Genomic DNA, 56,807 nt, shown 5'->3' with positions numbered 1-56,807 from the left:
AACGAGGGCTCGGGCGTGGCGGCGGTGCACTGCGTGATCGTGGGCTTTGGGCTGGACAAGCCCAAAAAGTGCGACCTGTGGGATTACGGCCAGGGCATCAGCGGCGACGGGCAATTGCAAAAGACGCGACGGATCAATGCTTATTTGGTGGATGCGCCTGCCATCTTTTTGTCCAATCGGCGCGCTCCCCTGTGTAAGGTGTCGCCCATGAACAAAGGTAGCCAACCCACCGACGGCGGGCACCTGCTGCTGAGCGCCGACGACGCGCAGGCCATCCGCGACAGCGATCCGATTGCGACCCGCTACATCCGGGCCTTTTTGGGCGCAGACGAATTCCTGAACAACACGCCGCGCTTTTGCCTGTGGCTGGCCGACATGACCGACGCCGACCTGGCCGCTTCGCCCGAATTGCAACGGCGCACCCAGGCCGTCAAGGCCATGCGCCTGGCCAGCCCCAAAGTCCCCACCCAAAAACTCGCCGCCGTACCGCATTTATTTGGCGAAATTCGCCAACCCGCTGGCAACTACCTGCTGGTGCCCAGCGTCTCGTCGGAACGGCGCTCATTTGTGCCGATTGGCTACATCGACAGCCAAGTCATCGTGAGCAATCTGGCCTTTGCTGTGCCCAACGCCACGCTCTACCACTTCGGCACGCTCACCTCGACGATGCACAACGCGTGGATGCGGGCCGTCTGCGGCCGACTCGAAAGCCGTTACCGTTACTCCAACACCATCGTCTACAACAACTACCCTTGGCCCACACCCAGCCCGGCACAGCAAGCCGCCATCGAAACCGCTGCCCAGACCGTGCTCGACGCCCGTGCCCAGCATGCCGACAAAAGCCTGGCCTGGCTGTACGACCCCGACAACCTGCGCAAAAACAAAAGCCTGCAAGCCGCGCACGACGCCGTCGATGAAGCCGTGGACGATGCCTATGGCTACGACAAAAGCAACGACGACACCAGCCGCGTGGCCTACCTGTTCGACCTTTACGAAAAGCTAGCCCTAGCCCCCATGCTGGAACCCGCTCAGGGTTCCACACCCGATAAAAAGCCACGCCAAACAAGCACCCGAAAACCCATTAAGTCTCCAAAAGAAATCTCGCTAGTTTGATATCAAATCAATTGATTGCTATCATTCAGATTCATTTGAAGGAGAAGCGGCCATGTCATCCGTCACCGTCAGAAACTTGCCAGAAGCCACACACCGGGCCCTCAAACTGCGCGCCGCCCAGCATGGACGCAGCACCGAGGCTGAGATTCGCCTGATTCTGGAAAATGCCGTGGCCCCCAAAATCGGGATTGGCTCAGCCTTGGTGGCCATTGGCCAACAACTGGGGGGCATCGAATTGGAGTTCCCACGCGACAAGCGCCCCGTTGAACCGGCTAGCTTCGAATGATCATTTTGGACACCAACTTGGTGTCAGAACCCCTCAAACCCTTGCCGCATCCCGGGGTCGTGCATTGGCTCAATGCCCAAGAGCCGGGCACCTTGTTCATCACCAGCATCAACTTGGCCGAGTTGCTGGCGGGTGTGGAAATCATGCCCCAAGGCAAACGGCGTGATGCTTTATCCCAAGCATTGGCCAGCCAAGTGAGCGTTCTCTTTGAGGGCCGTATCTTGCACTTTGACAACCGTGCGGCGAACTGTTTTGCCGCATGCCTGGCTGGCGCACAGGCCCAGGGCAACCCCGTGGGCTTTGCAGACTGTGCAATCGCGGCTATCGCTAAAACCCACGGCTTCATCGTGGCCACACGCAACGTGCGTGACTTTCAGGGCACAGGCGTGGACCTCATCAACCCCTGGACCTTTAACTGAAGCTTGGGTGAAAGGGGGCCATCCAGCGCCACGCGGGTGAGAACTGCCTGACAATCACCCATTTGGCACTTTCAGTCAGCAACGGCTTCTTTTATGGCGATTCAATGGTTCCCCGGACACATGCACCTCACGCGCAAGGCGATTGGGGAGCGCATCAAAGACATCGATGTGGTCATTGAGATGCTGGACGCCCGCCTGCCGGGCTCGAGCGCCAACCCCATGCTGGCCGAGCTGATCGGGGGCAAACCAGGCCTCAAAATCCTGAGCAAGCAAGACTTGGCCGACCCGGCGCAAACCACCGCCTGGCTGGCCCACTACAACGCCCTGCCCGGCGTGAGCGCGCTGGGGCTAGACACCAGCATGACTCAGCCCGCCAAGGCTTTAATCGATGCTTGCCGCCAACTCGCACCCAACCGGGGCGGCATGGTCAAGCCCATGCGGGTGCTCATTTGTGGCATACCCAACGTGGGCAAATCGACGCTGATCAACACCCTCAAAGGCAAACGCGCCGCCAAAACCGGCGACGAAGCGGGCGTGACCAAGCTGGAGCAGCGCATCACGCTGGCCGATGACTTTTATTTGTACGACACCCCCGGCGTGCTGTGGCCGCGCATCATCGTGGAGCAAAGCGGTTTCAATTTGGCCGCCAGCGGCGCGATTGGCGTGAACGCTTTTGACGAAGAGGTGGTGGCGCTGGAACTGCTGAACTACCTGATCCCGCATTACCCCCAAGCCATCACCGAGCGCTACAAAGTGCAAGACGTGGCACGCCACACCGACGAAACCTTGCTCGAAGCCATCGCCCGCCAGCGCGGCGCGATCCAGAGCGGCGGCCGGGTCAACACCACCAAGGCCGCCGAAATCGTGATCCACGACTTCCGCTCGGCCGCTTTGGGCCGCCTGACGCTGGAAACCCCCGCAGAATTTGCCGCCTGGCTGGCCGAGGGCAAAAAAGCCGATGCCGAGCGGGCCGTGCGCAAAGAAGGCAGCAAGAAGGCCCAAAAAGCCGTGAAAGATTGAACGCCATGAACGCGCAACGCCCCACCCCCGACAAAGACGCCATCGCCCTGCTGCCCGAATTTGAGCGCCTGGGGCTGGACCGCATCAGCCTGGTGAACACCGCGGCGCAGGCGCATCAGGCGCACGACCAGTTGATCACCGCCCGCGCCTGGGGCTTTGACACCGAATCCAAGCCCACCTTCAAGGTGGGCGAACAGTCAGACGGGCCGCACATCTTGCAGCTGGCCACGGCCGAGCGGGCTTGGGTGTTTCAGCTCCACGATCCAGAGTGCCGCGCCGTTGCCGCCGATTTGCTGGCACGCGGCGGCATTGCCAAAGCCGGGTTTGGCCTGGGCGACGACCGCAAGCGCATCGTGCACAAGCTGGGCATCGACCCACAGGGCATTCTGGAGCTCAACACCATCTTTCGCGAGCGGGGTTACCGCAAAGACATGGGCGTCAAAGGCGCGGTGGCCGTGCTGTTCAACCAGCGCTTCATCAAGTCCAAAAAAGCTGCCACCAGCAACTGGGCCAACGCCCGCCTGAGCGAGGCGCAACTGGTCTACGCCGCCAACGACGCGTATGCGGCCATTCGGGTCTGGCAGGCCCTGAAACTTTAACTTGAGCTTTGACTGGCACTTTGACCAGTTCTTTGAAGCGCCAGCTGCAAGGCCCTCACCCCATCACCACAAACTGACCAAGCTGCCGCCCTGCAAACGCCAGGCGGCGCTGGCCATGGCGCGGGCTTCGGCTTCGTCGTGGGTGACGAGCAAGGCGCGCATGCCGTGCTCGGCAATGTGGCGGGCAAATTCTTCGCGCAAGCTGACCCGCAACTCGGCATCCAGCGCAGAAAAGGGCTCGTCCAGCAGCAACGCCCTAGGTTGGGTGATCAGCGCCCGGGCCAGGGCCACGCGCTGCTGCTCACCGCCCGACAGCGTGTCCACCCGCTCGCCGCCCCTGCCCTGCAGGCCAAAGCGCTGCAGCAGCGCCTGCGCCAAGCCCCGCGCAGCGGCGCGGCCCAGGCCTTGCTCCACCAGACCAAAGGCCACGTTGTCTTTCAAGCTCAGGTGCGGGAACAGCGCAAAGTCCTGGAACATCAGGGCCAGGCGGCGTTTTTCTGGCGGCCAATCGGTGATGTCCTGACCGTCGAGCCAGACGCTCCCCGACTCGGGTGTCTCCAGGCCCGCCACGATCTTGAGCAGCGTGCTCTTGCCGCTGCCCGAAGGCCCCAGCAAGGCCACGGTTTGGCCTGCCTCGATGCGCAGGTTCACGTCCTGCAGCAGGGTTTGGCGCTGGCCTTGGGGCCCGAGCCAGTGGTGGGTGATGTGGCGCAGTTCAAGCATGACGCGAATCCTGTGGGTGGGCACGGCGAGGGGCGCTGCGCTGGGGGCCTCGCCCTTCGATGAGCCAAAAAGCGAGCAAGGCCAAGGCCATGAGCAAAGCGGACAGCACCAGCGCGGCGTCCAGGTTGGCACTGCCGGGGCGGCCTAGGCGTTGGTAGATCAAGGTGCTCAGGGTCAGCCATTCGGGGCGCGAGAGCAGCAAAGACACGGCGAATTCGCCCAGCATGGTGGCCGCCGCAAAAGCCATGCCCCGGCGCAAGGCAGGGGCCACCAGCGGCAAAGTCACACGCCACAGCACGCGCACAGGACTTGCGCCCAAGCTGGCGGCGGCTTGGGCGTAGGAATCGGGCAGCGCATCGAGCGCGGCGGTGAGCGCTTTGGCCACAAAGGGGTAAGCCAGCAAGGCATAAGCGGCCACCAGCAGGGGCCAACTGGCCAGCCACTGCGGGTACAGCAGCAGCAAACCAAAGGCCAGCGCCACGGGCGACACCACCAAAGGTGCATACGCGCTGGCCCGCCAAGCCAGCGCGGCAGGCGCCCAGCGGCGCATGGCCTGCCCGGCCAGCGCGTGCAGCAAACCCAGCGCCGTGGCCAGCGCCAGCGCCAAGCCGCTAAAACGCAAGGTGTTGCCCACCGCCAACCAGGTGTCGGCCTCGCCCAGCACCGCCCAACCCTGCCCGAACCACGCCGCTTGCGCCGCCTGCAGGAGCAGGGCCAGCAAGGGCGCGCCGCACAGCAGCAGCCAGCCGCCCAAGGCCAGTGCCCAGCCGCCCCAGACGGCCGCGCCCTGCAAGGGGCGACGCGCCACCGGGGTGATGCGGGCCGGACTGGCCAAGCGCCGCTCCACCCAGGCGTACGCCCAGGCCATGCCCGCTGTCAGCGCCAGCATGGCCACGGCCAGCGCTGCGGCGCGGGCCAGGGCCAGCTCGTGCGCGATCAGGGTGTAGATCTCCACCTCCACGGTGGACCAGCGCTGCCCGCCCAGCACCAGGGCCAGGCCAAAGCCGGTGAAGCAATACAAAAACACCAGGCACAAAGCCGAAGCCAGCCAAGGCGCAACCACAGGCCACTCGACCCGCCAAAACGCCCGCCAAGGCGTGGCCCCCAAGGTGCGGGCCACCGCCACCCGCTGGGCACTGACTTGCGCGAGCCCGTCCATGCCCGCACGCACCACCAAAGACAGGTTGAAAAACAAATTGCCCAGCAGCAGCAACCAGGGGCTGCCCTCCAGCGACCAGCCCGCCTGCGCCAGCGGCCCGCCCAGCAGCCCGCGCGGACCCCACAGCGCCAAAATGCCCAGCGCCGCCACCAAGGTGGGCACCACAAAAGGCAGCATCAAGGCGCGCTGCCAAGCCATGCGCCCGGTGAATTCAAGCCGCGCCAGCACCCAGGCCATGGGCAAACCCAAGACCAAACACAGCACACAAGTGGCCAGTGCCTGCAGCAGCGTCCAGCCCACGCGCCACTGCAGGTGCGTGTCCAGCCACCAAGGGCCGGTGTCATCCAGGGGCAGGCCCGCCAGGGGCTCGCCCCACAGGCCTTGCCACAGCAGCCGCGCCACAGGCCAGACCAACAGCGCCAGCGCAAACAACGCAGGCCCGGCCGCCAGCCACAGCACGGTGCGGCGTTGGCGAAAACGAACGGAGGCCCGAACGGCGGGTGCCCTTGAAAAACGGGTGGGCGTCATGTCGGAAGCATCATGGCGTCGTGGTCATGGCGGCAGTGATGAACACAACACTTACTTGATTACGACTTGCGTCCAGCGCCGCTGCCAACTGCCCGCCTGGTCCGTCAGCACCCGCAAGGGCACAGCCTCAAAGTGCTTGGGCTCCTGGGCGTGTTGCAGCACCGCGTGGTGGGGCGTGCCCGGCTCGGCGGGGTACATCCACAGCCGGGTTTGCAGGGCCTGCTGCACCGGGGTGGAGCGCAAAAACTCGATGAACTTCACCCCCGCGGCCTGGGCTGCCGGGCTGGCCCCCTTGAGCAAGGCCGCGCCCTCGACTTGCCGGAACACCGCCCCCGGCAAAAACACATTGGCGGTGGGTGAGGCGCTGATTTTTTCCTTGCTGTAGAACACCTCGGCCGCCGGACTGGTGGCGTAGCTCACCACGATGGGGCGGCTGCCGCCATTGCGGCTGAACTCCGTGTAATAAGCCTCGCTCCAGCCTTTGACCACTTTGACGCCGTTGGCCCGCATGCGGGCCCACCAATCAAAAGCGGCTTGCTCGCCCATGCCAGCCACGGTGGCCAGCATGAAGGCCTGGCCCGGGCTCGATGTGGCGGGGTTGGGCACCACCAGCAAACCCTGGTAAGCGGGGCTGCTCAGCTCTTGCAGGCTCTTGGGCAGGGTCAGTCCTTTTTGCGCAAACCAGGCTTTGTCGATGTTCAGGTTCACGTAGCCGTAATTGATGGGCACCAAGCCACCCACCACCCCGTCCGGGCCAGCCGTGTCGGCCATGCGGGCCAAGGCCGGGCGTTGCGCTGCAGAGCCAACAACATGGGGAAACGGGGCCAAAATGCCGCTGGCCAGAGCGCGGGGCAGCAAGGTGTTGTCGATGCCGTAGACCACATCGGCCACGGGCGCGGCCTGGCTCAAGATGAGTTTGTTGAGCATCTCGCCCGCATCACCGCCCTGGATGAGCTGCAGTTTCACGCCCGCTTCTTGCTCGAAACGGGCCAACAAAGGTTTGGGCAGGTCAAAGGAGCTGTGCGTCATGACCCGCAGCGGCGTGGCGGCAGCCGAGCCCGCTTGTGCCCAAGCCCAGGAAGGCACAGCCGCAAGACAGGCACTCAGTAAAGCTGCTGCTGCAGAAACCCCGAACCGCTGAAACCTTTGCCACATGCGCTGACGCCTTTCTTGCCCACAAGCCCGCTCGGGGCATGAAGCGCAAGGCCGTGGTGCACGCCGGGTGCTGAGGGTGGCCATCGCTTCACGCTCCCTACGCTGGCACAACCCAGATCAGGTAAGAGGGGTATGTCTCAGCCCCTGCTGCACAGCGCAGCCAGGGCACCCCCGGTGAAGTGGAGCATTGTAGGCCGGGACTGGCCAGAGTTGGATCAAGCAGGCTCGCACTTGTTCCCCCGTCCAGCCCCGCCGTGACCGCGCTGTGCAGCGCCGATCAGCTGCCGATCAGCTGCCGCTGTAGGGCAAGGAAGAGTGGTGCACCACGATGCGCAGTTGGCCCGCATCGTCCTTGACGTAAGTCCAGGTCTTGTCGACGGTGGTCACTTTGCCGGCTTTGTCGGTGATCATGACGTTGCCCATGCTGCTGGCCGAGTCGCCTGCGATGAAGACGGCGGCGTTTTTGGCTTCACACTTGGTCCAGCCCTTGAGCGCAAAACCCGTGTCCTTGGGGAAGTTCGAATCACCGCCCACAAAATAGGCCAATGCGCCCGCCTTGGTGGTGCGGAAAGTCTGGGGCACCACGGTCAGTGTGGGCTTGAACAGGACCGCACCCATTTGGTAGCCGTAAGCGGCATCGATCACCTTCTCGGCCAAGGCTTTGGCTGCAGCCGGGCCTTGGGTGGCCCCTGTGGTGCTGATGTCAACCAAGGCTTTGCACCAGGCGGTTTGGGCGTTGCGCACTTCGGCTTCGGTGATGGCCTGGTTGACCACGGTGGTGGCTTGGGCAGCGCCGGACAGACCCCACACCGCCAAAGATGCGGCCATCAAGGAAAAGGATTTCATGGTTTGACTCCAGTCATTCAGAATTAAAAAGTTGAAAAAGACAATCTGTTTGTATTCAGATGCCTGATGGGATTGAACGCCCCAGCCATGAACCGGACTTGACGCCCACATGACGCACCGCTGAACACAGCATTAACCCCAGATGACACGACCACGAACTCGGGCCACGGCGGTGACAATACAAAAATGTTCCGAAGACAGCTCAGTGGAGTCTTGCTCGTTTTGGCCGCGTGCATCGTGTTGCAAGGGGTGGGGGCGGTGTTTGCCTTGCGCGAGGCCGAGCGCCAGGTGGTGCGCGGGCGCTTGGCCAGCGACATCCACCAGGGTTTTGTGCAACTGTCGGCCACCAAGCAGCGGCTGCGGTCGTGGGTGACCCAGCACAAAATTGGCGCGGGTGGCAACCCTGCCGAGCGTGACGACTTGCTCCAGCAGATGCAACAAAACCTGGGTGAATTGGCCCTGCTGGCCCAAAAAGCAGCGGCGTTGGGGCTGGACGGCCGGGACAGCCAAGAACACGCTGCCCGCACGGACGCGGTGCAGGTGCTGGGCCACAACGTCCACGCTCTGGGCCAAGCACTGGCACAGGTCAAAACCTTGCCCGCCGACATGCCGGCACGGCTGGGCTGGGACACCCTCAGCGAGGTCTTTGAAAAATCCGAGGGACGGGATTTGCGAGAGCTCATCGCTCAAAGTGTTGAAAGAGAAAGCGCGGCCATGCAGCGCGAACGCCAGGCCGCAGACGCCACGCTGGCGCGCATTCGCTGGCTCTGGATCGGCATGGCCTTGTCTTTGGCCTTGCTGGCTTTGGGGGCCACGGTCTACTTTGCTCGGGCGCTGCGCCGGCCCATCGATGAACTGGTGCAAGGGGCGCACATGCTGCGCCAAGGCCGGCTGCAGCACCGCGTGCCGCTGGACGATCAGGACGAGTTTTCTGACGTGGCCCGCAGCATGAACGCCATGGCTGCCGCGCTGGAAAAACACCAGCAACAAGAAACCGAACACCGCCAGCGCCTCGAGAGCGAGGTGCGCGAGCGCACCAGCGCCTTGCACGAAGCCAACCAATCGCTGCAGCAAACCGACACGCGCCGCCGTCAGCTGCTGGCCGACATCAGCCACGAACTGCGCACGCCCACCACCGCCATCCGGGGGGAGGCCGAAATCACCTTGCGCGGTGGCGAACGCCCGGCCACGCAATACCGCGAAGCGCTGCAACGCATCGTGATGACCTCCAGGCAACTGGGCTCGGTGATCGACGACTTGCTGGCCATGGCCCGCAGCGACATGGAAACCCTGAGCATGGTGCCGCAGCGGGTCGACCTGTCCGAACCTCTGGCCGATGCGCTGGCGCAAGCGCAGGCCTTAGCCGGTGAGCGGCACATCCTGATCGAAGCACAAACCATGCAAAAGGCCGCCGTGCACGTCATGGGCGACGCGCAGCGTTTGTGCCAGCTGCTGCTCTTGTTGCTGGACAACGCGGTGCGCTACTCGCACCCTGCTGGCTGCGTGAGTCTGCGCTGGAGGCGCAGTGACGAAGAAAGCCCTACGCTGGTGCTGCAGGTGGTTGACCACGGCATTGGCATTCCGGCCGAAGAGCTGCACCAGGTGTTTGACCGGCATTTCAGAGGCCGCACGGCCCGCCTGCACCGCGCGGCCGGCAGCGGCCTGGGCTTGCCCATCGCCAAGGCTTTGGCCCAGGCCCATGGCGGCAGCTTGACCCTGGAAAGCCCGGCCGACGAAACCACAGGTCAAGGCACCCGTGTGCAGCTGCGCCTGCCTTTGCTGCCCTCCCCGCCTGCCGCTGCGCCACAAGCCAGCTGACAGACATGCCCCCCAGTTGAACGCTCCCAGTCAGAAGCCCCATCATGAACATCATCCTGATCGAAGATGACCCGCGCATTGCCGACTTTTTGCAGCGCGGCCTGAAAGCCGAAGGCCTGCAGATCCAGCGCGCGGCCACCGGCCCCGAGGGCCTGGCCCTGGTGCAGGACGCGGCCCGGCAAAGCGCCCCAGGCCATGCCCCCACCGTGGTGGTGCTCGACCTGATGCTGCCCGGCATGAACGGCCTGGAGATTTGCCAAACCCTGCGGGCACAGGGCGTGCCCTTCCCCATCCTGATGCTCACGGCCCTGAGCGCCCTGGAAGATCGGGTCGCAGGCTTGCGCATGGGGGCCGACGACTACCTGTGCAAGCCTTTCGAGTTCGAAGAGCTGCTCGCCCGCCTGGAGGCCTTGGGCCGACGCGCCAAGGGCATGGCCAGCCGCCCCAGCCAGCTGCAGGTGGCCGACATCGTGCTCGACCGCGACAGCATGCGCGCCAGCCGAGCAGGCGAGGCCCTGAACCTGACGGCGCGGGAGCTGGCGCTGCTGGAACTTTTGATGAGCGCACCCGGCAGGTTGTTCAGCCGTGAGCGCATTTTGTCCAGCGTCTGGGGCCTGAACGAAGACCCGCTGACCAACGTGGTGGATGTCTACATTCGGCGTTTGCGCAGCAAGATCGACGAAGGCCGCGCCGCGCCCCTGATCCAGACCATGCGTGGCTTGGGCTACCGGCTCGAAGCGCCTGCAGACATGGGCTTGCCCCCCACAGCCTGATCGGCCACAAAGGCCAAGCCTTAAAGCTTCGATTTTTAGAGAGTATTCATCCATCATTGTCTTGTTTTTCGGGTGAAAAAAAGGCGTTATCTTCACGCCACATTGAACCACCCGAAGAAAGCAAGACCATGAAAATTCACAAACCCTGCGGGGCTGCGCCCTGCCTGCATACACCGCTCAAGCCACAAACGGGAGACCGCGCATGAAGGCCATTGTCTGGTTGGTATTTCTGGTCCTGACGGCTTTTTGGACCGGCTTGGTGGCGCTGACCGAGCAACTGAGCCAGTGGCTGCTGGCCAGCATGGCCTCGGGACAGGTGGGCGAACTCGCCACCGTGGCGGGCCAATGGCCTGTGCCCGCCTGGCTGGGCTTTTGGGTGGACACGGCGTGGCTCCAAAGCCTGCAAGACGCTGGCGTGGGCCTGGTGCAATGGCTCAGCCAGATACTGCCCTCGTCAGAAGGCCTGATGAGCTGGATCACTCCTCTGCTGTGGCTGGGGTGGGGTCTGGGCACCGTGCTCTTGTTGGTGGCCGCTGTCATGGGGCACATGCTGCTGGGCCAACGCTGGTCCGCGCCGCGCAAAGGCCTGAAGCTTTGAGCGTCTGCGCCCCTGCCCCACCAGCGCCATGAAAGACGCACCATGAAAGCGATCCTGTCCCAACGCCTGCGCCAAGCGGCCGAGCAACACCGCGCAGCGGACCCCGGTGCCGATTTGACACTGAGCCTGCAGGATTTGCTGCGCCTGCATGGCGAGTCTTCGCTGGCCGTGCTGCTGATGCTGCTGGCGGTGGTGAGTGTGCTGCCCGTGGCCGGTGCGGGCACCGTCATGAGCGTGGGCATTTGGGTGGTGGCCTGGTCATGGGTGCGCGCGCGCGAAACGCTGAGTTTGCCGCCACGCCTGGGCCAACTGGCACTCAATGAACGCTGGAGTGGCCGCTGCCTGCACGGGCTGGCCTGGATGTACGAGACCAGCCAACGCTGCCTGCGCCCGCGTTGGGCCTGGCTCTCGCATGAGGGCACGCGCGCCTGGTGGGGGGTCTGGATCGGTCTGATGGGTCTGGTGATTTTTGTGCCTTTGCCTCTGGGCAATGTGCTGCCCAGCCTGAGCCTGGTCTTGCTCAGCTTGGGGTGGATGTTCCGCGACGGCATGGCCCTGCTGTTGTCCACTGCCAGCGGGTTAGCAGGGGTCGCTTATGGGCTCTCGATGGCGCACCTGGCCTGGGTCTGGATCACCCCGTATCTTGACCTCAACACCGTTTCCAGGTGGTTGCAAAACGGCTTGTGATCAAGCCTTGTGGCGCAAACGGTTGGCCATGGACAGTTGCAGCAACAGGGCCCGGAACACGATGCGGCTGAGCTTGCTTTCCTTTTGCAGGATTTGCTGCAAGCCCGTTGCGGTCAGTTCCAGGCAAACCGTGGCCTCTTTGGCCCGGGCGGTGGCGCTGCGCACGCCACCCGCCAAAACAGCCTGTTCACCAAAAGGTTGACCTGCCGACAGACTGGCGAACACTTGAGCCGTGCGGCTGTCGAGCAATTCCACGCAGCCTTGCTTGACGATGTAGAGTTTGTCGGCGCGCTGGCCCGCCTCAAACAGGTGGGCCCCAGCGGCAAAAGAGACTTCGGTGAACGCACTCATTTCAGACTTTCCGGAACGCTGCTGAGGTTGAGGATGCGCATCACGGTGTTGCGGTTGATGCCGCGCAAACCCGGATGGCACGAATCGATGGCCTTGAACACTTTGTTCGGTATGACGCTGGCGGTCACCGTCGTCAAGGCGGTGGCGGTCATGTTGTGGGGATGGTTGGCCAAACCGGCGGCCAGCCCGAGCACCGTGCCAGGCCCCACGCGGTAAACCAGGCCTTCGGTTTTGAGCTCGATCTCGCCTTGACCAATCACATAAGCGTCGGTCACGGCTTGGCCGAACTCGCACAACAAGGTTCCGGGCTTGAAAACCACCGTTCCCAGTGCGAGGTCGCTCACGAGTTGGTAATAGAGCCGCTCTTCACTGCTCAAGCCGTGGCGGTTGAAGGCCTCCAGCGCGTCGATGGAATCGGGGTGCAGGGAGCCGATGGGCTCGATTTTTTTCAAATCGACCGAAAAGTCGAAGTGGGGGTTTTGCATGGTTTCAATCCTGTGGGGTCAATGATTGCAATTGGTGCTGGACTTGCGCTGCTATGCCCAGGGCCTGAGCGGGCGGGCTGGAAAAACGCACCGAACGCAAAAACTGGGCGCGACCGGCGGGCGTGGCCACGGTGGCATGTCCAGCAAATCCAGCGCGGTGCCATTCGCGTGCCAAGGCATCGCTCAAGCCCGGTCCAAACTCGGCCGTGGCGCTGATGTAGATGTCGGCTTCGTTGAGCAAAACCTGAGCCCAATCGGCCGTCAAGGCAAAGCTTTGCCCGGCCACGCGCTGGTGGTTGCCCGCCACCGTCGGGACGTCGGTGCCCAGAATCCAGGCCTCGATCTGTTCGCGCCAAGCCTGTGGCAGCTGCTGGGCCAAAGGCATCACGCCTTGCCAGGACGCCCGCTCGAACTCTTGGGCCGAATGGTTGACGCCGCCCGGGTGTTGGTGGTCGTGCGCAACGGCAGCAGCCAGCAAAGCACTGGCCCATGTTTTGCCTGCTGCATCGGCATCAGGCACCTTGAGGATGTGCAGCATGGTGGTCAGGACGCACAACACATCGGCCGTGTGCAGCCGGTTGTGGTAGGCCGGCTCCGAGGCCGGGCCAAGGCCAGCAGCGAGTTGCTCCATGTTGTGCGCCACCGACTGGGCGAACTGGTTGAGCGCCGCGGTGGTGGGGTCGCTCAGGGTGTTCAGCCCCAACGATTGTTGGCACAGCGCCAGTAGGTGCGGCAAGCCTGGCCATGGGGTGGGCCAGTGGGCGCGCAGCTGACGGCAAGCCAAGTGCAAACCTTCGGGCCATTGGGTGGGGGTCAGGGGAATGGGGTTCACACGCGGCTCTGATTTAGGGGGCGCGAGGGCCCTGAACAAAGAAAGTCTCCACCTCGCCGATGCCTTTGACCGTCACCGCGCCGCGCGCTTGCAGCGCAAAGTGCTTGTCCAGTTGCTGGGCGGTGGTGGGCGACACATGCACCCGGCCGGGCGTGCCCGTCGACTCCATGCGGCTGGCCACGTTGACGGTGTTGCCCCACAGGTCGTAGGTGAATTTGTGCATGCCGATCACACCCGCGACCACCGGGCCACTGTTGACGCCGATGCGGATTTGCAAGCTGGTGCCATGCTCTTGGTTGAAGGCATCGATGGCCTTGAGCATGGCAAACGCCACGTCAACCACCGCATTGGCGTGGTCCACCCGAGGCTCGGGCAAGCCACCGACCAACATGTAACAGTCGCCGATGGTTTTGATTTTTTCCACGCCCGCGTCGCCCGCGATGGCGTCGAAGGCCGAAAAAATCTGATCGAGCAGGTTGACCAGTTTCTCGGCCGACATGCCATTGGACATTTGCGTGAAGCCCACCAGGTCGGCAAAGAGCACGGACACATCGGGGTGCGCATCGGCGATGCGTTTTTCACCGCCTTTGAGCCTGTGCGAAACCGATCGGGGCAAGATGTTGAGCAGCAGGCGCTCGGTCTTGCCCTGCTCTTGCTCGAGCTGTTCGTGCTGCGCCTGCAGCTGCTGGCGGCGCATGGTTTCCAGGTCGCGCAAGCGCTTTTTTTCGATGGACGAGGTCAAGCGGGCTTTGAGCAAAACCTGGCTAAAGGGCTTGGGCAGGTAGTCCTCTGCGCCCATTTCGATGCAGCGCACCACGTCATCGATCTCTTGCCCGCCCGAGATCACAATGACCGGAAAGCCCCGCAGAACTGCGTTGTGCTGCATCTCGGCGAGCACCTCCAAGCCGGTCATCTCAGGCATCTCGACGTCGAGCAGCATCAGGTCAAAGGGTTCTTCTTGCAGTCGCTGCAGGGCTTGGCGGCCGTTGGAGGCCTCTTCGATGTGCTCGACGCCCAATTGGCGCAGCGAGCGGGAAATGCCCATGCGCATCATCTTGCTGTCGTCCACCACCAAGAGCCGTGCGGCGCGCAGCATGTCGGCCGCTTTCTCGGCTTGTGAAGCGGCGGTCAGCGGCAGGTTGTCGGCTTCGGCGTCCGGTAGGCTCATGCGGGCACCCCCGCCAAGGCATCCAAAATGGCCTGGGGCATGCGATCGAGCATGACCGTCTTGTCGACCACGCCCAATTGCACGGCAGCGCGAGGCATGCCGTAAATGATGCAACTGTCCTCGTGCTCGGTCAGGTTGATGCCGCCCGCTTGGCGAATGGCTTGCATGCCCAGCGCACCGTCGCTGCCCATGCCCGTGAGCAAGACCGCCAAGCTGTGCCGACCCGCTGCCGCAGCGGCCGATCGGAACAGCAAATCCACCGCAGGGCGGCAGTGATGCACGGGCGGGCTTTGGGTCAGCCGCGTGCGGTAACCATTGGGGCCAGACACCACCATCAGGTGGTAGTTACCGGGCGCAACCAGGCACTGCCCCGGCAAAATGGGCTCGTCGTCCACGGCTTCGCGCACCTCATAGGGGGTCAAGGTGTTCAGGCGATCGGCCACCGCTTTGGAGAAAAATGCCGGAATGTGCTGAACCACCAAGATGGGGGGCAAGCCTGCAGGCAGTGCCGGCAAGACAGCCCGCAAGGCCTCCACGCCACCGGTGGAGGCGCCGATCACCACCAGACGGCGGTCACCCCGCTGGGCCTGGACCGATTGGCTGCTGGCTTTGACCGGGCTCAAAGCGGCCAAGGCCTGCGCATTGGGTTGATGGCGAAAGCGTTGTTTGGCCGCATAAGCGGCTTTGACGTGGAAGGTCAGCTTGGCCGCCAAGGCGCCTACCGAGGTGCTGCCATCGGGCTTGGCCAGGACCTCGCAAGCGCCCGCGTCCATGGCCTCCAGCGCAATCCCTGAGCCTTGTTGGGTGAGCGAGCTGATGACCACCACCGCCACGGGCGAGCGTTCTTTTTGCATTTGCCGCAAGTACGTCAAGCCGTCCATGCGCGGCATTTCCATGTCCAGCGTCATCACGTCCGGCTGCAAGCGTGTGACTTTTTCCATGGCAATCAAGGGGTCGTTGGCCACACCCACCACCTCGATCTCCGGGTCGAGCGCCAAGGTGTCCGTGATGGTTTTGCGGACCAAGGCCGAGTCGTCGACCACCAGGACCTTGATGCGTTGTTTTTTATCCATCCACATGATTTATGTTTTCCGCTGGTAAATGCCGTTGCCAAGGCTTTTGAAGGCGTGCGGGATGCGAAGCAAACTGTCCGAGTGCCCCACCATCAGGAAGCCCCCGGGCTCCAGCACATTGTGCAAGCGCTCAATCAGCTGCGCTTGAGACGGGGGGTCGAAATAAATCAACACGTTGCGGCAAAACACCACATGTTGCGGCATGGGGATCCGGTACACCGGGTCAAACAGATTCATCTGCTCAAACTGCACCTTGCTTTGCAGCTCATGTTTGACTTTGCAAAAGCCCTCAAAGGGCCCACTGCCCTTTTGGAAATATTTGGGCAAGAAGGATGGCTCGGGCAAGCCCAGCCGCTCCATGGGGTACACCGCTTGCCTGGCCTTTTCGATGGCCCGGCTGGAGATGTCGGTGCCCAGAATCTGCCAACGCAGTCCACCGGTTTTTTGCGCGGCGTACTCACTCAAGACCATGGCCAGCGTGAACGCCTCTTCACCACTGGAGCTGGCGGCCGACCAGCATCGCAGGCCCTGACGGGCCGTGGGGCTGTGCAGCAAAAGCTCGTCCAGCAAATGCGACGACAGCGCGTCAAAATGCTCGGCCTCACGGAAAAAGTGGGTGTGGTTGGTGGACACCAGGTCGATCAAGGTCCCGATCTCTTGGCCACTGGGGTGTTGGAGCCAAGCCAGATAGTCCTCCCAGGACGCCAATTCCAGCTCACGCAGCCGCCTGCTCAGCCGACTTGTCAGCAAGCTCAGCTTGCTGGGCACCAAATGAATGCGGCTGTGGCGGTGAATCAGGCCACACAGGTCTTGAAAGGTCTTGGCCGACATCGGGGGGGGCCGATGCCAGCCCGAAACAGATGCTGGGTCCATGAACGCTGAATCAGAAGTCTTTGAAATGATGCTCAGCCTGCTGAGTCGGGCCATTGAGCTTGGGTTTGCCCTCGTGGGACAAGCCGCTGTAGGCGTGTGAGCGGCCCATGCCTTGAGAGCCGACCTCGGAGCGGCCAACACGTTCGCTCATGCCCCCTGCACGGCCCAAAGCGCCAGATGACTGCATGCCGGCCGAACGATCTCGGCGGCGCACCGCGAAGCCCACCACATGAATGCCTTGCTCGACCAAATCCTCCACCCGCTTGGCTTGATCGTGGGTTTGCTCGGCGGCATGGGCAATCTGGCTGGCACTTTCAGCGGCATCCTGTGCCACTTTGTTCATTTGCTCGATGGCAATGCTCACATGCTCTATGCCTTGGGCCTGTTCACGGGCAGCCAAGGTGATTTCTGCGACCAAAGCATCGGTTTTGCCAATTTTGGTCTCGATCAGCCCCAGGGATTCCTTGACCCTTTCGAGCGACACCGCACCCAGGCGGCTGTTTCGGATGGAGGCTTCGATTTTTTCGGCCGATTCGTGCGCGGCCATGGCACTGCGCTGGGCCAGTGAACGCACCTCGTCGGCCACCACGGCAAAGCCTGCGCCCGCCTCTCCGGCGCGCGCGGCTTCCACGGCGGCGTTCAGCGCCAGGATGTTGGTCTGGAAGGCAATTTCATCGATGCTTTTGACGATCTTGGCCACGTCACTGCTCGAACGCTCGATGGCCTCCATGGCGGTGGTCATCTCCAGCATGTTGCGCACGCCGTCTTGCGCGCTGCCACGGGTTTCCGAGGCCAGCTGTTTGGCCTGTTCAGCATTTTTGGCGGTGGAGTGGATCATGCTGGAGACCTCTTCCAGCGAAGCGCTGGTTTCCTCAATGGCAGCCGCCTGTTCGCTGGCCCCCTGGGCCAGCTTCTGGCTGGCATCGGTCAGCTGGCTCGATGCCATGCGGCTTTGCTCCGTGCCCTCGTGGATGTCCCGGGCCACGCGCATCAAGGGTTTGATAGACACTTTGTACGCCATGTACAAAATGATCAGGCACAAGACCAACAAGCTGGCCGAAAAGGCGGCAATGCTCCAGATCACTTGTTGCTGAATCACTTGGGCTTGTTGTTCGTTGTCGCCAATGTGCGCGCGAATTTTGGGCAGCAAAGCCTCAATCGCATCGCGGTGGACTTCAAAAGCTTCGACCATCAGATCGAACTGCGCCTTGATGGCGATGGTGTCGCCGCTGTTGAGGATCGGCAGGAACTGTTTGTTGAGCAGCTCGAAATAACGCTGCACGTATTTGTGCGAGGTCTCCAAGTCCTTGCGCAAGTCGGACTCGGTCATAGGGCTGTTCATGAAGCGGTCATAGGCCCGTTGATAGTCTTGCTGAATTCGAGGGGTATCGGCGATCAGCCTTTTGACCTCTTTGTAGTCGGTGATGGTGGTCGAGCCCAGGTCTTTGTAGACCTTGATCATGGTGTGCGCGACCATGTAGTGGGTTTCGATCAGGTAGCTGTCTGGTGGCATGGTGGCCGCCAGGATGTCGTTTTCATGGGCAATGTGCTGGTACAGCTCCCCGCCAATCTTGATCGGTGCCGTGAAAAAGAAGCTGGCCGCTGGGTTGCCCACCAGGCTGGCCAAAAACAGCAGTCCAATGACTGCCACGAGTTTTTTGAGGTTCAACATGTTGGGGCTCCCAGTGATGCGCTGTGGTGAGAAATGTGAGGATCAGAAGAAGAAACCAGGGCTTGCAGATCGAGCGGGCCGACAAAATTGAGCAAACGGTCCAGGTCCAGCAAGGTCTTCACAGATCCTTTGCTTTTGGCCATGCCCGTGATGAAACGGGTGTCGATGTCGCCGCCAAAATCTGGCGGCAGCTCCAGGTCTTGCAGGGTAAAAACCGAGACCTCTTCGACGATGTCCACGATCATTCCCATCCATTGCGAATTGCCATCTGTGGTGACAAATTGCACAACGACCACGCAGGCCCGCTCCAGATCAACCGCTTTGGGCAAGCCAAAGCGCTCGCGCAAGTCGATCACCGGCACGATCTTGCCGCGCAAATTGATCACGCCCAGGATGTAGCTCGGCATGCGGGGCACGGGTGTGATCGGACACAGGCGCATGATTTCGCGCACCTTGAGAACGGGCACGCTGTAGCGCTCCTGGTCCAAGACGAAGGTGAGGTACTTGCCCGCTTCGGGCAAGTGCTCGGTGGCCAAAGTTGTCATGGTTGTGGGGGTCTTGGTGAGGTCATAAACAGGGATCAAGCGGCCAAGGGGGCCGTCGACGGCCCTTGCCCGATGGCGTCTGGATCGATGATCAAAGCCACTCGGCCGTCGCCCATGATGGCGGCGCCCGACATGCCTTTTTGGTGTTTGAAGGTGTCGCCCAGCGACTTGATGACGACTTCTTGTTTGCCGATCAAGCTGTCAACCAAAAGCGCCCGATGGCGAGCGCCCGAATCCACCACGACGACGATGCCGTCACAGGGGTCCTGCGCCACGCACGGCAAACCCAGCTTGTCCGACAAACGAACCAAGGGGATCAACTTGCCGCGCACGCTGATGACTTCGCCCTTGCCTTGCACCGTGGACACCATGCCCGGCAGAGGCCGCAGGGATTCGCGGATGGCCAATGTGGGCACAATGAAGCGCTCCTGCCCCACCCCCACCAACATGCCGTCAATGATGGCCAGGGTCAGCGGCAAGAAGATGTTGAAGGTGGTGCCTTGTCCGGGCACCGAATCGATGTCTACCCGACCGCGCAGCTTGTTGATACCGCCACGCACCACGTCCATGCCCACGCCGCGCCCGGAAATGTCGGTCACGCTCTCGGCGGTTGAAAAACCGGGCAAAAAAATCAGGCTGTAGATGTCTTTTTCGCTGGGCATGCTGTCAGCCGGGATCAGGCCGCGCTGGCGCGCTTTGCTCAAGATCTTGGCCGAATCCAGACCTTTGCCGTCGTCGCGGATGGAGATCAAGAAACCGCCGCCCTGGTGCGCCGCCTGCAAATGGATCTGGCCTTGGGCGCTCTTGCCTCGCGCTTGGCGCTCAGCGGGCGATTCGATGCCGTGGTCCACCGCATTGCGCATCATGTGCAGCAAGGGGTCGGCCAGCTCTTCGACAATGTTGCGGTCCAGCTCGGTGTCTTCACCGCTGAGGTGCAGCTGCACTTGTTTGTCTTGAGCGGTGGCCAAGTCGCGCACCAAGCGGGTCATTTTTTGCATGACCGAGCGAATCGGCACCATGCGCATCGACATGGCGTTGTGCTGCAAATCGGTGGTGATGCGCGCGAGTTGGCGCAGGTGGCGCTCCAAATCACGGTCCTTGTGTGCTTGGACTCCAGGGTGTTGCACCACCATCGATTGGGCAATCACCAACTCCCCGACCAGGTCGACCAGGGCGTCGAGTTTGCGCGTGTCGAGCTTGACGAACTGGGCCAAGGACTCGGTGCGGCCAAGTGCCTTGGGGGCAGCGGGACGGGGCTCTTGTGTGTCAGTGGGCTTGGCAAGACTGACAACGGTGTCATCCATCAGGTGCGCAGAGACACGTTTCTCCTCCAAATATGACGGAGGCAAAAGTTCTGGCGCAAGCTGGCCGGGCGTTGCAAGTGACACTGGCTCTGGCACAGCAAGGTCGGCAACAGGCGGCTCAAAAGCGGCCGGTGCCGTCATGGGTGCCGTTACGGAGGTCCAGGGTTTGCCGTCCAGACAGGCCTGCGCTCTGGCCAGCAAAGCAGCCGTGGGCACCACAATGGCCTGCCCGAGCCCTTGCCCCTTGAGTTGCTGGTCAATGGCATTGACGTACTGCTGCAACGCATCGCCTCCGGCCAAAATCACCTCGATCACTTCTCGGTCGATGCTGAGCTGGTCGCGCCGGGCGGCGTCCAGCAGCGACTCCAATTGGTGCGCCAGGTCCTTGATCGGGGCGATGCCCAAAAATCCCGCGCCACCTTTGAAGGTGTGAAACGCCCTGAACACCTGGTTCAGGGTGTCTTTGTGCTTGGGGTTTTCTTCCAACACCAGCACGCCTTGTTCCACCTGATGGAGCAGATCGCGCCCCTCGTTGCAAAATTCGTTGAGCAGCTCCAGATCGTCATCCTGGCCCAAAACAAAGCTGGCTTCGTCCGGGTCCGTCGCCTGCGCGTCATCTTGGAGCGCGGCGGTCTGCGGCGCAGTGGTCTGGGGCTCAATGGTCTGCGACAGGGGCTTGGCCAGATACAAGGCGTTGCTCAGCCGCTCAAAGGAAGCCTGCAAGCCGTCGAGCTCACCCTGCGCCAAGCCTTCCTGGCTGGCCAGCGCTTGCTGGCACAGCGCCAGCGACCCCGCCAGCTCCTGCTGCACATCGGGCAAAGATTGTGTGGCGGCCTCTTGAGCCAATTGCGCCAACACGCCCGCCACCTGACTCAAACCGTCCAGGCGCGCAGGAGCCAGAAAGGCCAGCTCGGTGGCGATTTCCTGCAGCAATGATTCAGTGTGGGCGGTCAGCATGATTTATTCGACAATTTGCTTAATTTTAGCAAAAAAAGGTCAAAATTGCAATCATTAATAGATACCAAAATCCTTTAAATTTAAAACGATTATTTTGTTTTAAACAAATTTTTTAAATCGCAAAACCACTCGCACAGGCGCTCAACCAGCTTGTCCAGAGCAGCGCTGAAGACTCCAATCCGGAACCCGGATGTCCTGTTTGCTACACAAGTGACAGGTTCACGCGCGGCTCCTGCATAGAGTCAGGGTTCATTCAATGCTCGAAAGATTGCCCATGTCATCCGCCATCACCTCTGCATCAGCGCCAGCGCACAGCCAAGACGACCCTGTTTGGCAGGCCAAAGTGCATTTGGCCGCCGCTTTGCGTTTGGCTGTGCTTCACGACTTTGACGAGGGCATCGACAACCACTTCACCGTGGCGGTGCCAGGGCGTGAAGACCAATACCTGATCTCACCTTTTGGCGTGCACTGGTCCGAGGCCCGTGCCAGCACCATGATGGTTTTCAACGAAGCGGGCGAAACGCTGGAAGGCACGGGCGTCGTGGAGTTGTCAGCGCAATCCATCCACGCCCCGGTGCACCGCCTCACGGGTGCCAAAGTCGTGCTGCACACCCACCAGCCTTGGGCCACGGCTTTGAACATGCTCAAAGCCAACCGCTTGCTGCCCGCCACCCAAACCGCCGCCTTTTTTGACGGTGTCATCGCCTACGACGACCATTACACGGGGCTGGCGTCAGACCTGTCTGAGGGTGAACGCCTGTCGCAACTCATGAGCGGTGGCAAGACGGTGCTCTTCATGAAAAACCATGGCGTCATGACGGTGGGCGACACCGTGGCACAAGCCTACCGCAGGCTCTACAAGCTCGAAAAAGCCTGTCGCACGCAAGTGCTGGCCATGGGCACAGGCCAGCCTCTGAATGTGCTGACCGAATCCGTCATCCAGCGCATCAAAAACCCCAGCCCCCATGACCGCCACCCCCGCAGCGAACGCGAACGCCTGTTCTTTGAAGCCATGATGCGGGTGATTGACCGAGTGAACCCGGGTTATGCCGATTGAATCTGTCTGCGGCTTGGCGCCCCCAAGCGGGCCCGCTAACCGCCGACCAGCGTGCGCGTGCGCTCACGCCACAAGGTGTACAGACCCGCGCCAACCACAAACAACGCGCCCCACCAAACATGGGGCCCAGGCCACTCCTGCCAAAAGACCCAACCAAGCAAGGCCGCAAACAGCAGTTCGCTGTAATGGAAAGGTGCGACCACACCCACGGGTGCCAGCCGCAAGGCCCGAAAGGTGCACCGCTGGCCCAGCAACACCAAAACGGCCATACAAGCGATGACCGGCCACATGCCCGGCGTCACCACCAAGGGCACAAAGAACAAGCCCACCGCACCAGCCAGGCCCATGGTCAGGTTCTGCCAGACCAGCATCGCCAAATCGCTCTCGGTGGGCGAAAGCCAGCGCACACAGGTCATCGAAGCGGCATAAAAAAGCGCCGCCACCAAAGCCAGTCCCGCCCCCAGACCCAGTTCGCCGTCCATCGCCTGCGGCCCCACGATCAGACTCACACCCACAAAGCCTGCCAACAAAGCGCCCCAGCGGTGCGCCCCCACACGCTCTTGGAGCAAGGGCACTGACAAGAGCGTCATGAACAGCGGCGCGGCAAAACTGATGGCGATCACCGTCGCCAGCGGCAACAAACGCAAGCTCTCAAAAAACGCCAGCATGGAACACACCGCCAACACGCCACGCAACAAGTGCGCTCCCGGTCGGCGTGTGCGCAAAGCCGACCAGCCCCCGCTGCGCAGCACCCAAGGCAGCAACAAACCCAGCACCATCGCCGAGCGCGCCGCAATCAACACGGGAATCGACAACTGCGACACCGCATGTTTGGACAAAGCATCCATGACCGACAGCAAAAACACCCCCGCCACCATCCAGGCGATGCCTTGCAAAGGATGATCGGCACGCTCGGGGGTGGCCGCTGGGTGAGTCATGGGTTCGGGTGAATGGGGTGCCGCAAAGTCAGAAAAACCGCGCCCATTGATAAAAACAAGCGCGGCACTCAGCCCAATTTACAGCATCCGCTGCGCTCAGGCAGTCACCTGTACTGAACGCATGCACACAAGCGTGAGGGTTTCGCGGCTGAATGCAGGGCTCATTCGACGTGACCTTGGCTGCCGTCAGAGGGCCTGCCGTCCAACATCCTGCTGGCGTCACCCTAAAATCGCGACATGGCCACAAGCTCTAACGCACACTCCCACCCTGCCCCCATGCATTCAATTTTGAGCTTTGCCGGTGCCTTGTGGCGCGTGCGCCGGCCCAAGCCTTTTGTGTTGGTCTTCGAAGGCGAAGACGTCGACGGGCAAACCCCGCCCAGCGACTACCTGCACGAGCAACTCCTCTTGCCCGAATGGCGCGAAGCCTTCTACGAATTGGTCGATGCCACGGGCCTGGTGGTCTGCCTGAACGTGCACACCCAACACCCCAGCTACCGCGACGTGCGCGGCCGCTCCAGCAAAGGGCGCCTGAGCCAAGGCGAGTACTACCACCACGATGGCTGCACCGGCCCTGTGAAGCCGCGCTTTGTGGAAATTCGCTGCCCCATCCAGCCGCAAACACGCGGCGTGGCCACCGCTGTGGCACCGCACCGCGACGTGGTCAAAGCCATGGTGCAAGTGCTCCCCGCCGAACTGGCCGCCACATCGGCCTTGGCCACACAAGACATGAGCCCCGAAGCCTTGGACCAGATGGACGACGCCGCGCTGGACCACTTGCAAGGCCTCATCACGCGCACCGTGCGCAAAAAGCTCAACGCCGAAGGCGCACGCAGCTACTTCCGCCAAGTGGATGCGGCCGCCAACGCCTACTTTGAACCCTGGGCCTTGGGCGAAAGCCGCTTCATCGCCAACGCCAACAGCGGAGTGACCATGCAACACCGCCGCGCCTACCAAGCCCCCCACACCGGTGGCGTGGCCAATGGCCACTTGGTCAAGCGCTGGACGAATGAAGAGCTGCCGCTACCCGGTCAGGTGGTGGACCAAGCACTGATTGCGGCGCTTTGCAGCGAAGAAGGTGATGAAACCGAAGGCGTTGAGGGGTGCTACCTCGGGGCGCATTGACTTGGCATTTCGCCACTTTCGAAGCTGAACCAGCCGCCTCTGTGCCCAGGGCCGTTCAGCCCTGAACCAGACGTGTGACGCTCAGCCGTACTTCAGCGCGGTCGCCTTGCCCCAAAAGACGCGGTACATGAACACCGTGTAGCCGATGATCACCGGCAGCGTGATCGCCACGCCGAAAAAAATCACATTCAGCGACGCGGTGCTGATGGCAGCTTCCCACACCGTCATGCGGCCGATCACGATGTCGGAGAAGATGCTGTAGGCCAAGCCGAAAAAGGCCAGCACAAAAATCAGCACGGTATTGGCGAATACCAGCCAACCGTAACCCGCGTTGACCAAGTTCGGGCGCGTGAGCACCCAGCGCATGGCAAAAAAAGCCAAGGCGCACATGAGGGGCACGGGCAGCAAGGCAAACACCTGGGGCACACCGAACCATTTCTCCAGCACGCCCTCTTTGACCAGTGGCGTGGCCGCCGAGATAGCCAGCAAGGCAGCCGCCATGGGCCACAGCACAAGCCGCGCCCAGCGCACGGCCTTTTGCTGCAGATCGCCTTCGGTTTTCATGATCAACCAGCCCGAACCCAGCAGCACATAAGCGGCGGGCAAGGTGACGGCGATGCCCAAGCTAAATGCCCAGCCCAGCGGCCCACTGGCAAAACCGGTGATGTAGCTGCCCAGCATCCAGCCCTGCGACGCACTGGCCATGAGCGAGCCAGCAAAAAACGCGCGGTTCCAGAACGGCTTGTACTTCAGCGGTGCTTTCGCTCGGAAGTCAAATGCCACGCCTCGCAAGATCAAGCCAATCAGCATCATCGCCACGGGCAGGTACAAGGCCTGCAGCACCAGACCATGGGCCATCGGAAAAGCGATCAACAACACACCCACGCCCAGCACCAGCCAGGTCTCGTTGGCGTCCCAAAACGGTCCGATGCTGGCGATCATGGTGTCCTTTTCAGCGTCGGTCGCTTGCAAGAGCAACAAACCAACGCCCAGGTCGTAACCATCCAAAATCACGTAAGCCAGCAGGGACAGACCCATCACAGCCAGGAAAAACAATGGCAGGAATTCAGCCCAGGTCATGGTCGCCTTTCAGTTTCAGATACACAAAGACAAGCTTCATCACACACCCGCTTTGCCCAACAGGGCACCCGTCGGCGCATCGTGGCGGTGTTCCTTGGGGTGCTCGGCCATGTACTTCAACACGCCGACATAAGTCACCAACAGCAGGCCGTAGACCACCAGGTAGGCCGTCAAGGTGAGCGCAATGTAGGGCGGCGGCAAGGTGGTGGCGGCTTCGTTGGTGCGCATCAAGCCATACACCAGGAAGGGCTGGCGACCGATCTCGGTCACGTACCAGCCCGCCAGCGTGGCGACCCAGCCGGAGAACGCCATGCCCGACAGCACCCACAACAGGGGCTTGGGCAGTGTCACTTCTGGCTGCCTGCGCTGACGCCACAAGCGCCAAGCGGTGAAACCGGCGACCAGCAACATCAACGAACCCACACCCACCATCACGCGAAAGGCATAGAACACCGGCGCCACGGGTGGGTGCGCACCTTCAAATTCGTTGATGCCCTTGACTTCGCCGTCCAGCTCGTGGGTCAGGATCAAGCTGGCCACTTTGGGGATCTTCACCGCGAAGTGGGTGGTGCGTGCTTCCTGGTCGGGAATGCCAAAGAGGGTCAGCGGCGCACCGCGCTCGGTTTCCCAGATGCCTTCCATGGCAGCGACTTTGGCGGGTTGGTGCTCCAGGGTGTTGAGGCCGTGCATGTCACCCACAAGGAACTGCAGCGGCATCACGCAAGCGGCCGTGAAAACGGCCGCACGCATGGCTTTATGGGTGCCGCGCGTGGCGCTGCCTTTGAGCAGCTGCCAAGCGCACAGACCAGCAATCAAGAACGACGCGGTCAGTGCCGAGGCGAGCAACTTGTGCGAGAAGCGGTAAGGAAACGACGGGTTAAAGACCACCGCCAGCCAATCGGTAGGGATGAACTGGCCGTTGACGATTTCAAAGCCTGCCGGGGTGTGCATCCAGGAGTTCAGGCTCAAGATCCAGAAGGCCGACATGGTGGTGCCAAACGCCACCAAAAAAGTGGCGATCAGGTGCACCCGCTCACTCACACGGCCTCGGCCAAACAGCATGATGCCCAAGAAGCTGGCCTCCAGGAAAAACGCCGTCAGCACCTCATAGCCGAGCAGCGGCCCTGAAATATTGCCCGTGCGCTCCATGAATCCCGGCCAGTTGGTGCCGAACTGGAAACTCATCACAATGCCCGAGACCACCCCCAGCGCAAAGGTGAGCGCGAACACCTTGGTCCAAAAATAATAGGCCTCTTCCCAGGCCTGGTCCTGGGTGCGGGCGAAGCGCCAACGGAAGAACAGCAAGAACCAACACAGCGCGATGGTGATGGTGGGGAACAGGATGTGGAAGCTGATGTTCGCAGCAAAATGAATGCGCGAGAGGATGAGAGCGTCGAGGTCCATGGTCGCTTTCTTATGAAATCACGAGGCGTCACTTTTTGGGCTCATGCCCGTGGATTTGTTGGATCGACCAGTCAGGCGGTCTTTGAATTCAAGCACCTTGGTCACTGTGCTGCCCATGCCCATGAGCTGCATGGCGGTCTCGGGCGCAAGCTTTTGCACGTCGTCAAACCAAGTCATGAGGCGGTCGATCAGGTCGTGCATTTCCCGCATGCGCTGCTGAGCATGTCTCTCTGCGTCGGTGCTGGGCGTCTCGAGCAAGGCGGATCTCAGCATGCTCAAGGTGGGTTCGATTTCACGGCGGCGGCGCTCCTCGGCCAGCACCCGAAAGATTTCCCAGACGTCAGCGGGCGCCTCAAAGTACTCGCGCCGGTCGCCCGCTTGATGACGCAAACGCACCAGCCGCCAAGCCTGCAGCTCTTTGAGGCCCATGCTCACGTTGGAGCGCGAGAACGCCAGCGCCTCGGCGATCTCATCGGCATTCAAAGCCTGGGGCGAAACATAAAGCAGCGCATAAATTTGGCCGACCGTGCGGTTGATGCCCCACTTGCTGCCCATTTCACCGAAATGGGCGATGAACTCGCGGTTGAGGGCAGGAATTTGATCTGAAATGGGCATGTCGCGATTCTAGCCTCGCCTTTTGAATTTTCAGTAATGACTGAAATATCAGGAAAGGGCGTAGGGTTATCCCTTGTGCATCGAACGAAGCCCACGAGATGCGCAAGCGTTACCTAAGGCGCTAAAGATCGACGCCATCGAAACACGCTGGCCTTGCAATCGGCTGTTTGACCACCAATTAGACACTCGGTAGCAATTTTTCCTACCGATCTTTAACCTTGATTAAAAAAAATTCCTATGCTGTTTAGCCCTCTTCAAATCGGCTCCGTTTCCCTCGCCAACCGCATGCTTATGGCACCGCTGACCCGCGCGCGCGCCAGTGCAGGGCATTTGCCCAATTCGCTCATGGCCGAGTACTACGCGCAACGCGCCAGCGCCGGGCTGATCATCACCGAGTGCACCATGATTGCCGAGAACACCTCGGCCTTTGTCAACGAACCCGGCATTTACAACGCCGAACAAATTGAAGCCTGGAAAGAGACCACTGCCGCTGTTCATGCCAAGGGCGGCAAAATCTTCATGCAAATCTGGCACGCTGGCCGCGCCGCACACCCGGCCAACAATGGCGGGGCACCGATTGTTTCGTCCAGCAACCTGCCGCTCCAGGGCGATGCCCACACCGCGCAAGGCATGCTGCCCCAAGCCACGCCCCACGCCTTGCTGGAAAGCGAAATTGCCTCCATCGTTGAAGCCTTTGCGCAGGCCGCCAAAAACGCCATTGCTGCAGGTTTTGACGGCGTGGAAGTACACGGTGCCAACGGGTACTTGATTGACCAATTCCTGCGCGACAGTGCCAACCAACGCAGCGACAGCTACGGCGGCACCTTGGAACACCGCGCACGCTTCCTGTTTGAAGTGTTGACCGCTGTATGTGCAGCCATCGGCAGCGACCGCGTGGGCCTGCGCCTGTCGCCCCTGAACAGCTACAACGACATGAAAGACAGCGACCCGCTGGCCTGGACGGCCTACCTGGCCGAGCAACTCAACCGCTTTGATTTGGCCTACTTGCACATCATGCGGGCGGACTTTTTTGGCCTGCAAAAAGCCGATGTGATGCCCCTTGCCCGCGCCCACTACAAAGGTGTGTTGATTGGCAACATGGGCTACACACCAACCGAGGCCGAAGCGGCCACCACCGAAGGCAAGCTTGACGCTGTCGCCTTTGGCACCGGCTTCCTCGCCAACCCCGACTTCCCCGCCCGTGTTAAAGCGAATGCGGCCATGAACGTACCCGACCAAAGCACCTTCTACACCCCCGGCGCCAAGGGCTACACCGATTACCCAACGCTGTAATCAACGCTGAAGAATAAAAGCCCGAACTGGCAACAGTTCGGGCTTTTGATTTCTTGGGTTTAAAGAGACGTTTACTTCTTAAATGGGGTGCGTTGAAACAAGCCGTCAAGGCTTCATGGCTGGCTGCTCCCAACCCGGCACATTCACGACATAGCGCGTGGCCTTCCATGAACACCAGCGAGGTGGTGAGACGCACGAAGTCACGCGGGGTGAAGTGTTCGCCAGCAGTGTCGTTCGAGCTTTCGGCAAACTAGCGAATCAGCTCTTGAAACACCAAGCCCATCTCGTAGTTGGAAACGGCTTTGGGATGCAAGTCCATGGTGCGGACTTTTTGCACCACCTTGTAGAGCAGGTTGGCATCGCCCAGAAGGCCAATGAATTCGGCGAACTTGAAATGGTCAAAAATCTCGCGGGCGTCTTTGGAAAAGCACTGGATGTAGCGCTCTAGGTTGGCCTTGATGCCTGACTCGCCAAGGGTGCTCAGGTCCATGGGTGGAGTGTTGAAAAAGCTCAGCCCACCTGTAGCGCGCAAAATCAGCTTTTCCTTGGCCTCTTCGGCAATGGCCATCTTCTCCACCTTGGCGGCTTCGATCAGCACAGCAGACTTGCTGCTCTCCAACACACATTCCAGACGGCGAAGCAGGGCAAAAGGCAGGATGACGCGGCCATATTGGCTTTGACGGAAATCGCCGCGCAGCAAGTCGGCCAGCGCCCACAGGTCGGCGGCGAGGTTATTAATTTATTGGGTCATTTTTTACTGGCGGATTCAAGTACGAGGTGCAACAAAGATGAACCCGGTGAGGGGTGGCTGAGGATGTCAAGGCATCATGGCCACTCAAACCGCCAAGTCCAAGTTGCCAGATGTACAAGCACCTCAGCCGAGAAGAACGATACCAAATTCACAGCCTCTTGAAAGCCAAACAGACCATCACCGAGATCGCCCGATCATTGGGCAGGAGCCGCAGCACCATCAGCCGCGAACTCAGCCGTGGCCGCGGTCAGCGTGGCTATCGCGCCGAACAAGCCTGCGCCAAGGCGTCTGAGCGAGCACAGCGAAGCCGAAATGCCCGCCGTGTAGATTCCAAAGTCTGGTCCGATGTGGATTTCTACCTTGGCATTCAATGGAGCCCCGAGCAGATTGCAGGCAAGGTGGCGGTTAGCCACGAGTGCGTTTACCTACATGTGTATGCGAACAAGGCCGCCGGTGGTGATTTACACAAGAACCTGCGTAGCCAAAAGCCTCGGCGCAAACGCCACCTGTGCGGGCGTGACAGGCGTGGCCAGATCCCGAACCGCCGCCCGATCAGCGAGAGACCATGCCACATTGAAGATCGCAAGCAAGTGGGCCACTGGGAAGGTGATACCGTCATTGGCGCGGCTCACAAACAAGCCATCGTGACACTGGTAGAACGCAAGAGTGGCTTTGCTGTGCTGGCAAAAGTGCTCAACAAGTCTGCTGATTTGGTGGGCCGGGCCATTGAAGCCAAGCTCAAGCCCTTGAACTCACGGGTGAAGACCTTGACGGTGGGCAACGGCAAGGAGTTTGCCGATCACCAGGCCATCGATCAGGCCCTTGGCATCCAGACTTACTTTGCCGATCCGTATTGCAGCTGGCAGCGCGGCAGCAACGAGAACTTCAATGGTTTACTGCGCCAATACATTCCCAAAAAGAGGCGCATGGAGACTGTCACAGATGAGGAGTTGACTATGATCGAAAACAGATTGAATCACCGGCCCAGAAAGCGGCTCGGATTCAAGACGCCCTACGAGGTGTTTCATGCCTCGTTAAACCGTGTTGCAGTTCGTACTTGAATCCGCCACTAAATATTTTCTGAATTTTTTATCTTATGGTTAAAAGTATTACATGGGATTGACAAGGAATTAGCCAATCTATGCGCTAACCTGCATAGGAAAAAGCCGCCAACCCTTTCAGGTTGGAGGCTTTTTTAGTTGCAGCGTGGGGTGTAGCTGGATGGTTTTACAGATGTTCACAGCGTCTGCGCCCATCTCGATGGCTGGTCTTCGGTCATGCCCACCCAGGCCACTTCCGGGTCGGTGAGGCAGTCGATCACTGTAACGCCCAAAAAGTACTTTATAAGGTACACTTTATGGATGTCGTCGAGCAGAAAAATCCCTGCTATCTTCTACCGGTCTGCACTTGGCAGCGAGCCAGTGCGCGAATGGCTGAAGACTTTGGACAAAGCAGATCGCCAAACCGTAGGTGAAGATATTGCCTATGTCCAATACAAATGGCCCATAGGCAAACCACGGGTCGATCATTTGCGAGGACCAATCTGGGAGGTTCGCAGCAAGATCGGAAATCGCATCGCACGCGTACTTTTTGCTGTGGAGGAGTCCGAAATGATTTTGCTGCATGCCTTTGTCAAGAAGACCCAGCAAACCAACCCCGCCGATATTGAACTGGCGACCAAACGCTTGAAGGAGTGGATCAATGGCCAAAGCAACTAAAGTCAATCCCCACACTGGCAGCAGTTTTGATGACTTCCTCAAAGAGGACGGCATCTATGAAGAGGTGCAGGCCCGTGCGCTCAAACGCGCATTGGCCGAGCAACTGGATGACGCCATGCAAAGCGGCAAGCTCAGCAAAGTGAACATGGCACAACGCATGGCCACCAGTCGGTCCCAATTGGACCGTGTGCTGGACCCGAGCAACTTGTCCATTCAACTCGACACACTGGTCAAAGCGGCCAGCGCAGTGGGCAGAACAGTCGAAATTCGGCTCAAGCGCGACACCAAGCGTTCGCGAGCCACCTCGGCGTAGGAGAAACCGAAAGCCCGCTGTGCGCCTCCAGCAAAAAAGCCCGAACCGTTACCAGTTCGGGCTTTTTCTTTGGTGCCGTTACCGGCTCATGCATTTACTTCTTAGCAGGCGGCAAGTCCGTGCAGCTGCCATGCGCCACCTCTGCCGCCATGCCGATGCTTTCGCCGAGCGTGGGATGGGGGTGGATGGTTTTGCCGATGTCCACGGCGTCTGCGCCCATCTCAATCGCCAGTGCGATCTCGCCAATCATGTCGCCCGCGTGTGTGCCGACCATGCCGCCGCCCAGGATCTTGCCGTGGCCGTGGGCCTCGGGTGAATCGTCAAACAGCAGTTTGGTCACGCCTTCGTCGCGGCCGTTGGCAATGGCGCGGCCCGAAGCGGTCCAAGGGAACAAGCCCTTTTTCACCTTGATGCCTTGCGCTTTGGCTTGGTCTTCGGTCAAGCCCACCCATGCCACTTCGGGGTCGGTGTAGGCCACGCTGGGGATGACGCGTGCGTTGAACGCAGCGGCTGCCAGCTCTTTGTTGCCTTGCAGTTCGCCCGCAATGACTTCGGCCGCCACGTGTGCTTCGTGCACCGCTTTGTGCGCCAACATGGGCTGGCCCACGATGTCGCCAATCGCGAAGATGTGCGGCACGTTGGTGCGCATTTGAATGTCGACGTTGATGAAGCCACGATCGGTCACAGCGACGCCCGCTTTTTCAGCGGCGAGTTTTTTGCCGTTGGGCGTGCGGCCCACGGCTTGCAAGACCAGGTCGTACACCTGCGGCGCGGGGGCTGTGCCGCCCTCTACTGCCGGTGCAAACGTGACTTCGATGCCTTCGGGCAAGGCGCGTGCGGACACGGTCTTGGTCTTGAGCATGATGTTGTCAAAGCGCTTGGCGTTCATCTTTTGCCAGACCTTGACCAAGTCGCGGTCAGCGCCTTGCATGAGGCCGTCCATCATTTCCACCACGTCCAGGCGTGCGCCCAGCGTGCTGTAAACCGTGCCCATCTCTAGGCCGATGATGCCGCCGCCCAAGATGAGCATGCGCTTGGGCACTTCTTTGAGTTCCAAAGCACCGGTGCTGTCGACCACGCGTGGATCGTTCGGCATGAAAGGCAAACGCACGGCTTGCGAACCGGCGGCGATGATGGCCTTTTTGAACGCGATCACTTTTTTGCTGCCGTTTTGTTCTTGCGCAGTGCCCGTGGTCTCCGACACTTCCAGGTGGTTGGCGCCGACGAATTGGCCCAAACCGCGCACGGTCGTGACCTTGCGCATCTTGGCCATGGCAGCCAAACCGCCGGTGAGTTTGCCGATGACTTTTTCTTTGTGGCCGCGGAGCTTGTCGATGTTGACCACCGGCTTGCCGAAGTCCACGCCGAGGTCGGCCATGTGGCTGACTTCGTCCATCACCGCCGCGACGTGCAGCAGCGCTTTGGATGGGATGCAACCTACGTTGAGACAAACGCCCCCCAAGGTGGCGTAGCGCTCGACGATGACCACGTTCAAGCCGAGATCAGCAGCACGGAATGCCGCCGAGTAACCGCCGGGGCCACCGCCCAAAACGAGCACATCGCACTCGAGGTCTGCAGAGCCGCCGAATGATGACGCTGCGGGTGCAGGGGCTGCGGCCACAGGGGCAGCGGGTGCTGCGGCAGGAATTGCTGCGGGGGTAGCTGCTGCAGCCGGGGCCGCCGAAGCGCCCTCGCCTTCGAGCACCAACACCACCGAGCCTTGCTTGACCTTGTCGCCGAGCTTGACCTTGAGTTCTTTGACCACACCGCCGTGGCTGCAAGGAATTTCCATGGAGGCTTTGTCGCTCTCCACGGTGATCAGGCTTTGGTCAGATTTGACGGTGTCGCCCACCTTGACCATCAGCTCGATCACGGTGACTTCATCGAAGTCACCAATGTCAGGAACTTGAATATCTATCAGTGCCATGGTCTGTCCTTAAAGCAACACGCGACGGAAGTCGCTGAGGATTTGACCCAGAAACGCGTTGAAGCGTGCCGCTGCGGCCCCGTCGATGACGCGGTGGTCCCATGTCAGAGACAGAGGCAGCATCAGGCGGGGCACAAACTGCTTGCCGTCCCACACGGGTTCCATGGTGCTCTTGCACACACCGAGAATGGCCACTTCGGGTGCGTTGATGATGGGCGTGAAGTACTTGCCACCAATGCCGCCGAGGCTGGAGATGGTGAAGGTTGCGCCGGTCATTTCTGCAGGGCCGAGTTTGCCTTCTCGCGCTTTCTTGGCCAGCTCACCCATTTCTTGGCTGATCTGCAAGACGCCTTTTTTGTCGCAATCGCGGATGACCGGCACCATCAAACCATTGGGCGTGTCAGCGGCAAAGCCGATGTGCCAGTAGTTTTTGTAGACCAGCGCATCGCCGTCAAGTGAACTGTTGAACTCTGGGTATTTCTTGAGCGCGGCCACGCAGGCCTTGATCAGGAAAGCCAGCATGGTGACTTTGACGCCCGACTTCTCGTTCTCTTTGTTGGTGGAGACGCGGAAGGCTTCGAGGTCGGTGATGTCGGCGTCGTCGTGGTTGGTGACGGCCGGGATCATGATGGCGTTGCGCAACAAATTGGCACCGCTGATCTTCTTAATGCGGCCCATCTCTTTGCGCTCGATAGGGCCGAACTTGGCAAAGTCGACCTTGGGCCATGGGATAAGGCCCAAAGCTGCGCCTTCACCGCCAGAAGCCGCTGGGGCTTTGGCCGCTTGCGCCTTGGTTTGTGCAGCACCCGACATGACGGCCTGGGTGAAGGCTTGCACATCGGCCTCGGTGATCCGGCCTTTGAGGCCTGAGCCTTTGACTTCTGCGAGCGGCACACCCAGCTCGCGGGCGAACTTGCGCACCGATGGCGAAGCGTGGGGCAGGCCCAGCGTGGTGCCGCCTGGGGCGTGGGCTGGTGCTGCCACCGCAGCCACTGCCGCCGCCACGGGTGTTGGCGCAGCAGCCGGAGCAGAAGCCACGGCCACAGGTGCTGCCACGGCCGCAGCAACTGGGGCTGCCGCAGCGGCCGTGCCAGCCAACACAGCCAGCAGGTCGCCAATGTTGACCTTGTCGCCCACTTTGACTTTGAGCTCTTGGAGCACGCCAGCGTGCGACGACGGGATTTCCATCGAGGCTTTGTCAGACTCAACGGTGATCAGCGACTGCTCGACCTTGATGGCGTCCCCGGGCTTGACCATGACTTCGATGACGACCACGTCTTTGAAGTCGCCAATGTCAGGCACAAACACTTGCACGGGGCCGGATGCTGCAGCGATTGGCGCAGCAGCCACCGGAGCGGTGACGGGCGCGGGTGCAGCCACGGCTGCGACGGGCGAAGAAACTGGAGTTGGGGCTGGAACTGCAGCCGCACCAGCGGCTTCCACCACCAACACGACAGAGCCTTGCTTGACCTTGTCACCCAGCGCCACGCGCATTTCTTTCACAACGCCTGCAGTGCTCGACGGGATCTCCATCGAGGCTTTGTCGGACTCCACGGTGATCAGCGACTGCTCGGCTTTCACGGTGTCGCCCACTTTGACCATCAACTCAATGACGGTCACTTCATCGAAATCCCCGATGTCCGGGACTTGAACTTCTACCAATGCCATGTTCGTCTCCAGTTTTTATGCGTACAAGGGGTTGATCTTGTCGGTTTTGATGCCGTACTTTTGGATGGCTTCGGCCACTTGCGCAACAGGCACTTTGCCCTCTTCGCTCAGCGCCTTGAGCGCCGCAACCACGATGTAGTGGCGGTTGACTTCGAAGTGCTCGCGCAGCTTGCTGCGGAAATCGGAGCGGCCAAAACCGTCGGTGCCCAGCACCTTGTAGGTGCGGTCTTTCGGGATGAAAGGACGGATCTGCTCGGCATAGGCCTTCATGTAGTCGGTCGATGCGACCACGGGGCCGCTGTGTGCCGCCAGTTGTTGGCCCACAAAGGACACACGCGGTGTTTCAAGCGGGTGCAGCATGTTGTGGCGCTCGGCGTCTTGGCCGTCGCGGGTCAGTTCGTTGAAGCTTGGGCAGCTCCACACATCGGCCTGGATGCCCCAGTCGGTGGCCAGCAGGGTTTGGGCGGCAATCGATTCGCGCAGGATGGTGCCCGAGCCCAGCAATTGCACGCGCTTTTCTCCGGCAGCGCCGGGCTTGCACAAATACATGCCTTTGATGATCTGCTCTTCGGTGCCGGGTGTGAGGCCAGGCATGGCGTAGTTTTCGTTGAGCAAGGTGATGTAATAAAACACGTTGTCTTGCTTCTCGACCATGCGCTTCAAGCCGTGGTGCAGGATGACACCGACTTCGTGTGCGAAGGTGGGGTCATACGACACGCAGTTAGGGATGGTGTTGGCCATGATGTGGCTGTGACCGTCTTCGTGCTGCAAGCCTTCGCCGTTGAGCGTGGTGCGGCCCGATGTGCCGCCGAGCAAGAAGCCACGCGCTTGCATGTCGCCCGCCGCCCAGGCCAAGTCGCCAATGCGCTGGAAACCGAACATGGAGTAGTACACATAGAACGGCACCATGATGCGGTTGCTGGTGCTGTAGCTGGTGGCTGCAGCAATCCAGCTCGACATGCCGCCGGCTTCGTTGATGCCCTCTTGCAGGATCTGACCGGCCTTGTCTTCCTTGTAGTACATGACCTGGTCTTTGTCGACCGGCGTGTACTGCTGGCCTGCGGGGTTGTAAATACCGATTTGGCGGAACAGGCCTTCCATGCCAAAGGTGCGTGCTTCGTCCACCAGAATGGGCACGACTCGGGGGCCCAGGGCCTGGTCGCGCAGCAGCTGCGTCAAAAAGCGCACATAGGCCTGGGTGGTGGAGATTTCACGGCCTTCGGCAGTGGGCTCCATCACAGCTTTGAAGGTGTCGAGCGAGGGCACGGTGAAGCTCTCGTCGGCCTTGGCGCGGCGCTTGGGCAGGTAGCCGCCCAGGGCCTGGCGGCGCTCGTGCAGGTAACGCATTTCCGGCGTGTCGTCGGCGGGCTTGTAAAACGGAATCTGAGCCAACTCGCTGTCCGGGATCGGGATGTTAAAGCGGTCGCGCATGTACTTGATGTCCTCGTCCGTCAGCTTTTTGGTCTGGTGGACGGTGTTCTTGCCCTCGCCCGCTTTGCCCATGCCAAAACCTTTGACGGTCTTGATGAGCAGCACCGTGGGCTGACCCTTGGTGTTGACGGCCTTGTGGTAAGCCGCGTAAACCTTTTGCGGGTCGTGACCACCGCGCTTGAGGTTCCAGATGTCGTTGTCCGACAAGTGCGCCACCATCTCCAGCGTGCGCGGGTCGCGGCCAAAGAAATGCTTGCGCACATAAGCGCCATCGTTGGCTTTGAAGGCCTGGTAGTCGCCGTCCAGCGTGTCCATCATCAGTTTGCGCAGGGCACCGTCCTTGTCGCGGGCCAGCAGGCTGTCCCACTCGCTGCCCCACAGCAGCTTGATGACGTTCCAACCCGAGCCGCGGAACTCGCCTTCGAGCTCCTGCACGATCTTGCCGTTGCCACGCACCGGGCCATCCAAGCGCTGCAGGTTGCAGTTGACGACAAAGATCAGGTTGTCCAGGTTCTCGCGGGCAGCCAGGCCGATAGCGCCCAACGATTCAACTTCATCCATCTCGCCATCGCCGCAGAACACCCAGACCTTGCGGTTTTCGGTGTTGGCGATGCCACGGGCGTGCAAATACTTCAAAAAGCGGGCTTGGTAGATCGCCATCAAAGGGCCCAAACCCATCGACACCGTGGGGAACTGCCAGAACTCGGGCATGAGTTTGGGGTGCGGGTAGCTGGACAGGCCTTTGCCGTCCACCTCCTGGCGGAAGTTGAGCAACTGCTCTTCGGTCAGGCGGCCTTCCAGATAGGCGCGGGCATAGACGCCGGGCGACACGTGGCCCTGGATGTAGAGGCAGTCGCCGCCGTGGTTTTCATTCTCGGCATGCCAGAAATGGTTAAAACCGGCACCAAACATGTGGGCCAAGGAGGCAAACGAGCCGATGTGACCGCCCAAATCGCCGCCGTCAGCGGGGTTGTGGCGGTTGGCTTTGACCACCATGGCCATCGCGTTCCAGCGCATGTAGGCGCGCAGGCGCTCCTCGATCTCGATGTTGCCGGGGCAGCGGGCCTCTTCGTTGGGCTCGATGCTGTTCACATAACCTGTGGTGGCCGAAAACGGCAAATCGATGCTGTGCTGGCGGGCCTCTTCCAGCAGCTGTTCAAGCAAGAAGTGAGCGCGCTCTGGGCCCTCTTTTTCGATCACGGCGGACAGGGCGTCCATCCATTCACGGGTTTCCTGACTGTCCAGGTCACGGCCCGGTTGTTGTGGTGTTGCCGCTGTCATGCTTGTCTCCTGAAATGGATGTTGTGGGTAAATGGTGCTGAATTTTCCCATGATTTTCCGAAAATTTCAAATAGTGCGCAATGATTTTGCATGGTGAAATTTATGAGCTTAAGGAAACGATTTTTTGAATCCCTTTCAAGTCAAGTCGCCTCGGCTTGTCCTCTAAACTCCTTGCTATGGAATTGAACAAAGCAGCTTCGGTGGTGACCCAAGTCGGTCCGTGGGCTTGGTGGCTGTCTTGGTGGCGCAGCCAAACGCCCAATCGTCAGGACCGTTTCGCCAACCTCGCCCCCGTGGCTGCGGTGGTGCTTTTTTTGGCCGCCATTGCCAGCGCGTTCTGGTATCTGCGGGTCGAAGAGATAGAACGCGAGCAAGAAGCCATCAAACGCGATGTGGAATACGCCCAGCAGCGCCTGCGCCTGCGTTTGCTCGAACGCCAGGAGCAGGTCATGCGCCTGGCACGCGATGTGTCCAACAAGGAAATCCGCAGCGACCAGTTTTTGTCACGCGCCGAAGCGCTGGTGCAGCAATACCCGGAATTTTTGTCATTGACCTGGATCGATGACCGCCGCCGGATCGTGGCCAACCAGAGCATCTCCAGCATCTCGCCCAGCCAACAACTGCGGGCGGGCACGGTGCTGAAAATCGGGGAAACCGAAAGCCACTTCAGCCTGGCACGCGACCTGATGCAGCCCATTTATGGCCAACTCGATGCCGAAGCGGACCGCGACACCCAAATGTCGGTGCTGCAGCTGCACACCCCCTTGACCAACGACCAAGGGCGTTTCAGCGGCGTGATCCTGGCCGAATACAGCATGGAGGGCCTGCTGCGCTACGGCATCCCGACCGAGGTGCTGGCCAAGTACGCGGTGGCCCTGCAAAACGGCAGCAGCCGCTTGCTGGCCGGTCAGGTCATTCCCGAGCGCATCGCGTTGTGGCGGCTGCTGCCGGTCAGCGACAGGCGCAACAACGATTACGAGGTGCCCGTCTCGCCAGTGGGCAATGACCTGGTCTTGCGTGCCCAAGCTTGGCGCACCTCACAAGGCCTGGTGGGCAGCGGCCTGTTCTGGCTGGTCAGTGTGCTCAGCGTCATGACCGCCTGGATGTTGATCGGCAACTGGCGCCACACCCGCAGGCGGCTTCAGGCACAAAAAGCCTTGGTGGCCGAGACCAATTTCCGCCGCGCCATGGAAAACTCCATGCTCACGGGCATGCGGGCCTTGGACCTGCGCGGCCGCATCACCTACGTCAACCCCGCGTTTTGCCAAATGACCGGCTGGAGCGAAACCGACCTGGTCGGTGCCGTGGCCCCTTTCCCGTATTGGCCCGACCAGGACCGGGAATTGCTGATGAAGCGACTGGAAGAAGAAATCAGCGGCCAGCACTCGGCGGGTGGCTTTCAGGTGCGGGTCAAACGCAAAAACGGCCAGTTGTTTGATGCCCGCATGTACGTCTCGCCCCTGATCGATGCCACGGGCAAGCAAACCGGCTGGATGACCTCGATGACCGACATCACCGAGCCCAACCGGATTCGCGAGCAACTGGCCAGCTCGCACGAGCGCTTCACCATCGTGCTCGAAGCGCTGGACGCCTCGGTGTCGGTGGCCCCGCTGGGCAGCCAGGAACTGCTGTTTGCCAACAAACTCTACCGGCTGTGGTTTGGCCAGAACACCGAAGGCCATTTGCGTCTGGTGCAGCAAGCCGGGGCCTACAGCGGCGAAAATGTTTCCGATGATGTGGACGACATGGCAGGTCTGCCCACCGAAAGCCTGACCGTGGCCAGCTCGGAAAACGCAGAAATCTTTGTCTCCGAACTGGGCAAGTGGCTGGAAGTGCGTTCGCGCTACATCAATTGGGCCGACGGGCGCCTGGCGCAGATGGTGATCGCCAGTGACATCACGCCGCGCCGCCAGGCCGAAGAGCTGGCCGCCCAACAGGCCGAACGCGCCCAGACCGCCAGCCGCCTGATCACCATGGGCGAGATGGCGTCCAGCGTCGCACACGAGTTGAATCAGCCACTGACGGCCATCAGCAATTACTGCAGCGGCATGATTTCGCGCATCAAATCGCAACAAGTCAAGGAAGAGGACCTGTTGTCCGCGCTGGACAAAACCGCCCGCCAGGCCCAGCGGGCGGGACAAATCATTTTGCGCATCCGCAGCTTCGTCAAACGCAGCGAACCCAACCGCACCCTGTCCGACGTCTCGGCCATGGTCAGCGAATCGCTCGAATTGGCCGACATCGAGATGCGGCGACGCAACGTGCGCCTGACCCACCATGTGGCCGCCCGTCTGCCCCAGTTGATGGTGGACCCGATCCTGATCGAGCAGGTGCTGATCAACCTCATGAAAAACGCCGCCGAGTCCATCGACAACGCCCAGCGCCCGGCCGGGCAGCGACTGGTCGAATTGCGCATCGTGCCCAAGCAAATTAACCAGCTGCCAGTGGTCGAGTTCTCGGTGACCGATACCGGGCAGGGCTTGCCGCTGGAGGACACCGAGCGGGTATACGAGGCCTTTTTCTCGACCAAGGTCGAAGGCATGGGCATTGGCCTGAATTTGTGCCGCAGCATCATCGAATCTCACCAAGGCAGGATCACTTCCGAGAACCTCTACAATTCGGGCGAAGTGACAGGATGTCGATTCTCTTTCTGGATACCGGTCGAGACACATTGACCACACTACAACCCACTGGGGTAAACGAATGAGTTTGATACCAAAAAAAGGCACCGTTTATGTCGTCGATGACGACGAAGCGGTGCGCGATTCCTTGCAGTGGTTGCTCGAAGGCAAGGACTATCGGGTGCGCTGTTTTGACAGTGCTGAATCTTTCATCAGCCGCTACGACCCCCGCGAGGTGGCCTGCCTCATCGCCGACATCCGCATGGGCGGCATGACCGGTCTGGAGTTGCAAGACCGCCTGATCGAGCGCAAATCCCCCCTGCCCATTGTGTTCATCACGGGTCACGGTGACGTGCCCATGGCCGTGAACACCATGAAAAAAGGCGCGATGGACTTCATCCAGAAGCCTTTCAAGGAAGAAGAACTGCTTGGGCTGGTCGAGCGCATGCTCGACGAAGCCCGCGACTCGTTTTCCGACTACCAGCAGGCCGCCAGCCGCGACGCCCTGCTGTCCAAGCTCACGGGCCGCGAAGCCCAAGTGCTCGAACGCATCGTGGCCGGACGGCTCAACAAGCAAATCGCCGATGATCTGGGCATCAGCATCAAAACGGTGGAGGCGCACCGCGCCAACATCATGGAAAAGCTCAACGCCAACACCGTGGCCGATCTGCTCAAGATTGCGCTCGGGCAAAACGCACCCAAGGCCTGATCGCCCGGCCTCCCCACGATACGCCCGCAACCAACGCCCGCACCTGCCGGGCGTTTTGCATTTTTTCTCTGACTTTTTGGGTTCTCTCACATGACCGCACAAATCATCGACGGCAACCAGCTTTCCAAACAACTGCGCACCGAAGTCGCCACCCGTGCCCAGGCCCTCAAAGCCCAAGGCGTGACGCCAGGTCTGGCCGTGGTGCTGGTAGGCGACAACCCGGCCAGCCAGGTTTATGTGCGCAACAAGGTCAAGGCCTGCGAAGACAGCGGCTTGCACTCGGTGCTCGAAAAATACGAGGCCACGATGACCGAAGCTGGCTTGCTGGCCCGCGTCGAAGCGCTCAACAACGACCCAGCCATCCACGGCATCCTGGTGCAGCTGCCCCTGCCCGCACACATCGACGCTCAAAAGGTGATCGAGGCCATCAGCCCCGCCAAAGACGTGGACGGCTTTCACATCGCCAGCGCAGGAGCCTTGATGACCGGCATGCCCGGCTTTTGGCCCTGCACGCCGTATGGCTGCATGAAGATGCTGGAAAGCATCGGCTACGACCTGCGCGGCAAACACGCTGTGGTCATTGGCCGCAGCAACATTGTGGGCAAGCCCATGGCGCTGATGCTGCTGCAAAAAGACGCCACCGTGACGGTGGCGCACTCGCGCACCCAAAACCTCAAAGCCCTGACCCTGCAAGCCGACGTGATCGTAGCCGCTGTGGGCAAACGCAACGTGCTCACGGCCGACATGGTCAAACCCGGCGCGGTGGTGCTGGACGTGGGCATGAACCGCAACGACGAGGGCAAGCTCTGCGGGGACGTGGACTTTGACGGCGTCAAAGAAGTCGCAGGCTACATCACCCCCGTGCCCGGCGGCGTGGGCCCCATGACCATCACCATGCTGCTGGTCAATACCCTTGAAGCCGCCGAACGCGCCTCCAAGTGATACAAAGTACCCACTGAACTGCTATTTGGAAGCCCCATGACCAACCCCTTGCTCGACACCTCTGGCCTGCCCTTGTTTGACCGCATTGCCCCCGAGCATGTGGCCCCGGCGCTGGACGAATTGCTGGCCGCTGCCGAAAAAGCCCTGGACACCGTCACCACCGCCGACTTTCCGTCCGACTGGAAAGCCATTGCCCAGACCCTGGACGTGAGCACCGAGCGGCTGGGCATGGCCTGGGGCGCGGTCAGTCACCTCAACAGCGTGGCCGACACCCCCGAATTGCGCGCTGCCTACAACGCCGCCCTGCCCCGCGTGACCGAGTTCTGGACGCGCCTGGGCAGCGACGAGCGCCTGTACGCCAAATACAAAGCCATTGACGCGGCCAGCCTCAACACCGAACAAAAACAAGCCCAGAAAAACGCCCTGCGCGGTTTTGTATTGGGCGGTGCCGAGCTGCAAGGCGCGGCCAAAGAACGCTATGCCGCCATCCAGGAACGGCTGGCCGAGATCACACAAAAGTTCAGCGAAAACACGCTGGACGCCACCGATAAATTTGCGCTGTACGTGAGCGAAGACCAGCTCCAAGGGGTGCCCGCCGATGTGATTCAAGCCACCCGCGATGCCGCGCAAAAAGAAGGCAAGGAAGGCCACCGCTTGTCGCTCAAGATGCCCGTGTACCTGCCGGTGATGCAATTTGCCGACAGCGGCGCTTTGCGCGAGCAACTCTACAAAGCCTATGTGACCCGTGCCTCAGACCAAGCGCCCGATGACGCCAAACACTTCGACAACACCCCTTTGATGCAGGAAATCCTGGCGCTGCGCCAGGAAGAGGCGCGCCTCTTGGGTTTTGACAACTACGCCCAGGTGTCTGTGGTGCCGAAAATGGCCGAGTCGCCCGAGAAAGTCACCGCCTTTTTGCGCGACCTGGCGGCCAAAGCCCGCCCCTTTGCTGAAAAAGACCTGGCCGACCTGCGCGAATTCGCTGCCAACGCGCTGGGTATCACCGGCCCCCTCAACGCCTGGGACGTGCCCTATCTGAGCGAAAAGCTCAAAGAAGCGCGATACAGCTTCAGCGAGCAAGAGGTCAAGCAGTACTTCACCGCGCCCAAGGTGCTGGCCGGTCTGTTCAAGATCATCGAAACCCTGTTCGAAGTCAGCATCCGCCCCGACCAAGCGCCCGTCTGGCACCCGGCTGTGGGTTTTTACCGCATCGAGCGCAACGGCCAATTGGTGGGTCAGTTCTACCTGGACCCGCCCGCTCGCGCGGGCAAGCGCGGCGGTGCCTGGATGGACGACGTGCGCGGTCGCTGGCAGCGCCCCGACACGGGCGTGCTGCAAACCCCTGTGGCACACCTCGTGTGCAACTTTGCCGAAGGCGTCAACGGACAACCCGCCTTGCTCACGCACGACGACGCGATCACCCTCTTCCACGAGTTTGGCCACGGCCTGCACCACATGCTCACCCAAGTGAACGAGCGCGATGTCTCGGGCATCAGCGGTGTGGAATGGGACGCGGTCGAGCTGCCCAGCCAGTTCATGGAAAACTTCTGCTGGGAATGGTCGGTGCTGCGCCACATGACGGCCCATGTGAACACCGGCGAGCCCCTGCCCCGTGCCTTGTTCGACAAAATGCTGGCCGCCAAAAACTTCCAAAGCGGCCTGCAAACCCTGCGGCAGATCGAGTTTTCATTGTTCGATATGCTGGTGCACGCCGAGCACGACCCAGCGCAAGACTTCATGCCGCTCTTGCAGCAGGTGCGCGACGAAGTGGCCGTGATGCGTCCACCCGCCTTCAACCGCATGGCCCACACCTTCAGCCACATCTTTGCAGGCGGTTACGCCGCCGGTTATTACAGCTACAAATGGGCCGAGGTGTTGAGCGCTGACGCTTATGCCGCGTTTGAAGAAACCGCCGCAGACGACGGCACGCCCAGCGTGGAAACCGGCCGCTTGTACCGCCAAGCCATTTTGGAGGCCGGTGGCAGTCGCCCGGCACTCGAATCGTTCAAAGCCTTCCGGGGCCGTGAGCCGAATTTGGATGCGCTTCTGCGCCACCAAGGCATGGTCGCCGCCTAAGACGCCAACCGAAATGAAACACGGATAAGCATCAGGGCTGCGGGACACAACCGCAGTTTCTTAGGGGATTCCGTTCTTGATGAATTGATTCCACAATACAACCCATCTATATTTTTTGGCATTCAATCATGTTCAAAATCAAACAATTACTTATCCTGGCGTTTGCAATTTGCATGGCTGTTGCAAATGCGGCTGACAGCAGCCCATCAGAGTCTGCTTCATCTTGGCTAACTCAGGCTCAAACAGAAATTAAGGCGAAAAACTATGCCAATGCCATCAATACGCTCGTGGCAGCCAACCAAACCAACTCCGCCGATTGGAACAACCTGCTGGGCTACGCACAGCGAAAAAAATCCCCCCCAGATTTGGCCTTAGCTGAACGTTATTACCAATCGGCCCTGAAGATTGACCCCAAGCACAAGGGCGCTTTGGAGTATTACGGCGAACTTCTGCTCATGAAGAACGATCTTGCAGGGGCTGAACAGATGTTGGCACGCTTGGACAAAGTCTGCGTGTTTTCTTGCGAAGAGCTTCGAGATTTGAAAGATGCCATCAAGAAGTACAAAAGCAAGAATTAGCGGCTTGCTGGAACTGAATGGCACTGAACCATGCGGCTCTTTCGGTCGCATTTCAATGACGTACTGGCATTTTGGCTGTGCATAGAGCGAAAAAAAAGCACTGGGCATTGCTGCCAAGTGCTTGTTTTTCCTACCGAATTTGGTAGGCGCGACTAGATTCGAACTAGCGACCCCCACCATGTCAAGGTGGTGCTCTAACCAACTGAGCTACGCGCCTGCTAAGCCTTGAATTATAGCCATAAAAAACGGGCTTTTTCGCCCCCTTGAGAAACAAGTTCTCGTCTTCTGCCCAAACTTTAAGGGCAGCTGAGCGAAGCCTAGCAAGGCACGGCACTCAACGCCGTCTGGCCGCCCTCACCCCCTTGACGCCACGCACCGTGCCCAGAACCTTGCTCAGGCTGACCGCGTCGCCAATCTCTACCGTGAAGGTCATCCAGGCCGTGCCTTTGACGGACTGGGTTTGCACGCCAATCACGTTCATCTTCTCTTTGGCAAACACTTCGGAGATGTCGCGCAGCAGGCCTTGGCGGTCAAATGCTTCGACTGCCACGTCGACCGGGTACACCGAAGCATCGGCCCCTTTGTGCTCGCCCCAACGCACATCGATCACGCGCTCACCGTGGCGTGCGGCCAACTCGCGGAAGTTGCTGCAGTCCTGGCGGTGGATGCTCACGCCTTTGCCGCGTGTGACAAATCCACCAATCGCATCGGGCGGCGCAGGTTTGCAGCAGCGCGAGAGCTGGGTCAGCAAGGAATCTACCCCCACCACCAGCACACCCGAGGGTGATTTGCGGGCCACCGCGCCCTTGAACTTCTTGTGGAGGTACTCGTCAGCTTGTGGTACGGGCTCTGGCGGGTTGAGCAACACCTCGATGTTGCGCAGCGAATACTCGTCTTTGCCCACCACCTCGAACAGGCCATCGGCCGACTTGAAGCCCAGCTGGCTGGCCAGATCTTCCAGCCGGATGGCGGTGCGCCCCAGGCGCTGCAGGAATTTCTCGACCGCCTCGCGCCCACGGGCCACGGTTTCGGCCATCACTTGCGCATTGAACCAAGCGCGAACTTTGGCCCGCGCACGGGGGCTGGCCAAAAAGCCCAACTCGGGATTGAGCCAGTCGCGCGAGGGGCCACCCTCCTTGATGGCGGTGATCTCGACCGTCTGGCCATTGGCCAGCTGGGTGTTCAGCGGCACCATGGCTCCGTCCACCTTGGCCCCCCGGCAGCGGTGGCCCAAATTGGTGTGCACCGTGTAAGCAAAGTCGATGGGCGTGGCGCCTTGCGGCAGCTCGACCACGGCAGCGTCGGGCGTCAGCACATAGATGCGGTCGTCAAACAGGCCGCCGCCGGGCGCATTGGCTTGAGCCGCGCCGGAAAGGTCGCGCTCCCAGGCCAACAGCTGGCGCAACACAGCGATTTTGGTGTCGTATTCGCTGGTGGCAGACACCCCGGCATAGCCTTTGGTGCCCGCTTCTTTGTAGGCCCAGTGGGCGGCCACGCCGTGCTCGGCGTGGTCGTGCATGGCCTGGGTGCGGATTTGCACCTCGATCGGGCCGCCATCGGCATCGCGCACCACGGTGTGCAGTGACTGGTAGCCGTTCGCTTTGGGCTTGGCAATGTAGTCGTCAAACTCTTCGGCAATGGGCGCAAAGTGCTCGTGCACCCAGCTGAGCGTCTGGTAACAATCGGCCACGCCCGGCACCACCACGCGCAGCGCCCGGATGTCGAACACCCGCTCAAAAGGCAGCGATTTGCCGCGCATTTTGCGCACGATGCTGTAGATGTGCTTGGGCCGCCCCTCGACCGAAGCCACAATGCCCTGAGCGGCCAAAGCCTGCTCCAAGCGCTCGCGCAGGGCCACCATGTAGCGCTCGCGCTCGGTGCGTTTTTCATCCAGCAGCCGGGCAATGTCTTTGTAAGTCGTGGGCTCCAGAAAACGGAAGGACAGGTCTTCCATCTCCCATTTGATCTGCCAGATGCCCAAGCGGTTGGCCAAGGGCGCGAACACCTGCAGCGACTCGCTGGCCAGAACTGCAGGGACCGGCAGCTTGGTGGCGGCGAAATGGCGCAGGGTTTGCAGACGCGAGGCCAAACGCAGCATGACCACACGCAAATCACGGCTGAAGGCCAGCAGCATCTTGCGCACGTTTTCGGTCTGGACTCGGGGGCTCAGCGGCGTGTTGTCAGGGCCAAGGGTGCTGGATTCAGCCGCTCGCGACAGGCGCTGCACATGCACCAGTTGGTTGGTTTGCATGGCCAGTTGCGCCAACTGCGGACCAAAGGCTTTGCCAATCACCTCTTCAGGTTTGTTCAGGTGCGGGCAGGCATACACCAGGTAACTGGCCGCCTGCATGGCCACCGAGCCGCCAATGCCGGCCAAGATGGCGGCCACGGCATCGGCATGCGCCAGGATGTTTTCACCCGTGTCCAGCATTTCGCCGGAGATCAAGGGTTCGGCAAAAGCACGCGCCTTGGCCAGGATGTCCAAGGACTCTGACTGCTCGGCATTCACAGGTGCATCGGCCGTGGCCCGCATGACCGGGGGCAAAGGGTTGGCGTGCAAGCGGGCTGCGGCCGACATTGGGCTGGCCGCGTGGCTGGAGGTGGGGCTGACCATGCGTCTACTGGCCCAGCAAAAATTGGGTCAAAACCGCGATTTGATCGTCCCCCGTCAAGGTGGGCGCGTGGCCAAAACCGGGCCAGGTGTCCAGCTGTGCACGGGGGCCGCGCTGCGTCATATGAGCAGCAGTTTCAGGTGTCAGCAAGTCCGAGTCCTGCCCTCGAATCAAAAGGGTTTGCGCCTGGATTTGGTCGTACAGGGCCCACAAAGTGGCCTCTCCGGCAGCGGCGGCTTCGGGCGTCAAGGCCCGCACGGGCACGCCGATGGCCGGGTCGTAGTGCAGGGTCAGTTGGCCATCGGCGGCGGCGCGGGTCATGTGCAACGACATCTCGCGCCAGACCTCGGGCAAGACCGGACCAAAACCTTGAGACAAGGCCCACAAAGCAGCTGCAGCTTCATCAAGGTCGCGGTATTGGCCGTATTGACCCACATAGGCTTGCATGCGCTGAACCGAAGACCAGGTGATGGCCGGGCCCACGTCGTTGAGCACCAGGCGGCGAATGGGGCACGGCAGCGGCAGGCCGGGCTGCCCGGCCAGCACCATGCCAATCAAGCCGCCCATGCTGGTGCCCACCCAGTCCAGTGTTTGCAGGGGCTTGTCCGCCCCAAGTTGCTGCTGAATCTGGCCCAGCAAGGCCAGCATGTCGCCCGCGTACTGCGGAATTTGGTACAGCGCGGGCTCGCTGAGCCATTCGCTTCGCCCACGGCCCGCCACATCGGGACAGATGACTTGCAGGGGCTCGGGGCTTTGTGCCACCAAGGCCTGGGCCAAACGGTCAAAGTCGCGGCCCTGGCGGGTCAGGCCGTGCACGCACACCACCACGTGGCGGGCATCCGCATCACCCCAGCGCCAATAGGCCATGCGGTGCTGGCCTTCGGGGTGCGGGCAAGTGACCCATTCGAGTTGGGGGCATGGGTGGGAGGCGTTGGTGGCCAGGGTGGGGATCAAGGTCATGACAATCGGAAACAATCTGGAAGGGCTGCCCGTCAAACCGGGCTTGGGCAGCGCCATAATGGACTTTTGGACATCCTAATTCATCTTACGGAGTGGAAAACATGTTGCAAGGTAAAACAGCACTGGTCACGGGTTCAACCAGCGGTATCGGACTGGGCATTGCCAAGGCTTTGGCCAAACAAGGCGCCAACATTGTGCTCAACGGTTTTGGCGATGCCGAAGGCCCCAAGGCCGAAATCGCTGCCTTGGGCGTGAAAGTGGCTTACCACGGCGCCGACATGAGCAAAGCCACTGAGATTGAGGCGATGATGAAGTTCGCCGCCGACACTTTTGGCCGGGTCGACATTTTGGTCAACAACGCCGGCATCCAGCATGTGGCCAAGATCGAAGACTTCCCCATCGAGCGCTGGGACGCCATCATCGCCATCAACCTGAGCAGCGCCTTCCACGCCACACGCCTGGCCCTGCCCGCCATGAAGGCCGCCAACTGGGGCCGCATCATCAATGTCGCGTCCATCCACGGCCTGGTGGGTTCGGCCGAAAAGTCGGCCTATGTGGCCGCCAAGCACGGTGTGGTGGGCCTGACCAAGGTCACAGCCCTCGAAAACGCCACCACTGGCGTGACCTGCAACGCGATTTGCCCCGGCTGGGTGTTGACACCGCTGGTGCAAAAACAGGTGGACGCCAAGGCGCAAGCCATGGGCTTGTCGAACGAAGATGCCAAGAAACAGTTGCTGCAAGAGAAAGAGCCCTCCATGCAGTTCACCACGCCCGAAGAGCTGGGCGAGCTGGCGGTGTTCTTCTGCTCGGCCGCAGGCAACAACGTGCGCGGTGTGGCCTGGAACATGGACGGCGGCTGGACCGCCCAGTGACCCCAAGAGACCAAGCATGAGTAACTCACACCGACTGGACAAAATCGTCATCGTGGACGATGACGCCCGCATCCGCGACCTCTTGCGCCGTTTTTTGTCGCAAGAGGGCTTTGACGTGTTGCTGGCCGAAGATGGCCGCGCCCTCGACCGCATCCTGCAACGCGAAACAATCGACCTGATCGTGCTCGACCTCATGCTGCCCGGCGAAGACGGCCTGAGCATTTGCAGACGTCTGCGCGCCAGCGGGGTCAAAACGCCGGTCATCATGTTGACCGCCAAAGGCGAAGACGTGGACCGCATCAATGGCCTGGAGATCGGGGCCGACGACTACCTAGGCAAGCCCTTCAACCCCCGGGAGTTGCTAGCCCGCATCCATGCGGTGCTGCGCCGCAGACCCGTCACCGAGCTGCCCGGCTCACCCTCGGCGGAAGAAGAGGTCATCAGCTTCGGCCACTTCAAGCTTGACTTGGGGGCCCGGTCGCTGAGCAAGGACGGCGTGGACATGGCGCTGACCACAGGCGAATTTGCCATGCTCAAGGCCTTGGCCAGACACCCACGGCAATCGCTCACGCGCGACAAGTTGGCGCAACTGGCGCGAGGCCGCGAGTTCGAGCCCTTTGACCGCAGCCTGGATGTGCAGATTTCCCGCCTGCGCAAAATGATCGAAGTCGACCCCGCCTCGCCCAAAATCATCCAGACGGTTTGGGGTGTGGGCTACGTGTTTGTGCCCGATGGACAAGCGTGAAAACAGCGCCCACTGCCCCGGATGAAGTAACGGCCAGCCCCACAGCTGGCCCCTTGGTCAAGCTCAGCCTTTTTTGGCGCACCTTCATTTTGTTGGCCTTGCTGATTTTTTTCAGCAGCGTGGCCTGGCTGCAGATGTTCAAAACGCAGGAATACGAGCCACGCATCCTGCGCAATGCCCACCAAATCGCCACCGTGGTCAACCTGACCAAAACCGCGCTGAAAAACAGCGATGAGATCGCCCGCCTGTCCCTCATCAAAATGTTGGCCGATGAAGAGGATGTCCGCATCCAGCTGCGCGAGCCTGACGATCACATCGAAACCTTCACCGATTCGGGCATGGACAGTCGGCTGGTCAATGAAATGGTCAAAAGACTGGGGCCCGGCACTGTTGTGGCCTCGAGCGTGAACGACGAAGAGGGTCTGTGGATTGGCTTTGCCATCGCACGCGACAGCTACTGGCTGCAAATGGACCCCTCGCGTCTGAAGCCCTTGGGCGGCAGCGCCTGGCTGCTGTGGTTGAGCTTCACCACTGCACTGTCCTTGGTGGGCGCGGCCATCATGGCAGGCCTGATCAACCGCCCGCTCAAACGCCTGTCTTACGCGGCCAGCCGGGTGCGTGAGGGGCATTTCCATGGCGCGCCCCTGGACGAAGGGGCCGCCACCAGCGAGATCCGCGAGGTCAACATCGGCTTCAACCGCATGGCCGAGCGCCTGGCCAAAATCGAAGCCGAACGCGCCTTGATGCTGGCCGGGATTTCGCACGACCTGCGCACGCCCCTGGCCCGCTTGCGGCTGGAAACCGAGTTGAGCGTCAGCGACCCGCAAACCCGCGAATTGATGGTGGCCGACATCGAGCAACTGGACGACATCATTGACAAGTTTTTGGACTATGCGCGCCCAGAACCCACCGACCTGGGGCCCGTGCTGTTGTCCGGCGTGATCAGCCGCTGCATCACGCCTTGGCGTAACAACGCGCGCCTGCAAATCACGGTGGATGTGGGCGAAGACCTGCAGGTCCAAGCCGAGCCGGTGGAGTTGGGCCGCGTGCTGTCCAACCTGCTGGAAAACGCCCGGCGCTACGGCCAAAGCCCAGCGGACGGTATCACCCGCGTCGAAATCGTGGCCCGCGTGCACGAGGGCTGGGTGCTGCTGCGCGTGCGCGACCAAGGCCCCGGCGTGTCGGATGAAACCCTGAAAAACCTGACCCAACCGTTTTTCAGAGGTGATGCGGCCCGCACCGCAGCCACCGGCTCTGGCCTGGGCCTGGCCATTGTCGAGCGCTCAGTGCAGCGCATGGGCGGCACGTTTTCGGTGTTCAACAACAGCGCTGGCGGCTTGATGGCCTTGATGAAATTCAGGCAAGCGGACACCGACTGAACCCCTCGGCTTGGGTCGCAAAAGGCCGCCAACTAACCCGCTTAGTTGCCGTGCACATCGCCTGGCACCCGCAAACAAGGCTCAGCCAAAGCGTGGCACAACGATTCATAAATCAGTTATAATCCACATTTTTCGGCAAGCGCGACAGCAGCACCTCCGGCCAGACCAACGCCATCAGCGCGACGCCCCCATGCGGGCAGGTCACCGTTCCGCAAGGACTGCACACCAAATGTTCGCCCACCCACTTGCCATTGCAGATTGAACACCCATCTGAGGTATTGATCTGTGCCTTAACCCACGCCCGCGCCGGGATGTATTTGGCGCTGACTGTGTCTGTTTCCTTGTCCCTTTTTGTGTTTCGAGGTTGTCCATGCCCGCTCAAAAGCCGAAGAAGCCTGCCCAGGCCCCTGCCCAATCCAAAACCGTAGCCAAGACTTCTGCTGCCAAAGCCAACGCGCCTGTCGCCAAGGCCAAAGCTGCGGCAAAAGCGCCCGCCAAAGCACCTGCCAAGGTGACCGCCAAAGTGGCGGCCAAAACACCCGCCAAACCGGCGGACAAAGTGGCCCCCAAGGCAGCAGCGCCCCAAGTCAAAGCCACGAAAGCCCCGGCCACCTCTGCCAAGCCTGTGAAGAAAGCTGCCTCCGTGCCCGCCAAGAAATCCGAAGCCATCGAGAAAAAACCCACTGCCAAAGTCAAAGACGCGGCCGCCGACGTGGAAGTGAAAAAACCGGCCAAAGCCGCCAAAGCGGCCCCCCCCGTCGAAGACAAGAAAGCTGCGGCCAAAAAAGTCGTGACGGGTGCCAAGCGTGGCCCCAAAAAGAAAGGCAGCATCGCCGAGCCGAGCATCGACGATGAATTGGCCGAACTCGAAGACGATCTGCAAGGCGAACCTGTCGCTGACAACGTCACGGAGACAGGCGAAAAGGTCAAGCCCCTGCGCATGAAGATCAGCAAGGCCAAAGAACGCGCCTTGATGAAGGAATTCGGCCTGGACGAAACCGTCCTGACCGAAGCCGAGATGAAGCAGCGCCGCGACCGTCTCAAAGCCCTGATCAAGCTGGGCAAGACGCGCGGCTACCTCACCAACGGCGAAATCAGCGACCACCTGCCCGACAAGCTGGTCGATGCCGAAACCCTGGAAGTGGTTATCGCCACGCTGAACGACCTGGGTGTGGCGGTGTACGAGCAAACGCCCGACGCCGAGAGCCTGATCATCACCGACAACGCGCCCACGGGCTCGACCGAAGAAGAAGCCGAAGAAGCCGCCGAAGCCGCCCTGTCCACCGTGGACAGCGAATTCGGCCGCACCACCGACCCGGTGCGCATGTACATGCGCGAAATGGGCACCGTTGAACTGCTGACGCGCGAAGGCGAGATCGAAATCGCCAAGCGCATCGAAGGCGGCCTGATGGACATGATGGCCGCGATCAGCGCGTCACCCGCCACCATCGCCGAAATCTTGCGCATGGCCAGTGAAATCCGCGAAGGCAAGGTCGTCATCTCCACCGTGGTCGATGGCTTTGCTAACCTGAACGAAGCCGACGACTACGTGGCCGAAGAAGACTTCGACGAATTCGACGAAGCCGACGACGACGATGGCAAAGGCGGCTCCAAGGCCCTGACCAAGAAGCTTGAAGAGCTGAAAAACCAGGCGCTTGAGCGTTTTGACCGCATCACCGAGTACTTCGAGAAAGTGCACAAGGTCTACGACAAAGAAGGCTGGGGCACGCCCGCTTACAACAAGGTCCAGTCCGCCCTGTCCGAAGAGCTGATGACCATCCGCTTCACCGCCAAGACCATTGAAAAGCTGTGCGACATGGTGCGCGGCCAGGTGGACGATGTGCGCAAGAAAGAGCGCGAGCTGCGCCGCATCATCGTCGACAAATGCGGCTACCCGCAAGACAACTTCATCGCCGACTTCAGCGGCCGCGACAAAAACGGCAAGCGTGTGGAGTCGCACCTGCTCAACCTCAAATGGATCGAAAAGCAGGCCGCCGCGGGCAAGAGCTGGAGCGCCGTGATGGGCCGCAACATCCCGCCCGTGCAAGACCTGCAGCAAAAGCTCATGGACCTGCAGGCGCAGGTGGTGGTGCCGCTCGATGAGCTCAAAGACATCAACAAGCGCATGAATGCCGGTGAGCGGGCCAGCCGCGACGCCAAGAAAGAGATGATCGAGGCCAACTTGCGCCTGGTGATCTCGATCGCCAAGAAGTACACCAACCGTGGCCTGCAGTTCCTTGATTTGATCCAGGAAGGCAACATCGGCCTGATGAAGGCCGTGGACAAGTTCGAATACCGCCGCGGCTACAAGTTCTCGACCTACGCCACTTGGTGGATCCGCCAGGCCATCACCCGCTCCATTGCGGACCAGGCCCGCACGATCCGCATCCCGGTGCACATGATCGAGACCATCAACAAGATGAACCGCATCTCGCGCCAGCACTTGCAGGAATTCGGCTTCGAGCCCGATGCCTCCATCCTGGCCGAAAAGATGGAGATTCCGGAAGACAAGATCCGCAAAATCATGAAGATCGCCAAAGAGCCGATCTCCATGGAAACGCCGATCGGTGACGACGACGACAGCCACCTGGGTGACTTCATCGAAGACAGCACACACACTGCCCCCATGGACGCGGCCCTGCAAGCGGGCCTGCGCGATGTGGTCAAGGACATTCTGGACAGCCTGACGCCGCGCGAAGCCAAAGTGCTGCGCATGCGTTTTGGCATCGAGATGTCCACCGACCACACGCTGGAAGAAGTGGGCAAGCAGTTCGATGTGACGCGCGAACGCATCCGCCAAATAGAAGCCAAGGCGCTGCGCAAGCTCAAGCACCCCAGCCGCTCGGACAAGCTGCGCAGCTTCATCGACACGATGTAAACCGCCCTGCCCTTCAAGCGATCAAGCCCCCCGACTGCGAAGTCGGGGGGCTTTTTTTTCGGAATTCACACAAGCGCACGGTTGTTTGACTGAAGTCAAGAAATGTTCCTCCAGCTTATGTACGCTGACGTACATTCACAAAACCACTTTTGATCAAAAATATAAATCAATAACTGCCAAAAGGACAGAAAGTGCTAAGTCCAGCCAATAACTTGATGATTAAGCAATTGATTTCCGACAAGTTCGACAAATTATTGCCCGCCTTCCAACTGGTTTGCCTGGAAACAGGACAGTTGATCTTCCGCCCTCATGAGGTCATTCAATACGTCTATTTCCCGGTGAGCGCCATCATCGCCATGCAAATTGACATTTCGGACGGCTCTTCGGCTGACATTGTCTTGATTGGCCGAGAAGGCATGGTCGGCAGCGGCGTCATGGGGGGCAACCAGAACTTCAGCCGGGCGCGGGTGAAGTTTGCCGGGTTTGCCTACAAATTGCCCTTGAGCCTCTTCCAGTCAGAACTGGCCCAGGACCGGGCCTTTCTGAAAATCTGGATGGCGGCCACGCGGCAAATGATCTTGCAGATCGCCATGCCCACCGTTTGCAGCAGCAAACACAGCAATGAGCAACAGTTCATTCGCTGGCTCATGAACACTCTGGACAAGACACAAGGGCACTCCCTTCAAATCACCCACCAGGAAATCGCCGACACGCTGGGCATTCGGCGCGAATCGGTCACATTGGCCGCTGGCAAATTGAGCCAGGAAGGCCTGATCGAAGTCACCCGGGGGCAGCTGGAGGTGTTGGATCGCCCCAAGCTGGAGGCCAGAGCCTGTGAGTGTTATCGGGTGATGCACCCGGCCGCGCTGCATTGAATCCCACCAGAAAGCACATCAAACCATGGGTTCGTTCACCTCCTTGAAAACCTCCAAACGCGCCTTGGGTTTTGGCATTCTCCTCATTGCTGCAGTGGTCCTGGTGCCGGCATTGGCCAGCTTTCAAAGCATCAACGCCATCGTCAACACCCACTATGTGACGATCAAGTCGCCCATCGAAGGGGCCTTGGACGGTTTTGCAAAAATGCCCGGCCAGCCCATCGCGCAAGGCGAAGAATTGGTCCGAATCAGCAACACCCGCTTCAAGGAAAGCGCCGTCAACGAGATGGAAGTGGAGCAAAAAACCCTGGCTGAAAGAAGCCTGGGCCTGCAGCAACATCTCAAAAATCTGCAGCAGCTGCAAAAGGATTTGCAAAACAGGGTCTCGGTCCACCGCACCCACGAGTTTCTCCGACTGGAAGAACAACTGGCCCAGGCCCAATCCGAGAAAAAGGCCCAGGAAAGCCTGATCCGCGAACAGCAATTGGTCGTGCAACGCCAGGCACTGCTAGTGAAGGAAAACTTCATCTCCCCCGCGCAAAACGAGGCAGCGCAATACGCGCTCGAAGTCACGCAAAGCCGACTCGACATTTTCAAGGCCCGCATCCGGCTTTTGGAAACCGAAAAGCAGGCGGTCAAAAGCTTTGTCTACCTGGGGGAAGGTCGCAATGACGTGCCCTACACCCAGCAGCGGCTCGATGACGTGCGCCTGCAAATCACCGAGGTGGCCGCACGCCTGCGCGAGAACGAACGGCGCAGCGCCGATGTTCAATTGCAGATCAGCAAAGAGCGCGAGAGCATGGCCGTGTCGCGCGAAGTGCGCATGCTGGCCCCCAGCAAAGGGGTTTTGTGGCGCAAATTTGGCAGCAACGGTACGGAAGTCGTGATCGGGACCGACTTGGCCCATGTGATCACCTGCGACAACCTGTTCCTCGATGTGGCGGTGCCGGAGTCGTCGCTGGGCTCATTCGACATTGGCAAACCCGTTCAGTACCGCCTGATTGGCAGCACCCAATGGCTCACGGGTCACATCCATGCCGTCACAGGCAGCGGCAACAACTTGCAAGACATGACCCTGGTTGCACAGCTGCAGCGTGAGAAGAAAGACGCCCGGATTTTCGTCAAGATCAATGCAGCCGACCTGGACAATCCGCAGGAAAACTTGTGCTTTGCCGGTCGCAAAGTGGACGTCAAAGTGCCCCGCGAATGGCGTCCCTCGGTGTGGATGAGCCGCCTCAGTTCGTTCCTGACGTGATTCTCAGCATGGACTACATCCCCCTGCTGCTGGTCGCTGGATTTTTCTTGATGGTCTGGGATACCCCGCGCCACCAGATCCAAACCCGGCAAATGGTGTGCCTGATCCCCGCACTGCTGTGTGTGCATTACCTGTCCTGGCGTTTGTTCAGCACCGTCTGGCCCGACAACGAAGACAGCGCCTGGGCTCAATCGTGGATATGGGGCGTTTGGGGCATTGAAGTCCTGGCCTTCATCGAGGTGGCGGTCTTTTTGCTCATCATGAGCCGCACCAACACGCGCAGCCAAGAGGCCGACCAACACCAGATGCCCAGCCCCTTGCCAGAGGTGGACATTTTCATTCCCACGTACAACGAGCCGCTCGACGTCCTTGAAAAAACCATCGTGGCGGCCGCAGCCGTGGACTACCCCCACAAAACCGTCTGGGTGCTCGACGATGGCAAGCGAGAATGGTTACGCACGTTTTGCGAAGAAACCGGCGTACGCTACCTGACCCGGGCCGACAACTCCCACGCCAAAGCCGGCAACATGAACCATGCCTTGGACCATGCCAAAGGCGAGTTCATTGCCGTGTTCGATGCGGACTTTGTGCCCTCCAAGAACTTCATTCGAAGCACCTTGGGCTTTTTCAGCGACCCTGCCCTTGGCATCGTGCAAACGCCCCAACACTTCTACAACAAAGACCCGATCCAGACCAACCTGGGCTTGATGCAAATTTACC

At 60.7% G+C, this 56,807-nt stretch carries 50 protein-coding genes, 1 tRNA gene, 1 pseudogene and 1 riboswitch (2 of these 53 running past the window's edge); of the genes and pseudogenes, 28 read left to right on the top strand and 24 right to left on the bottom strand.

Going from position 1 to position 56,807, the window contains the following annotated elements:
- The 6 genes and pseudogenes from QZ190_RS09920 to QZ190_RS09895 form a co-directional block, all read left to right on the top strand.
- Positions 1-21: pseudogene (locus QZ190_RS09920) on the top strand (DNA methyltransferase); its annotated part reaches 1,781 nt to the left of the window's first position; the annotation flags it as partial.
- 186 nt (positions 22-207) lie between these two features.
- Positions 208-1,113 carry a type IIL restriction-modification enzyme MmeI gene (locus QZ190_RS18130; protein ID WP_367114238.1) on the top strand — a complete coding sequence of 302 codons (906 nt, stop codon included), beginning with the start codon at positions 208-210 and terminating at the stop codon, positions 1,111-1,113.
- A 52-nt stretch (positions 1,114-1,165) separates the two neighbouring features.
- On the top strand, positions 1,166-1,399 hold the full coding sequence (locus QZ190_RS09910; RefSeq protein ID WP_291915608.1) for a plasmid stability protein: 234 nt from the start codon (positions 1,166-1,168) through the stop codon (positions 1,397-1,399).
- Positions 1,396-1,818, top strand: coding sequence for a type II toxin-antitoxin system VapC family toxin (locus QZ190_RS09905; RefSeq protein WP_291915607.1), 423 nt, complete (start codon positions 1,396-1,398; stop codon positions 1,816-1,818). Before QZ190_RS09910 ends, QZ190_RS09905 begins: the two co-directional genes overlap by 4 nt.
- Positions 1,819-1,911: 93 nt before the next feature.
- A complete protein-coding gene (gene ylqF, locus QZ190_RS09900) occupies positions 1,912-2,838 on the top strand; it encodes a ribosome biogenesis GTPase YlqF (protein ID WP_291915605.1) in 927 nt (308 codons plus the stop codon).
- A 5-nt stretch (positions 2,839-2,843) separates the two neighbouring features.
- A complete protein-coding gene (locus QZ190_RS09895; protein ID WP_291915603.1) occupies positions 2,844-3,437 on the top strand; it encodes a 3'-5' exonuclease in 594 nt (197 codons plus the stop codon).
- A 63-nt stretch (positions 3,438-3,500) separates the two neighbouring features.
- Here the strand turns inward: QZ190_RS09895 and QZ190_RS09890 are convergent, their stop codons facing one another.
- From QZ190_RS09890 to QZ190_RS09875, 4 genes are all read right to left on the bottom strand, one after another.
- A complete protein-coding gene (locus QZ190_RS09890) occupies positions 3,501-4,160 on the bottom strand; it encodes an ABC transporter ATP-binding protein (RefSeq protein ID WP_291915602.1) in 660 nt (219 codons plus the stop codon).
- Complete coding sequence (locus tag QZ190_RS09885) at positions 4,153-5,847, bottom strand: iron ABC transporter permease (protein ID WP_291915600.1); 1,695 nt, start codon at positions 5,845-5,847, stop codon at positions 4,153-4,155. The genes QZ190_RS09890 and QZ190_RS09885 overlap by 8 nt, the downstream gene beginning before the upstream one ends.
- A gap of 51 nt (positions 5,848-5,898) precedes the next feature.
- Positions 5,899-6,876, bottom strand: coding sequence for a thiamine ABC transporter substrate binding subunit (locus tag QZ190_RS09880; RefSeq protein WP_291915598.1), 978 nt, complete (start codon positions 6,874-6,876; stop codon positions 5,899-5,901).
- A 202-nt stretch (positions 6,877-7,078) separates the two neighbouring features.
- Positions 7,079-7,185: riboswitch (TPP riboswitch) on the bottom strand.
- Between the two features lie 105 nt (positions 7,186-7,290).
- Positions 7,291-7,848 (bottom strand): hypothetical protein, encoded by a 558-nt coding sequence (locus QZ190_RS09875; protein WP_291915596.1) that lies wholly within the window; start codon positions 7,846-7,848, stop codon positions 7,291-7,293.
- 186 nt (positions 7,849-8,034) lie between these two features.
- Between QZ190_RS09875 and QZ190_RS09870 the strand changes: the two genes are divergently transcribed.
- The 4 genes from QZ190_RS09870 (at position 8,035) to QZ190_RS09855 (ending at position 11,724) form a co-directional block, all read left to right on the top strand.
- Positions 8,035-9,666, top strand: coding sequence for a HAMP domain-containing sensor histidine kinase (locus tag QZ190_RS09870; protein ID WP_291915594.1), 1,632 nt, complete (start codon positions 8,035-8,037; stop codon positions 9,664-9,666).
- 44 nt (positions 9,667-9,710) lie between these two features.
- Positions 9,711-10,439, top strand: coding sequence for a response regulator transcription factor (locus QZ190_RS09865; RefSeq protein ID WP_291915592.1), 729 nt, complete (start codon positions 9,711-9,713; stop codon positions 10,437-10,439).
- A 202-nt stretch (positions 10,440-10,641) separates the two neighbouring features.
- Positions 10,642-11,037: a hypothetical protein gene (locus QZ190_RS09860; protein WP_291915591.1), complete on the top strand. Its 396-nt coding sequence runs from the start codon at positions 10,642-10,644 to the stop codon at positions 11,035-11,037.
- A 42-nt stretch (positions 11,038-11,079) separates the two neighbouring features.
- Positions 11,080-11,724, top strand: a complete 645-nt coding sequence (locus tag QZ190_RS09855) for an exopolysaccharide biosynthesis protein (RefSeq protein ID WP_291915590.1) — start codon at positions 11,080-11,082, stop codon at positions 11,722-11,724.
- Here QZ190_RS09855 and QZ190_RS09850 read toward each other — a convergent pair whose 3' ends face one another.
- The 9 genes from QZ190_RS09850 to QZ190_RS09810 are packed head-to-tail and all read right to left on the bottom strand — an operon-like array spanning position 11,725 to position 20,984.
- On the bottom strand, positions 11,725-12,075 hold the full coding sequence (locus QZ190_RS09850) for a cyclic nucleotide-binding domain-containing protein (RefSeq protein WP_291915589.1): 351 nt from the start codon (positions 12,073-12,075) through the stop codon (positions 11,725-11,727).
- Positions 12,072-12,560, bottom strand: a complete 489-nt coding sequence (locus tag QZ190_RS09845) for a cyclic nucleotide-binding domain-containing protein (RefSeq protein ID WP_291915588.1) — start codon at positions 12,558-12,560, stop codon at positions 12,072-12,074. The genes QZ190_RS09850 and QZ190_RS09845 overlap by 4 nt, the downstream gene beginning before the upstream one ends.
- 4 nt (positions 12,561-12,564) lie before the next feature.
- Positions 12,565-13,392 carry a hypothetical protein gene (locus QZ190_RS09840; protein WP_291915587.1) on the bottom strand — a complete coding sequence of 276 codons (828 nt, stop codon included), beginning with the start codon at positions 13,390-13,392 and terminating at the stop codon, positions 12,565-12,567.
- A 13-nt stretch (positions 13,393-13,405) separates the two neighbouring features.
- On the bottom strand, positions 13,406-14,560 hold the full coding sequence (locus QZ190_RS09835) for an adenylate/guanylate cyclase domain-containing protein (RefSeq protein ID WP_291915586.1): 1,155 nt from the start codon (positions 14,558-14,560) through the stop codon (positions 13,406-13,408).
- Positions 14,557-15,633 carry a chemotaxis response regulator protein-glutamate methylesterase gene (locus QZ190_RS09830; RefSeq protein WP_291915585.1) on the bottom strand — a complete coding sequence of 359 codons (1,077 nt, stop codon included), beginning with the start codon at positions 15,631-15,633 and terminating at the stop codon, positions 14,557-14,559. The genes QZ190_RS09835 and QZ190_RS09830 overlap by 4 nt, the downstream gene beginning before the upstream one ends.
- A 9-nt stretch (positions 15,634-15,642) precedes the next feature.
- Positions 15,643-16,464 (bottom strand): protein-glutamate O-methyltransferase CheR, encoded by an 822-nt coding sequence (locus QZ190_RS09825; protein ID WP_291915584.1) that lies wholly within the window; start codon positions 16,462-16,464, stop codon positions 15,643-15,645.
- Between the two features lie 52 nt (positions 16,465-16,516).
- Positions 16,517-18,178 carry a methyl-accepting chemotaxis protein gene (locus QZ190_RS09820; protein ID WP_291915583.1) on the bottom strand — a complete coding sequence of 554 codons (1,662 nt, stop codon included), beginning with the start codon at positions 18,176-18,178 and terminating at the stop codon, positions 16,517-16,519.
- Positions 18,172-18,723, bottom strand: coding sequence for a chemotaxis protein CheW (locus tag QZ190_RS09815; protein WP_291915582.1), 552 nt, complete (start codon positions 18,721-18,723; stop codon positions 18,172-18,174). Before QZ190_RS09815 ends, QZ190_RS09820 begins: the two co-directional genes overlap by 7 nt.
- Before the next feature lie 35 nt (positions 18,724-18,758).
- Entirely contained in the window at positions 18,759-20,984 is a 2,226-nt protein-coding gene (locus QZ190_RS09810; RefSeq protein ID WP_291915581.1) for a chemotaxis protein CheA, read from the bottom strand.
- Between the two features lie 274 nt (positions 20,985-21,258).
- On the opposite strand from QZ190_RS09810, the gene QZ190_RS09805 reads away from it, so the two are divergent.
- Positions 21,259-22,041, top strand: a complete 783-nt coding sequence (locus QZ190_RS09805; RefSeq protein ID WP_291915580.1) for a class II aldolase/adducin family protein — start codon at positions 21,259-21,261, stop codon at positions 22,039-22,041.
- Between the two features lie 35 nt (positions 22,042-22,076).
- On the opposite strand, the gene QZ190_RS09800 is transcribed toward QZ190_RS09805, so the two are convergent.
- Positions 22,077-22,979 carry a DMT family transporter gene (locus QZ190_RS09800; RefSeq protein WP_291915579.1) on the bottom strand — a complete coding sequence of 301 codons (903 nt, stop codon included), beginning with the start codon at positions 22,977-22,979 and terminating at the stop codon, positions 22,077-22,079.
- Positions 22,980-23,255: 276 nt separating this feature from the next.
- On the opposite strand from QZ190_RS09800, the gene QZ190_RS09795 reads away from it, so the two are divergent.
- On the top strand, positions 23,256-24,104 hold the full coding sequence (locus QZ190_RS09795) for a hypothetical protein (RefSeq protein ID WP_291915578.1): 849 nt from the start codon (positions 23,256-23,258) through the stop codon (positions 24,102-24,104).
- Between the two features lie 81 nt (positions 24,105-24,185).
- On the opposite strand, the gene QZ190_RS09790 is transcribed toward QZ190_RS09795, so the two are convergent.
- Genes QZ190_RS09790 through QZ190_RS09780 form a run of 3 tightly spaced genes read right to left on the bottom strand, consistent with a single transcriptional unit; the run spans position 24,186 to position 27,203 of the window.
- Positions 24,186-25,184, bottom strand: coding sequence for a cytochrome d ubiquinol oxidase subunit II (locus QZ190_RS09790; RefSeq protein ID WP_291915577.1), 999 nt, complete (start codon positions 25,182-25,184; stop codon positions 24,186-24,188).
- A gap of 39 nt (positions 25,185-25,223) precedes the next feature.
- Positions 25,224-26,588 (bottom strand): cytochrome ubiquinol oxidase subunit I, encoded by a 1,365-nt coding sequence (locus tag QZ190_RS09785; RefSeq protein ID WP_291915576.1) that lies wholly within the window; start codon positions 26,586-26,588, stop codon positions 25,224-25,226.
- Between the two features lie 18 nt (positions 26,589-26,606).
- Complete coding sequence (locus QZ190_RS09780; RefSeq protein WP_291915575.1) at positions 26,607-27,203, bottom strand: GbsR/MarR family transcriptional regulator; 597 nt, start codon at positions 27,201-27,203, stop codon at positions 26,607-26,609.
- Positions 27,204-27,440: 237 nt separating this feature from the next.
- Here QZ190_RS09780 and QZ190_RS09775 point away from each other — a divergent pair, with 237 nt between their 5' ends.
- Positions 27,441-28,496 carry an alkene reductase gene (locus tag QZ190_RS09775; protein WP_291915574.1) on the top strand — a complete coding sequence of 352 codons (1,056 nt, stop codon included), beginning with the start codon at positions 27,441-27,443 and terminating at the stop codon, positions 28,494-28,496.
- A 250-nt stretch (positions 28,497-28,746) separates the two neighbouring features.
- Here QZ190_RS09775 and QZ190_RS09770 read toward each other — a convergent pair whose 3' ends face one another.
- The gene (locus QZ190_RS09770) at positions 28,747-29,214 is read right to left on the bottom strand and encodes a type I restriction-modification system subunit M N-terminal domain-containing protein (protein WP_291915643.1); all 468 of its coding nucleotides are present in this window, start codon (positions 29,212-29,214) and stop codon (positions 28,747-28,749) included.
- Positions 29,215-29,357: 143 nt separating this feature from the next.
- On the opposite strand from QZ190_RS09770, the gene QZ190_RS09765 reads away from it, so the two are divergent.
- The 3 genes from QZ190_RS09765 to QZ190_RS09755 all read left to right on the top strand — a co-directional run bounded on the left by QZ190_RS09765 (position 29,358) and on the right by QZ190_RS09755 (position 31,278).
- The gene (locus QZ190_RS09765; protein ID WP_291915573.1) at positions 29,358-30,308 is read left to right on the top strand and encodes an IS30 family transposase; all 951 of its coding nucleotides are present in this window, start codon (positions 29,358-29,360) and stop codon (positions 30,306-30,308) included.
- Between the two features lie 216 nt (positions 30,309-30,524).
- Positions 30,525-30,965, top strand: a complete 441-nt coding sequence (locus tag QZ190_RS09760) for a type II toxin-antitoxin system RelE/ParE family toxin (protein WP_291915572.1) — start codon at positions 30,525-30,527, stop codon at positions 30,963-30,965.
- A complete protein-coding gene (locus QZ190_RS09755) occupies positions 30,949-31,278 on the top strand; it encodes an XRE family transcriptional regulator (protein ID WP_291915571.1) in 330 nt (109 codons plus the stop codon). The genes QZ190_RS09760 and QZ190_RS09755 overlap by 17 nt, the downstream gene beginning before the upstream one ends.
- Positions 31,279-31,372: 94 nt before the next feature.
- Here the strand turns inward: QZ190_RS09755 and lpdA are convergent, their stop codons facing one another.
- Genes lpdA through aceE form a run of 3 tightly spaced genes read right to left on the bottom strand, consistent with a single transcriptional unit; the run spans position 31,373 to position 37,585 of the window.
- The gene (gene lpdA, locus QZ190_RS09750) at positions 31,373-33,205 is read right to left on the bottom strand and encodes a dihydrolipoyl dehydrogenase (protein WP_291915570.1); all 1,833 of its coding nucleotides are present in this window, start codon (positions 33,203-33,205) and stop codon (positions 31,373-31,375) included.
- 9 nt (positions 33,206-33,214) lie between these two features.
- Positions 33,215-34,873: a dihydrolipoyllysine-residue acetyltransferase gene (gene aceF, locus QZ190_RS09745; protein ID WP_291915569.1), complete on the bottom strand. Its 1,659-nt coding sequence runs from the start codon at positions 34,871-34,873 to the stop codon at positions 33,215-33,217.
- 15 nt (positions 34,874-34,888) lie between these two features.
- Positions 34,889-37,585, bottom strand: coding sequence for a pyruvate dehydrogenase (acetyl-transferring), homodimeric type (gene aceE / locus QZ190_RS09740; RefSeq protein ID WP_291915568.1), 2,697 nt, complete (start codon positions 37,583-37,585; stop codon positions 34,889-34,891).
- A gap of 176 nt (positions 37,586-37,761) precedes the next feature.
- Here aceE and QZ190_RS09735 point away from each other — a divergent pair, with 176 nt between their 5' ends.
- The 5 genes from QZ190_RS09735 to QZ190_RS09715 all read left to right on the top strand — a co-directional run bounded on the left by QZ190_RS09735 (position 37,762) and on the right by QZ190_RS09715 (position 44,511).
- The gene (locus QZ190_RS09735) at positions 37,762-40,260 is read left to right on the top strand and encodes a PAS domain S-box protein (RefSeq protein ID WP_291915567.1); all 2,499 of its coding nucleotides are present in this window, start codon (positions 37,762-37,764) and stop codon (positions 40,258-40,260) included.
- A gap of 28 nt (positions 40,261-40,288) precedes the next feature.
- Complete coding sequence (locus QZ190_RS09730; RefSeq protein ID WP_090142963.1) at positions 40,289-40,915, top strand: response regulator transcription factor; 627 nt, start codon at positions 40,289-40,291, stop codon at positions 40,913-40,915.
- A 90-nt stretch (positions 40,916-41,005) separates the two neighbouring features.
- Positions 41,006-41,857, top strand: a complete 852-nt coding sequence (gene folD, locus QZ190_RS09725; protein ID WP_291915566.1) for a bifunctional methylenetetrahydrofolate dehydrogenase/methenyltetrahydrofolate cyclohydrolase FolD — start codon at positions 41,006-41,008, stop codon at positions 41,855-41,857.
- Positions 41,858-41,893: 36 nt separating this feature from the next.
- Positions 41,894-43,933 (top strand): M3 family metallopeptidase, encoded by a 2,040-nt coding sequence (locus QZ190_RS09720; protein WP_291915565.1) that lies wholly within the window; start codon positions 41,894-41,896, stop codon positions 43,931-43,933.
- A gap of 128 nt (positions 43,934-44,061) precedes the next feature.
- Positions 44,062-44,511, top strand: coding sequence for a tetratricopeptide repeat protein (locus QZ190_RS09715; RefSeq protein WP_291915564.1), 450 nt, complete (start codon positions 44,062-44,064; stop codon positions 44,509-44,511).
- Between the two features lie 140 nt (positions 44,512-44,651).
- Here QZ190_RS09715 and QZ190_RS09710 read toward each other — a convergent pair.
- From QZ190_RS09710 to QZ190_RS09700, 3 genes are all read right to left on the bottom strand, one after another.
- A tRNA-Val gene (locus tag QZ190_RS09710) sits at positions 44,652-44,728 on the bottom strand.
- Positions 44,729-44,845: 117 nt separating this feature from the next.
- Positions 44,846-47,044 carry a bifunctional (p)ppGpp synthetase/guanosine-3',5'-bis(diphosphate) 3'-pyrophosphohydrolase gene (locus QZ190_RS09705; RefSeq protein ID WP_291915642.1) on the bottom strand — a complete coding sequence of 733 codons (2,199 nt, stop codon included), beginning with the start codon at positions 47,042-47,044 and terminating at the stop codon, positions 44,846-44,848.
- Positions 47,045-47,129: 85 nt separating this feature from the next.
- On the bottom strand, positions 47,130-48,083 hold the full coding sequence (locus QZ190_RS09700) for an alpha/beta hydrolase (protein WP_291915563.1): 954 nt from the start codon (positions 48,081-48,083) through the stop codon (positions 47,130-47,132).
- A 101-nt stretch (positions 48,084-48,184) separates the two neighbouring features.
- On the opposite strand from QZ190_RS09700, the gene QZ190_RS09695 reads away from it, so the two are divergent.
- From QZ190_RS09695 to QZ190_RS09665, 7 genes are all read left to right on the top strand, one after another.
- Positions 48,185-48,955, top strand: a complete 771-nt coding sequence (locus tag QZ190_RS09695; protein WP_291915562.1) for a 3-hydroxybutyrate dehydrogenase — start codon at positions 48,185-48,187, stop codon at positions 48,953-48,955.
- A 16-nt stretch (positions 48,956-48,971) separates the two neighbouring features.
- On the top strand, positions 48,972-49,700 hold the full coding sequence (ompR, locus tag QZ190_RS09690) for a two-component system response regulator OmpR (RefSeq protein ID WP_291915561.1): 729 nt from the start codon (positions 48,972-48,974) through the stop codon (positions 49,698-49,700).
- Positions 49,697-51,079 (top strand): ATP-binding protein, encoded by a 1,383-nt coding sequence (locus QZ190_RS09685; RefSeq protein WP_291915560.1) that lies wholly within the window; start codon positions 49,697-49,699, stop codon positions 51,077-51,079. Before ompR ends, QZ190_RS09685 begins: the two co-directional genes overlap by 4 nt.
- A 370-nt stretch (positions 51,080-51,449) precedes the next feature.
- The gene (rpoD, locus tag QZ190_RS09680) at positions 51,450-53,957 is read left to right on the top strand and encodes an RNA polymerase sigma factor RpoD (protein ID WP_291915559.1); all 2,508 of its coding nucleotides are present in this window, start codon (positions 51,450-51,452) and stop codon (positions 53,955-53,957) included.
- A 215-nt stretch (positions 53,958-54,172) separates the two neighbouring features.
- Positions 54,173-54,832 carry a Crp/Fnr family transcriptional regulator gene (locus QZ190_RS09675; RefSeq protein ID WP_291915558.1) on the top strand — a complete coding sequence of 220 codons (660 nt, stop codon included), beginning with the start codon at positions 54,173-54,175 and terminating at the stop codon, positions 54,830-54,832.
- A 25-nt stretch (positions 54,833-54,857) separates the two neighbouring features.
- Entirely contained in the window at positions 54,858-56,087 is a 1,230-nt protein-coding gene (locus QZ190_RS09670; RefSeq protein ID WP_291915557.1) for an HlyD family efflux transporter periplasmic adaptor subunit, read from the top strand.
- Positions 56,039-56,807, top strand: the 5' end (the start) of a protein-coding gene (locus tag QZ190_RS09665; RefSeq protein ID WP_291915556.1) for a glycosyltransferase. It continues 1,223 nt past the right edge of the window; the window shows 769 of its 1,992 coding nt (coding positions 1-769); the start codon lies at positions 56,039-56,041; its stop codon lies beyond the right edge, outside the window. The genes QZ190_RS09670 and QZ190_RS09665 overlap by 49 nt, the downstream gene beginning before the upstream one ends.

This window comes from Limnohabitans sp., from assembly GCF_017848645.1.
Taxonomy (GTDB): domain Bacteria; phylum Pseudomonadota; class Gammaproteobacteria; order Burkholderiales; family Burkholderiaceae_C; genus Limnohabitans_A.
Note: the sequence above shows the minus strand (reverse complement) of the source record. Positions and strands in the feature narration are given on the sequence as shown.

Coding starts and splice junctions, on each gene's coding strand:
- QZ190_RS09755 (WP_291915571.1), top strand. CDS start 30,949: ATGGCCAAAGCAACTAAAGTCAATCCCCACACTGGCAGCAGTTTTGAT.
- folD (WP_291915566.1), top strand. CDS start 41,006: ATGACCGCACAAATCATCGACGGCAACCAGCTTTCCAAACAACTGCGC.
- QZ190_RS09845 (WP_291915588.1), bottom strand. CDS start 12,560: ATGCAAAACCCCCACTTCGACTTTTCGGTCGATTTGAAAAAAATCGAG.
- QZ190_RS09760 (WP_291915572.1), top strand. CDS start 30,525: ATGCCCACCCAGGCCACTTCCGGGTCGGTGAGGCAGTCGATCACTGTA.
- QZ190_RS09895 (WP_291915603.1), top strand. CDS start 2,844: ATGAACGCGCAACGCCCCACCCCCGACAAAGACGCCATCGCCCTGCTG.
- QZ190_RS09785 (WP_291915576.1), bottom strand. CDS start 26,588: ATGGACCTCGACGCTCTCATCCTCTCGCGCATTCATTTTGCTGCGAAC.
- QZ190_RS09795 (WP_291915578.1), top strand. CDS start 23,256: ATGCATTCAATTTTGAGCTTTGCCGGTGCCTTGTGGCGCGTGCGCCGG.
- QZ190_RS09765 (WP_291915573.1), top strand. CDS start 29,358: ATGTACAAGCACCTCAGCCGAGAAGAACGATACCAAATTCACAGCCTC.
- QZ190_RS09835 (WP_291915586.1), bottom strand. CDS start 14,560: ATGAGCCTACCGGACGCCGAAGCCGACAACCTGCCGCTGACCGCCGCT.
- QZ190_RS09870 (WP_291915594.1), top strand. CDS start 8,035: ATGTTCCGAAGACAGCTCAGTGGAGTCTTGCTCGTTTTGGCCGCGTGC.
- QZ190_RS09855 (WP_291915590.1), top strand. CDS start 11,080: ATGAAAGCGATCCTGTCCCAACGCCTGCGCCAAGCGGCCGAGCAACAC.
- QZ190_RS09715 (WP_291915564.1), top strand. CDS start 44,062: ATGTTCAAAATCAAACAATTACTTATCCTGGCGTTTGCAATTTGCATG.
- QZ190_RS09860 (WP_291915591.1), top strand. CDS start 10,642: ATGAAGGCCATTGTCTGGTTGGTATTTCTGGTCCTGACGGCTTTTTGG.
- QZ190_RS18130 (WP_367114238.1), top strand. CDS start 208: ATGAACAAAGGTAGCCAACCCACCGACGGCGGGCACCTGCTGCTGAGC.
- QZ190_RS09815 (WP_291915582.1), bottom strand. CDS start 18,723: ATGACAACTTTGGCCACCGAGCACTTGCCCGAAGCGGGCAAGTACCTC.
- rpoD (WP_291915559.1), top strand. CDS start 51,450: ATGCCCGCTCAAAAGCCGAAGAAGCCTGCCCAGGCCCCTGCCCAATCC.
- QZ190_RS09790 (WP_291915577.1), bottom strand. CDS start 25,184: ATGACCTGGGCTGAATTCCTGCCATTGTTTTTCCTGGCTGTGATGGGT.
- QZ190_RS09735 (WP_291915567.1), top strand. CDS start 37,762: ATGGAATTGAACAAAGCAGCTTCGGTGGTGACCCAAGTCGGTCCGTGG.
- QZ190_RS09865 (WP_291915592.1), top strand. CDS start 9,711: ATGAACATCATCCTGATCGAAGATGACCCGCGCATTGCCGACTTTTTG.
- QZ190_RS09875 (WP_291915596.1), bottom strand. CDS start 7,848: ATGAAATCCTTTTCCTTGATGGCCGCATCTTTGGCGGTGTGGGGTCTG.
- QZ190_RS09885 (WP_291915600.1), bottom strand. CDS start 5,847: ATGACGCCCACCCGTTTTTCAAGGGCACCCGCCGTTCGGGCCTCCGTT.
- lpdA (WP_291915570.1), bottom strand. CDS start 33,205: ATGGCACTGATAGATATTCAAGTTCCTGACATTGGTGACTTCGATGAA.
- QZ190_RS09850 (WP_291915589.1), bottom strand. CDS start 12,075: ATGAGTGCGTTCACCGAAGTCTCTTTTGCCGCTGGGGCCCACCTGTTT.
- QZ190_RS09670 (WP_291915557.1), top strand. CDS start 54,858: ATGGGTTCGTTCACCTCCTTGAAAACCTCCAAACGCGCCTTGGGTTTT.
- QZ190_RS09800 (WP_291915579.1), bottom strand. CDS start 22,979: ATGACTCACCCAGCGGCCACCCCCGAGCGTGCCGATCATCCTTTGCAA.
- QZ190_RS09775 (WP_291915574.1), top strand. CDS start 27,441: ATGCTGTTTAGCCCTCTTCAAATCGGCTCCGTTTCCCTCGCCAACCGC.
- QZ190_RS09675 (WP_291915558.1), top strand. CDS start 54,173: ATGATTAAGCAATTGATTTCCGACAAGTTCGACAAATTATTGCCCGCC.
- QZ190_RS09910 (WP_291915608.1), top strand. CDS start 1,166: ATGTCATCCGTCACCGTCAGAAACTTGCCAGAAGCCACACACCGGGCC.
- QZ190_RS09890 (WP_291915602.1), bottom strand. CDS start 4,160: ATGCTTGAACTGCGCCACATCACCCACCACTGGCTCGGGCCCCAAGGC.
- QZ190_RS09820 (WP_291915583.1), bottom strand. CDS start 18,178: ATGTTGAACCTCAAAAAACTCGTGGCAGTCATTGGACTGCTGTTTTTG.
- QZ190_RS09780 (WP_291915575.1), bottom strand. CDS start 27,203: ATGCCCATTTCAGATCAAATTCCTGCCCTCAACCGCGAGTTCATCGCC.
- QZ190_RS09805 (WP_291915580.1), top strand. CDS start 21,259: ATGTCATCCGCCATCACCTCTGCATCAGCGCCAGCGCACAGCCAAGAC.
- QZ190_RS09695 (WP_291915562.1), top strand. CDS start 48,185: ATGTTGCAAGGTAAAACAGCACTGGTCACGGGTTCAACCAGCGGTATC.
- QZ190_RS09905 (WP_291915607.1), top strand. CDS start 1,396: ATGATCATTTTGGACACCAACTTGGTGTCAGAACCCCTCAAACCCTTG.
- ylqF (WP_291915605.1), top strand. CDS start 1,912: ATGGCGATTCAATGGTTCCCCGGACACATGCACCTCACGCGCAAGGCG.
- ompR (WP_291915561.1), top strand. CDS start 48,972: ATGAGTAACTCACACCGACTGGACAAAATCGTCATCGTGGACGATGAC.
- QZ190_RS09700 (WP_291915563.1), bottom strand. CDS start 48,083: ATGACCTTGATCCCCACCCTGGCCACCAACGCCTCCCACCCATGCCCC.
- QZ190_RS09830 (WP_291915585.1), bottom strand. CDS start 15,633: ATGGATAAAAAACAACGCATCAAGGTCCTGGTGGTCGACGACTCGGCC.
- QZ190_RS09810 (WP_291915581.1), bottom strand. CDS start 20,984: ATGCTGACCGCCCACACTGAATCATTGCTGCAGGAAATCGCCACCGAG.
- QZ190_RS09720 (WP_291915565.1), top strand. CDS start 41,894: ATGACCAACCCCTTGCTCGACACCTCTGGCCTGCCCTTGTTTGACCGC.
- QZ190_RS09880 (WP_291915598.1), bottom strand. CDS start 6,876: ATGACGCACAGCTCCTTTGACCTGCCCAAACCTTTGTTGGCCCGTTTC.
- QZ190_RS09825 (WP_291915584.1), bottom strand. CDS start 16,464: ATGTCGGCCAAGACCTTTCAAGACCTGTGTGGCCTGATTCACCGCCAC.
- aceF (WP_291915569.1), bottom strand. CDS start 34,873: ATGGCATTGGTAGAAGTTCAAGTCCCGGACATCGGGGATTTCGATGAA.
- aceE (WP_291915568.1), bottom strand. CDS start 37,585: ATGACAGCGGCAACACCACAACAACCGGGCCGTGACCTGGACAGTCAG.
- QZ190_RS09730 (WP_090142963.1), top strand. CDS start 40,289: ATGAGTTTGATACCAAAAAAAGGCACCGTTTATGTCGTCGATGACGAC.
- QZ190_RS09705 (WP_291915642.1), bottom strand. CDS start 47,044: ATGCGGGCCACGGCCGATGCACCTGTGAATGCCGAGCAGTCAGAGTCC.